A 57671-nucleotide genomic window follows, 5' to 3' on the forward strand; every position below is an offset into this window, starting at 1 on the left:
GCAGGATGTCGCGTTCCTCCTCCAGCTCACGGACCCGCCGCCGCAGCTGCGCGTTCTCCTCCTCGACCGAACCGGCCGGCTGCGGCCTCGCCGAAGCCATCGGACCGCCAGCCCGTCGCTGGTTATCGGCCCGAACCCAGCTACGCAACGTCTCCCGATTGACGCCCAGATCGTCGGCGATCTGCGCGATCGTCGCTCCCGGCCGAGACCGGTACAACGCCACCGCGTCGGCCTTGAAGTCGGGCGGGTAGTGCTTATTCACCATCGTGTTCCAGGACTCCTGATCTCCCGGGACCATCAACATCCCAGGTTCAAGTGTCCAAGATCAGGGGGCAACTCCCACCACCGCCAACACCTGGTGGCTGCGCACCCGCATCGCCGGCCTCAACCTCCGCCGGCTGCTCAACCTCGGCCTCACCCGCCAACCCACCGGCTGGGCCATGGCCTGAGACCACCCAACCGCAGCTTCCCGGCAACCCACACCCCGCCATAAACTGCTTCATCGACGGGGAAGGCAAGCTCGCAGTCCAGCCACGCGCTGTGACCTACCGCCGCTCGACGGCCTCTTGAGACACCTTCCCCGCCACCCCTGACCCCGCCCTCCCCAGGAACCGGCATTTGTTCAGCGGTCTCCTAGAACTGCGCCAGCTGACCATCAATAACGTTGACCATTCCAGCCATTCACTGCAACTCGGGCGACGACCACGGCCGACCGCCCTGGACCCGACGAGCTGGTCCGCGCTGCACCGCTGCCTGGCGCAGCGAGAAGAGCTGGGAACAGCCAACCCGCACGTCATCGTCACGAAGGTCACGAAGACCGACGCATCACCTGCATCGCCCGCTTATCTCAGCCACGTCCTCGATCCGGCGGGCGTAGCACCCAAGCACCTGCGCAACACCCGACTGGTCGACCTCGTCAACGACTTGGATCCGAAGCTGGTCGCTGCGGTCTTCGGCATGGACGCCGAGAGCGTGCTGCCCTACCTCGCGGATCGGGTCGACCCGACCCGGCTACCACGGATGCGGTTGCTGATGCGGGTGACCTCGCCGGCGAGGTCGTCGTCGTAGCCGACGAGGACTTCCAGCTCGGCGAGGGCGTCGTCGCCGGTGTCGACCCGGCGCAGCGTGTGCGGCAGGGTGCGGGCGGCGTCCGCGATCACGTACGCGTCGCGGGCGTCGGTCTTCGCCGTGCCCGGGTGCAGGTCCGCGAGCCGGCGCATGACCAGGCCGGGCAGGTAGGCCACCTGGTGCCCACATGCGCGGGCGACGGCAACGGGCAGGGCGCCGATCGAGGCGGGCTGGTTGACCACGGCCAGGATCCGGCCGTGCCGGCCCAGTTTGTCGAACAGTTTCCGCAGGCCAGCCTCGGTGTTGGGCAGCGCCGCGTTGTGCAGCCGCTTACCGTCGCGGTTCAGGCCGACCGCGTGGTGGCCTTCCTTGCCGACGTCCAGCCCCAGGAACACGCCGTACTCGTCGTGCACGTCTTGCCCTTCCCACTGCTACCGTGGCTCGGCCGCTGGTCAGAGCGTCGGACTGCCGGCATCCACGTTACGAGGAGACCTACCCCGCACGCAGGGTGGCCGGGTCCCTATCAGCGGTCCGCCGACGCCACCCGGCCCGGCGACAACACCCCCCGGATCATGTGTACGACAGGGGGCGGTTAGTCATACCGAGCCGGGCGACCGAGCAGTCCCCGGCTGGGGACGATCAAAAAGGTAACGGGGTAAGCGGGGGCGTGATTTCCCAGCAGGGGCCGGTCGAATCAGGGATCTGGCGCAGGTTGGTGTCCCGCCGGGGGCACCCAAAAAGAATCAGCTCGGCCAACTTGCTGGACTTCCCGCTGACATGGCCCATGTCGGCGGGAAGTTGAGGCCATGAAAGCACGCGGGTGCGTTGCGTGGGATCAGTGCTGGTCAGTTCGAGAGTGCCATGTAAACCACTATCGCTGCGGCCAGCCCGCCCGCGCCAGTGAGCACGATCTGCTTGTTGGTCCGCTGGCGGGCTGCGATGTTGATGGCCTCGATCAGCACTGAGGCCGCGTGGTTGGTGGGATACGGCAGCAGTACGGCGCGGACCACCGTCGTGATCGCTCCGCCTTCGGGGGTAGCGAGCCATCGGGCAAGCCGGATGTCGGCGAACGCCAGGTCGTTGATCCACTCATTCGCGATGCTCTGGGCGCCTCGATGGTGCCAGCCGAACGGCTGTCTTCTCACCCAATAGTCCAGGTACGACGCTAAAGGTCCGTAGTCGACAGTACGCATGAACCACTCCTAATGGGATTAGCTTGGACGGCCTGCCCGTCCGGGTTCGCTCCACGGTAGGCTCTATATGTGCTGGCCAACAAGCCTTTTGGCCACGCGCAGGCGAGATTGCAAGATAACGGGCCTTTCACTGGGAGTACCTAAGATGAGCGATTCCACTGGGAGTACCTCGGAGCGGTTGACCACCGCACAACTGCTCGCGGTCGCCACCAACACTGATCCGAGCATCACCGCACGTCGCCTGGAGTTCTGGCGCAATGAAGGGCTTCTGCCGCATCCCGAGCGAACGGGGCAGGAGGGCACTCGACCCGTCTGGACCTACCCATCCGAGACCGCCGACCAGCTTCAAGCCCTTCTGCGACTCCGGGAGGCCACCAGGGATCCTGACGTTCTGCGAGCGGCGTTGTGGTTTGACGGTCATCCGGTGCCGACTGCCCTGGCCCGTGCGGCGATCGTCGGGTACATCCGCGAGATGTGCGCGGCCATGGACCGCGTGCTACAGCGTCAGGCACCTAAGGATGACCTTGGAGACGATGAGGCGCGGTCGGCGGCTCTTAAGCAAGTAGCCCGGGTGCTTGCCCGGAAGCGCGGGAAGTCCCTGCCTCGCCACGAACGCCAGTCACAGCAGGACCGCGACCGCGCTGTAGTCACGATACTGGGCCTCGCGCTCAACGATTCAAGCCTCGGGAACGTGTCTGACGAGCAGGACGCCGTTGCGGTGGAAGAACTGCTCGGCGTGTCGGCTGGCCGCAAACTCGGCATCGGCGATGCAGGACCATGGCTCTCGGGGCCGGCTGTCGACGGACTCGCCGACTTCGCCAAGTATGGCAGCGTCGTCGCGCTGATCGATGCCGTTGGGTCGATCGACGATGCGGCGCTCGAACTTGCCCGCAGCAACGCTCGGCTCCTGCTACACGGGGTTTCCTTCGCCGCACGGCTTGCCGACGCATTCACCGGCCGCCCCAACGTGACCGGCATGACCGCGCTCGCGGAGATCGGGCAGTCGCCCGAGGCTGGCATCTGGTTCACCGCGCTTCTGGCATCGCTCGGGCGGTCGCCCGCACATGCCGACAGCGTCGCGCAGATTGCCCAAGCCTTAGCAGAGTTCCAGGCCATCGAGGATCAGATCAGGACCATCGCGGCGATGCCAGAGCAAACGCGTGCCGCAGTGCTAAAAGGTCTGCCCGACATGCCCTTCGTTCAACAGGCTGGAGTTAGGCGCGCGATCGCGCAGTTCCAACCGCCCGAGTGAACCCTCGTGGTTGGCCCAATTGAATCCTGCCACGGTGGAGCATATGTAGCAGCATCCAAACCGCGTTCAGCTCACGGCCCGACTGTGACAGTCGGGCCAGTCGGAACCCGGCGGTCATAGGATCGGCGGGCGCTGGTTCGAATCTCCGGCGGCCGTGACCAACGGCGATACCGACATGGTCATCGACGGCTGTTGCTGGAGCTGTCGGGCGGGCAGTAGCAAGCGGTTCGTCCGCATCGAGGGTGTCGAACGCGCTCGAACCCGGTGGATCGAAGTGGCGTCCTAATGGGATATCCGGGAGAGCGCTCGAGCCGCTACGATAGATGCCGCGCGCGTCAAGATCCGGTCTTCGGCGATCGAGACGCGTCACGCTGTGTGGATCAGCCAGCCCGGCGTAAGGGAAGAATCGTCAGCCCTGCTGCGGTCCCGGAGGGTTCGGACCGTCCGACCGCGACCTGTGGCGATAACGGTGAAGGTCGACAGTTAGGTAGTCGAGTGAGCGGAAAGCCTGTTGCGTCCGGCGCAACGCCCTTCGAGGCGCCCCCGGAAACGCAGGTCCGACAGGTACGGGATGCGTTGCTGCGAGAATTCGGCGAACTGATAGACATATCGGATCTCGCCAACAAACCACCCAACGAGCGTGAGCAGTCACTTCTGTCGCGCGCCCTGGCCGCCCTGGCGGTGCGCGACCTGACCGGCTGCGAATCGGCAGCCGCCGCCGAGGCAGTCATCGACGGCCGGGACGACATCGGCATCGACGCGGTGGCCACCGACGAGAGCGCGTCGCATCTCTGGCTGGTCCAATCGAAGTGGAGCGACAAGGGTAGAGCACGGTTCGAGCTCGCCGACGCACTCAAGTTCATTGAGGGTCTTCGATACGTCGACGCTCGCAAGTTCGACCGCTTCAACATCCGCTTTCAGAACCTCGCGGACCAGGTCGCCGCCGTTCTCAGCAACCCGGGGTCGAAGATCACCCTGGTGACCGCCGTGATGCGGACCGACCCGCTCGCGCGCGACGTCGTGCAACGGCTCTCAGATGCCCAGGACGAGTTCAATCAACTTGGGAACATTCTCGACCAACGCAGCTATCTGGCCCGCGACATCTGGGAGGTGGTGCGCAACGACTTTACGGAACCGCCCATCGCGCTGACCGTCAGGATGCAGGACTACGTCAAGATCACCGAACCGTACGAGGCGTTCCAGGGTCTCGTCTCGGTAGCCGACATCGCGGCCTGGTATGACGACCACGAGGACCGCCTGTTCGACCGCAACATCCGCAAGCCGCTCGGCATCACGCAGGTCAACCAGGGCCTGATCGACACGCTGGCCGACGAACCGCACAACTTCTGGTTTTTCAACAACGGGATCACCCTCCTCTGCGACACCCTCGCCCCCGACTACTTCAGTCGGGCGACGCGGTCACCAGTCGCGCTCAAGCTGGACGGAGCCAGCGTGGTGAACGGCGCGCAGACCGTCCACGCGATACACCGGGCCTCCCGGAAGGACGCCGCAGCAATCGGCGACGGATACGTGACCGTCCGGGTCATCTCGCTCACGAACTGCCCGGCGGGCTTCGCGGACGCGGTGACCACGGCCACAAACACCCAGAACCGGGTCGAACGGCGCGACTTCGTCGCTCTCGATCCCGTTCAGAGGGCCATCAGAGAGGACTTTCTCCTCTCGCTCCAGAAGACGTACACGGTCAAGCGCGGAGAACCAGAGCCCTCACCGGAGAGCGGCTGCTCGGTGGAGGTCGCAGCCACCGCCCTGGCCTGCGCGTACCGCAACTCGGATTTCGCCGTTCGGTCCAAGCGCGGCATCGACCTGCTCTGGGAGCAGGGCACTCAGGGCGCCTACCAGCTGTTGTTCAACGCACAGGACCGGCCCTCTGCCCACCAGGTCTGGCGCAGCGTCCTCGTGCTGCGGGAGATCGATGCCACGCTCCACCGCACTGCGAAGAGCCGCCAGGCGCGAGCCGAGGCGATCGTGGAGCGGGGAGACCGGCTCATCGCGCACATCGTCTTCCAAGCTCTGGACCTCGACGGTATCGACGAACCCGACACCGACTGGGACGCGGTCCTCACCCAGGTGCCGAACGCTGTCGAACGTGCCACCGCCTGGCTCGTTCATCACGTTGATGCCGAGTTCGGTCAGAGTTCCCTCGTGTCCAGCACACTCGCTGACCCCGACCGCTGTCGTACCCTCGCAGGTCTGGTCCTGGCGGACCTGAAGCGCGGCGTCCCGGTCCCCGACCTGCCGCTGGAATACCGGATCGTGAAGATCCCGAAGCAACAGCGCCGACCCAATGCCGTGCCCACCCTGATTGATGCCAGAGTACTGGCGGACGGCACACCGCTGACCTACCGGGCCGCCGGCCGGCCCGAACGGGAAGCGATGGCCGCATGGCTCGCGGAAGACCCGAGTCGGGGCAGCGCGACGTGGGTCAACCAACGGGTACGCCCGGTCTTGTGGGCGGCCGACGGAAAGCGCTACTCCCCTTCCGGCCTGGTGCAGGAGATGTGGCGGTTGGCAGGGTGGAGCAAGGCGCCCGTCGCAGCCCAAGGTCCGTCCCGGTGGTACGTCTCCGGTGGGAAGTCGCTGTGGGCGCTGGCGCGAGAGACCCTGGCTTCCCTCAGCGACGACCCTGACGAGGACGCATAAGACGATCCACCACGAGTCCTGGACCCAGTCAAAATCGCTCGCACATGCTGTGAACTGGAGTTTCTCGACCGGGCTGACCATCGTCGGTATGGTTGTGCGGCGCGCAACGGCTTGCGCTAAGCGTCCAGCATTTGTCGTCGAGTGATCCCTCGTAAGGAGCCTTGTGAGCGCCCTTGGTAGTTTCATCTGGTCGATCGCCGACCAGCTTCGGGGCCCCTACCGCCCCAACCAGTACGGCAACGTGATCCTCCCGCTCACAATCCTGCGACGCCTCGACTGCATCCTTGAGCCCGACCGGGAGACGGTGCGCGCGCTGGCGGCGAAGTACGACAACCCTAACCGGCTCAAGATCGAGGTCAAGAAGGCGACCGATAGGCCGTTCTACAACACCTCGAACTACGCCTTCGCCAACCTGCTGGCTGACGCCGATGGGCTGGCGGACAACCTGGCCGACTATATCGACCGGTTCTCGCCCGATGTCGACGTGTTCCAGTACTTCGACTTCAAGAAGGAAATCCTCGCCCTGGAGAAGGCGGAGCTGCTGCGCGAGGTCATCACGTCCTTCAAGGCCGTCGACCTGCATCCGGGTGTCGTGTCCAACGCCGACATGGGCGATGCGTTCGAGTACATCATCCGCAAGTTCAACGAGGCCGCGAACGAGACCTCCGGCGACCACTACACCCCGCGGGACGCTATCCGGCTGCTGGTCGACCTTCTCTTCGCCGAGAAGGACGCCGACCTGACCGAGGCCGGCATCGTCCGCACGCTGTACGACCCCACCGCGGGCACCGGCGGCATGCTTGCCTTGGCCGAGGAGCACCTGCTTGCGCAGAACCCCGACGCGAAGTTGAGCCTGTACGGCCAGGAGTACAACCCGCAGTCGTATGCGATCTGCAAGTCCGACCTGCTGGCCAAGGGCCACGACACGACCAACATCGCCTTCGGCAACACGCTCACCGAGGACGCGTTTAAGGGCCGCCAGTTCGACTTCTGCATGTCCAACCCGCCCTACGGCGTCGACTGGAAGCAGTACGCCAAGGCGGTCAAGAAAGAGCGCGACGAAGCTGGCCCCTACGGCCGGTTCGCCCCCGGCCTCCCGGCGACCTCGGACGGGCAGATGCTCTTCCTGCTCCACCTGGCCCACAAGATGCGGGCGCCGGAGGACGGAGGCGGCCGGGTCGGTATCGTGATGAACGGCTCGCCGCTCTTCAACGGCGCCGCCGATTCTGGCCCCTCCAACATCCGCAAGTGGCTGCTGGAGAACGACCTGGTCGATGCCATCGTCGCGCTGCCGACGAACATGTTCTTCAACACCGGTATCGCCACCTACATCTGGATCCTCGACAACACCAAGTGTCCCGACCGCAAGGGCCTGGTCCAGCTCATCGACGGTTCGTCGTTCTGGACCAAGATGCGCAAGAACCTCGGAGCCAAAAACCGTGAACTCAGCGAGGAGGACCGCGCCAAGGTCGTCCAGTTGTACGCCGACTTCACCGATGCCGACCCGGGCTACGCCAAGGTACTGCGCAACGACGAGTTCGGCTACTGGACCATCACCGTCGAGCGCCCGCTCCTCGACGAGTCCGGCAGCCCTGTCGTCGACCGCAACGGCAAGTCCAAGGCGGACGCGAAGAAGCGCGACACCGAGAACGTCCCTTTCACCTACGGCGGCTCAACCGCCGGTGCGGCCGGCAAGGTCGAGGTCATCCAGGCGTACTTCGACGCCGAGGTGAAGCCGCACGTCCCCGACGCCTGGATTGACTGGACAAAGGTCAAAACCGGCTACGAGATTCCCTTCACCCGCCACTTCTATGAGTACGTCCCACCCCGCCCCCTCGCAGAGATCGACGCCGACCTGGAGAAGCAGGTCGCCAAGATCCTTGACTTGCTGCGAGAGGTGGAGCAGTGACGGGACCGCTCTGGGGCGCCTTGCCGGACGGGTGGCTGGCTGGCCAGGTCAAGAACGCTGCGACCGTCACGCTCGGCAAGATGCTGCAGAGCAAGGACTCCGGCAGCGACGTGCGTGCCCCGTACATGCGTGCTGCGAACGTGCAGCCCGACGGCGTTCTGGCTCTCGACGACGTGAACGAGATGTGGTTCGGCGACGCCGAGCTGGAGCAGTTGAGCATCCGAGCGGGCGACGTTGTCGTCGTCGAAGGCGGCCAAGGCGGGTTCGGTCGTGCCGCGTATGTCGACGAGGATCTCCCAGGCTGGGGATTCCAGAACTCGATCAGCCGGCTTCGACCGTTTGGCGACTTCGACGGCCGGTTCATCGCGTTCTATTTGATCGCGCTGCGCGCTAGCGGCTTCATTCGCGCCTACTCCAACGTTGTCTCGATGCCGCACCTCACCGCGGAGAAGCTCGCGAGGATTCCGATGCCGCTGCCGCCGCTGGAGGAGCAGCGCGCCATCGCCGATTACCTCGCCCGCGAGATCGCCCGCATCGACGCGCTCATCGACGAGCAGCAGCGCCTGATCGAGATGCTTCGCGAGCGGCGCCTGGCGGCGGTTGAGGAGGCGGTGTCCGTCGTCGCTACCGGCGGGGCGCGACTGAAGCACGTCATTAGATCGGTTCGGCAGGGGTGGAGCCCGCAGTGCTACGCGTGGCCAGCCGACGGTGTCGAGACTTGGGCCGTTCTCAGGGCTGGAGCGGCAAACGGCGGCCGTTTCCGTCCGATGGAGAACAAGGAGCTGCCGGAGGACGAGATCCCGCGCCCGGACATCGTTGTAATTCCAGGTGACCTTATCGTGTCGCGCGCCAACACCCGTGAACTGGTCGGCAGCGCGGCAGTGGTTGAAGGCGACTTTCCGCGGCTTATGCTCTGTGACAAGCTCTACGCCTTCTCACTGGATGAGAGTCGAGCCGATTCGCGGTTCGTAGCCTCAGTGCTCGGAAGCCGCAGGTGGCGCGATCTTATCGAGTTGGCTGCGACCGGCGTGAGCCACTCGATGCTCAACATCAGCCAGTCCGACATCGTGAACCTCCCGATGCCGCTGCCCCCCGTGGATGATCAGCGTCGCATCGTCGTGCGCTTGAACAGTGAGATCGCCAAAATCGATCATCTCATCGCGGAGACGGAGCGGTTTATTGAGCTCGTCCGTGAGCGGCGGGCTGCGTTGATCACAGCGGCGGTGACGGGGCAGATCGACGCACGGGAGATGGCATGATGGCCGATCACAACGAGGCCGTCTTTGAGTCCGAGATCTGCGCGTACCTGGAGTCCCACGGGTGGCGCTGCTCGGCGAACGACACCGGCTACGACCGGGAACGGGCGTTGTTCCCCGAGGATCTGTTCGCTTGGCTGAAGGAGACCCAGAAGCCGGCGTACGAGAAGTCGTTGAAGGCCGCAGGGTCGCAGGCGAAGTTCCTTGACGTGCTGACCACGGCGCTTGACAAGCCTCTCGAACATGGCGGCGGGACGCTAAACATCCTGCGCAACGGGGTGCAGTACATCAGCGGTGGCCGGCTGAAGATGGCGCAGTTCCGACCCGAGACCAGCCTGAACGCGACCACCAACGAGCAGTACGCGGCGATGCGGGTGCGGGTGATGCGGCAGGTGCATTTTTCAACCGCTGACCAGCGCAGCATCGATCTGGTCTTCTTCGTCAACGGGCTCCCGGTCGGCACCGTCGAGTTGAAGACCGACTTCACGCAGTCCCTCGATGAGGCGATCAACCAGTACCGCAAAGGCCGGCATCCGCTGACCAAGGGACGGCCGGAGCCGCTGTTATCGTTCGGGCATCGAGCGCTGGTGCACTTCGCGGTCTCCAACGACCTGGCCGCGATGACCACCCGGCTCGAGGGCGAGACGACGCACTTCCTGCCGTTCAACATGGGGCACGAGAGTGGCGCAGGGAATCCGCCGGGTGAGGGCGGGCGGTCGGCGACGGCGTACCTGTGGGAGCGGGTCTGGGAGAAGGACGCCTGGCTCAACATCATCGGCCGGCTGATGATCGTGGAGACCAAGGAGGAGTGGGATGTCGCGACCGGCACCTCGGTTCGGCGTACGAGCATGCTTTTCCCGCGTTTCCACCAGTGGGAGGCCGTGACGAACGTCGTAGCCGCGGTGCGCGAGGAGGGGGTGGGGCATCGCTACTTGATCGAGCACTCGGCAGGGTCGGGGAAGACGAACACCATCGCCTGGACCTCGCACCGGCTGGCGCGGCTGCACGTGAACGACAAGAAGGTCTTCGACTCGGTGATCGTGGTTGTGGACCGCACCGTGCTCGACGGGCAGCTCCAGGATGCGATCCGGCAGATCGACGGATCGGGGAAGATCGTGGCCACGATTAGCCCGGAGGACGTCCGCAAGGCGGGGGCGAAGTCGAAGTCCGGGCTGCTGGCGACCACGTTGAAGAACGGGGAGCTGATCATCGCGGTGACGGTGCAGACCTTCCCGTTCGCCCTCGACGAAATTCGGGCCGACGAAGGTCTGAAGGGGCGGCGGTTCGCGGTGATCGCCGACGAGGCGCACTCGTCGCAGTCCGGGCAGATCTCCTCCAAGCTCAAGGCTGTGCTGACCGCGGAGGAGGTCAAGGAGATCGAGGAGGGCGGTGAGGTCGACGTCGAGGCGATCCTGGCCTCGGAGATGACCGAGCGGGCCGAGTCGGAGAACATCTCCTACTTCGCGTTCACGGCGACGCCGAAGAATAAGACCTTGGAGCTGTTCGGTCGCAAGGGTCCTGACGGGAAGCCGGTCGAGTTCCACCTCTACTCGATGCGGCAGGCGATCGAGGAGGGCTACATCCTCGACGTGCTCAGGGGCTACCAGTCCTACGACACCGCGCTGAAGATCGCCGGTAAGGCTGAGAGCGGCGACGGTGGCGAGGTGGAGGAGGTCGCGGCGCGTAAGGGGCTGATGCGGTGGGTGAAGCTGCACCCGACCAACATCAGCCAAAAGGTGCAGATCATCGTCGAGCACTTCCATGCCAACGTCGCCCACCTGCTGGAGGGCAAGGCGAAGGCGATGGTCGTGACCGACTCGCGCAAGGCCGCGGTGAAGTACAAGAAGGCGATCGACGCCTACATCGCCAAGCGGGCCGCCAAGGACGCCTCGTACAACTACCGCACCCTGGTCGCCTTCTCCGGCTCGGTGACGATGACCGAGGACGAGGAGTGGGCTTCGGACTGGGGGCCGCAGCCGAGCAAGGACGACGAGTTCACCGAGGCCAACCTGAACCCCGGCTCCGGCTCGGACCTGGCCGCCGCCTTCAAGGGCGTGACGTACAAGATCATGCTGGTCGCCAACAAGTTCCAGACAGGGTTCGACCAGCCGCTGCTCTCGGCGATGTACGTCGACAAGAAGCTCTCCGGGGTCACTGCCGTGCAGACGCTGTCCCGGCTCAACCGCACCCATCGCACTGCGGGCGGGGAGCAGAAGCGCAAGACGTTTGTCATTGACTTCGTGAACAAGCCTGAGGACATCCGGGCTGCGTTTGAGCCGTACTTCACCAATGCCACCCTGGAGACCGAGACCGACCCGTACGTCGTCGTCCACCTCGCCACCAAGCTCGCCCAGGCCGGGATCTATACGCCAGAGCAGGTGCGCGAGGTCGCCGAACTGTGGGTCACCCGGAAGGGCAACAACGCGCTCTCGGCTGCGATCAGCCCGGCCAAGAACGACTTCGCCCGCCGATACGCGGCGGCGATCGAGGCCGACGACAAGCTCACCCTCAACACCCTCGACCTGTTCCGCAAGGACGTCTCCACCTACGTCCGGCTCTACGACTTCATGAGCCAGATCGTCGACTACGGCGACCCGCACATGGAGATGCTGTCGATCTTCCTGCGGCTCCTGGAAAAGGTCATCGCCGACACATCATGGGCCGCGGAGGTCGACCTTTCCGACGTGGTCCTGGTCGGGGTCAAGCACACCAAGGGGACCCCAGTCGACATCTCGCTGACCGGTGACGGCGAGCTCAAGGGCATCGGCGCCGCGGGCACCGGCACCCGGAAGGAGCCGAGGTACGTCGCACTACAGATCGTCATCGACAAGATGAACGACCTCTTCGGCGCCGAGTCGTTCGCCGAGTCTCAGCTTCGTGAGTTCGTGCAGGGACTGGTACAGCGGCTGCTCGCCTATCCGGACCTGGTCAACCAGGCCAAAGTGAACTCGAAGAAGCAGTTCATGGAATCGCAGGACTTCCAAGCGGCGGTCACCGAGGCGGTCGTCGACAACCAGGAGGCCCACAACACCATGGCCGACTACTTCTTCAGCGACGGCCCTGGCATCAGCGCCGTCATCATGGCGCTCGCGGACGCCTTCTATGAGGCAGCGATCGATCAGCGGACGGACGCATGAGCAGGCCGGCCGCAGCCGCGCGGCTGGCCGGCACGGCCTGGGTATCGTGAATCGATGCCCGAACCTATGCGCGTGGTGCTCGCCGCCAGCGGGGCCGAGCAGTTCAACATGCTGCGTGACACCTGCCTGGCGGCGGGCCATGAACCGGTTGCGTACGTAGTGTCGCGGTCGATGCGTCCCCGTTCACCTGTTGATGCGTGGATGGCCGGGTCGCTTTCGAAGATCGTGGCCCAACTGCCGGACGGGATTGACCTTCTGGTGCCAGCGAGCGGTGCTGGACTGGCCCGTCAACTCGTCGGTTACCGGCCGGATCTGGTGGTTGTGCACGGCTTCAACTGGCGGCTGCCTGTGCAGGTGTTGGAGATGGCGACGCACGGGGCGATCAACATCCATCCGTCGTTGTTGCCAAAGTATCGTGGACCCGCGCCGGTGTTGGCGGCGATCCGTGCGGGCGACCAGAGCATCGGGCTGACGGTGCATCGGATGGACGAGGGGTTCGACACTGGACCGATCCTCGTACAACGCGGCGGGATCGTCCTCGATGAGTGGGTCACCCCGGAGCTGCTGTGGTCGCGGATGGGGCATGTGCTGGCGGAGGCGCTCGCTGAATCCCTGAAGATGGTCGCCGGCGGGGCGCTCGGCAGGCCGCAGGGCGACGCTGGAGCGAGTTACGCCGGGTTCATCGAGCCGGAGTTCTCCGTCATCGATTGGGGCCGTACCGCCGCGCAGGTTCACGACCAGGTGCGGATGTTCGCGTATCTGGGGCGGGCGCCGGTCGGGGTGGTTGACGGTGTGAGGCTGCGCGTGGTTCGCACTTCGCTGGCTGAGGCCGACGGGCTGCGCGTGGAGTGCGCCGACGCTCCGATCTGGATTGTCGAGTCCGCCCCGGAGGCGGATCAGCCGTTCGGGGCTTGACCCTGCAGCCGGTCGCGCAGAGCCGTCGCGGCAGGGTCGTGGAAGTGTTCCAACAGCGCCAGGGCCTCTGCGCAGCGGGCCAGTGCACTGTCGGTGTCGCCGAGTCGTCGGCTGGCATCGGCCCAGGACGCGAGGGTGCACGCGTGGTGCCATCGGCTGCGCATGTCGCGCTGGGTGGCTGCGGCGACGGTGTAGAAGTCGACCGCCTCTTCGAATCGGCCGAGGTCCTGGTACACATTGCCGGCGCCGGCAATGGCGATGGCTTCACGGATCCGGTCGCCGACGCGTCGCTGGAGTGTGGCGGAGCGTTGGTAGGACTCCAGTGCCTGGCCGGGTTCGCCGGCGGCGCGTTGGATATGGCCGAGTTCGACGAGCCAGTGCCCGAGCCACATTTGGTTGTCAGCATTCTCGGCGATGGTGATTGCGGCGCCGATATGGTCGTAGGCGCTGGGTAGATCACCGGTCTCCCGTCGTAGCCGGCCAAGGAGATACAAGGCATTGCCCTCGCCGAAACGGTCGCCGGACCGCCGCAGCGTCCTCAGCGCGTCCTCCAGCGGCAGGGCGGCCTCAGTGTGCCGATGCAGTTCCAGAAGCGCTTGGGCTCGGTTCGCGTCGAGGTTCCCGATCCAGTACCCGTCGTCGAGGTCGGCGGCGATGTGTCGTCCCTCAGCGAAGGCCGCCACAGCGTCGTCGAGGCGGCGGCTACCCAACGCGACCAGCCCGAGCGCGTTGTGGGACATCGCCTCGCCGCGACGGTCACCGAGGCGTTGCCTGATCTCCAGTGCAGACCGGTGGCTCGTCGCGGCGTCGTCGAGGCGGCCTGATTGTAGGTACGCGGCGCCGAGATTCGCGTGCGTCCACGCCTGGCCGGTAAGGTCACCGGCCGCGATGGCGCTGGTGAGGCCGATGTGGCCGGTGGCCAGCCAGTCGTCGAAGGCGTTCTGCAGCGCGCAGAGGCGGCCGAGGACCACGGCGAGTCGCCATGCGAGTGGGTGCAGATCCGCGTCGGCGGCGGCGCGGGTCGCAGCAGCGAGGTTGTCGCTTTCGGTGGTGTACCGCTGCTGCGCGGCGTCGGACGTCGCCAACTTCGGCAGCAGCGGGTCGGCGTCCGCTGGGATGGAGTGGATCAACGTGCTGGTGTCGAACCCGGTGAGGTGGTGCAGTACGGTGGCCGCGGCGTGGAGGTACCAGCTGATGATTCGTCGCAGCGCGGCCGTGCGCTCTGTCTGGTCGTCGAGGTCGCGTGCCTGGTCGTGGGCGTAGGCACGCAGCAGGTCGTGGAACTCGTATCGGCCTGGTGCCCGCTGGTCGAGCAGGTGCGCGCCGACGAGGATGTCCAGGTATCGGCGGGTGGTGCGCAGGTCGTGTCCGCCGAGCGCGGCTGCGGCCTCGGCGCTGAACTGGTTGCCCGGATGCAGGCCCAGTAGCCGGAACAGGCGGGCGGCGGGTTCGGGCAATGCCCGGTAGGACCAGGCGAAGACGGTGCGTACGGCGTCGCTGTCGTCATCGTCGCCGGGGGTGAGTGCCTCCCACAGCGCTGACTCGTCGCGGAGGTCGGCGATCAACTCGTCGAGACGCATCATCGGCCGGCTGGCCGCGCGTTCGGCGGCGACGCGTAGCGCGAGGGGCAGTCGTGCGCACAGCCGGGCCAGTTCGACGAGTTCGTGGCGCCGGTCGTCGGTACGGTAGCGGCTGGTCATGATGCCCAGTAAAGCAACGGCGTCGTCCTCGTGCAGCACGTTGAGTCTGACGCGGACCGCGCCGTCGCGGGCGACGAGCGCGGACATGCGGTCCCGGCTCGTCACGACGGTAAGACAGGTGTTCGTACCGGGCAGCAACGGGCGCACCTGGGCAGCGGTCGCGGCGTTGTCGAGGACGATCAGGACACGCCGGCCGGCGAGCACCGACCGATACAGCGACGCCCGGTCGTCGACCTCAGCAGGGATCGCCGCTGAGGGGACGCCCAGGTCGCGCAGGAACCGGGTGAGGACCTGACCGCCTGTGGCGGGTGCTCCCGGGTCGTAGCCACGCAGGTTGACGTACAACTGGCCGTCGGGGAACCGGTGCCGGATGGCGTGCGACCACCGCAGCGCCAGAGACGTTTTGCCGACGCCGGCGGTACCTGTGATGACCGCGACGGTCGTCGCGTGGGATTCGGGTCGCTCAGCGATGAGGGCCCCGTCGAGCGCGGCGAGTTCGATGTGTCGATTGACGAACGCGGACACGTCACCGGGCAACTGTGACGGGATGACCGCGAAGGACCCCGGCCCATGGTGGTGGACGTGCACCCCACCGTGGATGTCACGGGCCTGCACGATGTCGCCGGAAGCGCCGCTGGCATCCACTCGGTTGCGATGACCCGGCGGCTCCGCTGAAGGACCTGGAGATATGGCAGGCATACGGCGACCGAGGTCAGGGTCTCGGCGGGGGCAGTGGGGAGACCTCCCTGTCGAAGAATGAGGCCAGGGGTTCGCCCTCGTCGTAGAGTGCCCGGGTAAGCAGTCGGCAACGTTCGACCAGGCCGCGGTCGCGGAACCGGCGACCCGCGCACAGGACACCGTCTTCGTCGTAGACGGGCTCGTACAGCACCGTCGACCCGAGCGTGGCGAACTCCGGCACCAACCCGTCTGACTCCAGTTCAGCGATCTTGTCCGGACCGACGACCCGGATCAACGCGCCGGCCCGCTCACGGGCCCGCAGCAGGTGCAGCTCCCACTGCAGATACGGGATGATCGGCGGCTCGACAACCCGGACCCGGTAGGTGGCGAAGCCGTGCGCAGCAACCTTTCCGTAGTAGTCGGCCAGGTCGTCGCGGCGGGCCTCCAGCAGCCGCAGCGCCTCGCTCCAGTTGCCTTCGGCGAACGCCCGCCAGCTGTCGTCGCCGGGTTCGCGGAAATGCTGCTGGCGTTCCAGCTTCCAGAAATCTCCCTCTTCGATCGACCAAAAGTCTCGATCGAAATCAAGGAAGTATTCGTCCAGCGGCAACAACTCGCTGTTGACGCCATCGAGAAGGTCAGACATCGGGGATGTCGGCACGCGCGGCCAGCATCGTGCGGCGTGGGATGACCACCACGCGCTCATCCGGACCGACACTTGCGTCGGCGGGCAACAGCGGCCGGTAGTGCTCAGTCAGGTCACGGCCGACAACCGCAATGTCACCGTTGTCGAGTTCCCAGATGTCTGGGCAGCCGTTGTCCCCACCAGTCGCGTTCAACTCTTCGGCGGATCTGCCCCAGCGGCGCAAGAATCTCGCCGCGGTGTCCGGCTCCCAACCGACGCCCACAGCCACCTCCCGAGGACTCGCCGCAATGACATTGACTTTCGGTAATGCTACTAGCACATTGCTGGTAGTGGAACGAGAGGACGTCGACCATGGATGAACAGTTCTGGACGCCCGTCGCCGTCGCGCTGGCCACAAAGACCGCCGAGACGCTCGCTGAGGGCGCCAAATCCGCGATCACTGCCCTGATGGCAGTGGTACGACGCCGGTTTGAACGCAGACCCGACGCCCAGGCCGCGCTCGATGCCGCCGAGGCCGATCCGAGCGACCCCGGACGTATCCAAGCGCTCACCACCGCTCTCCGAACGGCAGCAGCCGCCGATCCCGACTTCGCCGAGGCACTGCGGGCTGGGTGGCGGGAGGTGAGCGCCCACATTGAAGTCCCCGATGCCGGGAACGTCAACCACATCACCGGCGCCATCACCGGCAACGTGGTTCAGGCACGAGACATCAGCGGCGGCGTCACCTTCGGACAGCGGTGACACGCTGGCCAGCGCCCACCCACCGAAGGAACTACAGGACCCCGGCAACGGTCGTTAGCTGATGCCAAGCAGGGTCAACGGACGGTTTGCGCTACGGGCGTGGTGGCGGATAGAGCCGAGATGCCGGTCAGTCGGAGGGCGCCAAGGGCGGCGTTGCGTAAGGCGGCGGCCATGACTTGAGGGCCGGTGCCGGTGCGGATCTGGGACCGGTCTTTGTCGTAGGTGACGTCGCGGACCCAGCGGACTTGGGCTGTCTCATCTCAGCGTGACAGGGAGGGATCGGCCGATCTTGAGCTACGTCAGGTCGAAGTCTCCAGCCTTGGCGTCCTCGATGAACGTGGCCCACTCATCTCGGCTGAAGGTGAGGATCGGGCCGTTGCCGTGTTGCTTGGTGTCGCGTACCTGGACGGCGTCGTCATGTAGGCGGACTTCCACGCACGACCCGTTGTTGTTGCTGCGCGTGGACTTGCGCCAGGTGTCATCGAGCGTGGACATGGCGTGCTCCCATCATGGTCGCTCCGCTGCTACCTCCTCGATCAGGGTAATGGAGCGAGCAGGACTGAGGGCAGCGGCGCGGAGGTTGTTGAACGCCACGTTATACCTGCGTACGTCGGCGCCTTCAACAAAGATTCCACCGGTGAGCCACTCCACGTAGACCACGTCCTGGTCGGAGTCCTGCTCGAACTCGATGATCGTGAAGTTCGTGGGAGGGGCGGGGTTCGCTGTGTCCCTGAACGGCAGGACCTGAAGTTTCACGGTCGGTAGTTGCGCCAGTTCGATCAGGCGAGCGTACTGCTCCTGCATGACGTTGGCCCCGCCGATCACGCGACGGATGACAGCCTCATCCAAGATGACCCACAACCGAAGTCGGGCGAGAGCGGCCTGCCGCTCCATCCGAACCCGCACCTTGCTCTCGATCGTGGTGACCGAAACGGCTGGCTCCGGTGCCTGCGCAGCGGTGTTGAGTAGCGCTCGAGCGTAGTCCTCGGTCTGCAGCAAGCCGTGGACCGTCACGGGCTCGTAGACCCGAAGTTCGGCTGCTTCGGACTCCAGCCCCACGTACGTGGCGTACGAGTCCGGCAACGCGTCGGCGTACTGCGTCCACCAGGCGCGTTGCTTGCCCTGCCGCGCCAGCGTCATCAGCGCTTCGACAGTCTCCGCCTCGGTCACGCCGTAGTGGCTCAGTAGCTCCCGCAGTTCCTTGGGCTGAATGCCCTGCCGGCCGCCTTCGATCTTGTAGAGCTTGCTCGGCGAGGACCACTCCATCAGCGTGGCTACTTGCTCGCCGGTCATGTTGGACAGCTTGCGAAGTCGAGTCAGCTCTTGGCCCAGCCTGCGGCGAGGGACGGTCGGGCTTGCACTGGTCACGGGTCGCAGTGTCACCTATAACCGCCCCTGACACAAGAACCTGCGTTCAGAATAATCGACAAGCGTACTCATATTGCCCATGCGAATAGCATATGCGACTGTAACTCAGGGTGGCGTTCCGTATCCGCGAGGATGAGGGCCGCCGCGCCCATCCGTCACCACAGCCCACAGGAGGACACGTGGCCGAAGAGCAGCAGCACCCGACCTGGTGTGAACGCGCATCGTGCACCGCATACGTCGCGGGGATGCAACCGCTGCACAGGAGCGCGCCGTTCGTGATCGCCGACGATGACCCGTCCACAGTCGTACTCATCCATCGGGAGACCGAAATCGAGGGGTGGGCCGAGTACCTGGTCATCAGTAAGGTTGACAACCCAACCCCACAGCCGTGGTACCTAGCCGAGCCGGTCGGCAACCGGGAGATCAGCCTCCCGCAGTCCTCCGCGGGCGCGGCGCTGCAAGCCCTGGCGTCAATGGCCTGACTGAATCGAGAGGCACCGCTCTAGGCCCGGCGGTCCGGTGTCCAAGATTGCGAACCCGGACGGCTCCGACGAGACTGCGATCTCCGGCCAGCACTGACACCTGCGCGAGCCGGTCGGGTCGAGAGGGGCAGGGACATCTCCCGAGCACCTCAGCCGTGGCATGGTTCGTGTACCCGGGCCGAGAAGATGGTGCAACTGCTGCGACCCCCGGTGCCCATCGGGGACATCCGGGGGTCGCCAGTAGATGCCGATCAAACGAAATTTGCCGGATCAACTGGGGTCGCACGCGCCGATGAGGACGATCCATCCCAACAGCAACGAGGGACCCATCGCAACCTTCTGAACGCGGCGCCGTCGCACGGTTGCGAAAATCAGTATCGTGAGTGCCTGCGCCACGAGGCCGGTGAACAGCCCGAGGAATGCGGCCGGGCAGTCGATCCGCCCCAACGAGAACGTCATCGCGCCCGCGAGGTGGACGCAAGACCAAGTTGCCCAGGAAAGGCAAGCGCCACCGCAAGCAGGGCGCCGGTTGTCACCGCGCCGGCAAGCAACGCGTGCATGGGGTGGCCAGCCGCATGCTGTTCCCGAGCGAAATGGCTCCATTCCTGCATCCTTGTCCAGCCGCACATATTCTGGCCGTTTCCGCGCATGCTCCGACAGGACTAGCTAGGGAGCCGTTATGACGTGGTGGGCAACGAGAGTTTGATGCAGCAAGAGCGCTTCTCTGCCTTCTCGCCAGCCGACCGATCGCGAAGGGCGTGGAAACTCGCTCGATCGTGGTAATGCGAGTGCGTCCTGTGGGAGTGATTGCGTAGGTCGAACGTTCAGTTCGGCTGCGGGTTCGCTGTGGTTAGCCTGCCTTTTGTCAACCGATCCAGCGCCCGTGCCAAGGCGCGGTCGCCAGGCCGGTGACCGCTTCATGTGGCGAGCTGCCCGCCTAGTTCGCAGTAGCGGATATTTCGGCCCTGCAGCCGGTCGGTATTGGACGTGCCAGCTGGGCGGCTGGTTCCCGTGGGTGCAAGGCTTCACTTCCCTCGCCAGCGCGCAACTTGCGCGCTGCGACTTCGCGCCATAACTGGTAGTGGCAGACGACGTTGTACGTTCGGACGGATGTCGATGCAACTCGGGAAAAGGGAACGGATGTGACTTGAACCGGGACACGGCAGGTGGCGGCGGTAGGTGTTGCCTTCGCCGCTTTGATCAGTTGCTCCGAATCCCGCGCTGCAGCGCGGGTAGCCCGCTATACATCGCTCCAGCACGAGGAGGACGAACTCATGAACCGCCACACGGGGGCGACAGTGCTTGTAACAGGACTGAGTCTAGTGCTGACCGGCTGTGGCTCCACGCCGCCGAACGGCGCCCCGCATGCGTCGGAAGCGCCGTCGCTAATAGCGACGCCCACTCTGACGGTGAGTGCGGCTGAGCGCGAAGGGCTGGCGGTATACCGCGGCATGTGGGGCGCCTTCGTTGAGGCCGCGAAGACGTCAGACCCGGACGCGCCTGACCTACGTAGGTATGCGTCGGACAACGCGCTGAAGCTGATCGTCAGTTCGCTGTACACCAACCGGGATCAGGGAAAAGTCTCCAAGGGGCCACTGGTACTCGACCCGAAGGTGACGGAGCTGAGGCCGCCGAATGAGCCGAGCGAGGCCACGATCCTCGACTGTGTGGACTCCACGAACTGGCTGGAATACAAGGCATCGGGCGAGTTGTGGGACGACAAGCCGGGCAGCAAGCACCGGACCACCGCGACGGTGAAGCGTGTGGACGGCGTATGGAAGGTCTCCTCCTTCGTCCTTGAAGGGCCGGCGACATGCTGACCACGTATCGACGCCAAACACCCCAGCGCCTGGTGCTCGTCGCGGTGCTTGGGCTCACGACCATCGTGGCGGCGCCGAGGCCAGCGATCGCCGCAGATGCCACCGGCGGCGTGCAGTGCCCGCCCGGCTCCACCAATCCGTCGTGCGACGTCAGTGCCGAGACGAAGGGGAACTCCGGGGACACCAGCACCGGCAACAACAAGGGCGGTCGTGGTGGCGACGGTAAGTGCCGCAATCCGTCTGGTGCGGAGATCCCGTGCGAGCGAAATGGGGCGCGGGCAGGCGCCGACGGGTGCTATTACGCTCCGATCGATCCGTCGCCATCGACGATTGCCGCGCTGGGCGGTCAGCCCGCCGGTGAGGGTGGCTGGTACATGCGGACCTGCTACTCACCAGTTGCTGGTGGCGAGCAGGGACTCGGTGGGCTGGTGTGGATTGCGGGCGCCCCTCCGGTGGTGTCTCCTGCGGTGCTGGCGCGTCAGGCGCGAGCGCGGCTAGACCTGCCCGCTGCTGTGATCAAGACGAACCCGCCTGGTGATCAGCTCGTGAACCTGCCGGTCTGGTTGGCCCTCGAACCGACATCGTGGAAGTCGCAGTCGGCAACCGCCTCAGTCCCGGGCGTGAGCGTCACGGCGACAGCGCGGCCGGTGCAGGCGAGCTGGTCGATGGGTGACGGGACCACGGTGTCCTGTGCCGGGCCGGGGACGGTGTGGAGTGCGGGTACCGATCCAGTTAAGGCGTCGCCTGACTGCGGGCACATCTACCGGCGCTCATCGGCCGCCGCTGCGGGCGGCATCTACACGGTGAAGGTCACGGTGATCTGGGAGGTGACCTGGGCCGGGGCCGGGCAATCCGGCTCGGTGCCGGGGTTGACGACGACCGGGCAGGCGCGGACGCGGGTCCAGGAGTCGCAGACGGTCGTCAGCTAACGCGATCACGTTTCGTCGTTCGAGCGCCACTTCGAGGAAGGACACGGTCATGGCGCTAGGTTCCGTGCGCCCAAAAACAGGTCTGGAAGAACGTCCATCAGCTCCCGCGACGCGTACCGGACGGGGACCGTGGCGGGCGGCGCGGCGTCGTCGCCGGTTGCCGTTCGTCGCGCTGGGCGGCTTGTTGGTCATCGTGTGTGTGTTGGCCTATGCGTACGGCGCGGTCCGGCTCGGCGACCGCGTCCAGGTGCTCGCGGTGGCCCGGCCGGTCGCGGCCGGTCGGCCGCTCACGGGCGCGGATCTCATGCAGGTGTCCGCCGCGCGGGATTCGGGGGTGCGGCTGATACCGGCGACCAATGCGGTGCAGGTGGTCGGTCGTACGGCGGTGGTGCCGCTGGTGGCCGGCACCCTGCTCAGCCCGCAGCTGCTCGGGGACGCAGCGTTTCCGCCCGCCGGGAAGGTAACCGCCTCGGTGGCGCTGAAGTCGGGCCAGTATCCGCAGGGGCTTGCGGCCGGGGCGCGGGTGGACGTGTACGTCGCTGTCAATTCGCAGGGCGGCGCGCAGCCGGCTCCGGCGGCCAGCTCGGCGCCGGGCGGTGCTGTTCCGGCCCGGTTGTCGGCTTTCGTGCTCGGGGTTGACCTGGCTGGTGACGGTCAGGGCGCGGCCGTGGTCACGTTGCTGCTGGACGCCTCGGACGGGTCTCGGTTGGCGGCGGCTCCGCCGGGCGGTGTGGTGTTGATGCAGACCGCGCCGGGAGGGAACTGAGATGCCGCTGCTGGCAGTGACCTATGTGAAGGGCCGGCCGGGCGCGACGACGACGGCGCTCGGGCTGGCCGCGACCGCCCCAGCCGAGGTAGGGGCGGTGCTGGTGGAGTGTGACCCGGCGGGCGGGGATCTGATGCGCCGGCATGAGTTGGCGGCGGCGCCGAGCGTGGTCGATCTGGCCGCCGCCGCCCGAGGCTCGGCGAACGCCGGGAACGCGGTGGATGTGTTCGCTACGGCGACGCAGGCGGTGACACTGCGGGACGTAACGGTCCCGGTGGTGGTTGCTCCGGCGGGTGGGGCGCAGACCCGGGCGGCGCTGCCGGAGTTGACCGGCATCGGGCGGGCGGTGTTCGCCGCCGCCGACCGGACGGTGGTGGCCGACTGCGGCCGGTTGACGCCCGGCTCGCCGGTGTGGCCACTGTTGCGGCTGGCCGAGGTGGTCTTGGTGCTGGCGCGTGCCCACACTGACGAGTTGGCCCATGTGCGTGAGCATCTGGGCGAGCTGGTCGATGCGGGCGCTGGACAAGTGGTGGTGCTGCTCGGCGCCGGCGGGGTGTACCCGGCACCCGATGTGGCGGACGTGCTGTCCAGACACGTCACGGAGGAACTGGCCCGCGACCCGCAGGTGGTCAGTGTGCTCGGTCCCCTGCCCCGTGACAGGCGGGCGGCGGGGGTGCTGGGTGGGGAACTGGTAGCCGGGCGGCGGTGGCGGCACCTGCCGTTGATGGCCGCGTACTCCCGCCTGTGGACTGCCCTTGCCCCGTACCTGTCGACCGTGGCAGCCGAGCAGTCAGAGCACGTCCCCACGGAGGCGACGCCATGACGCGCCCGTTGCTGCCGGACAAAACCGACGGGGACGCTGGCGAGATCGCCGTGGTGCGGCGGGTGCGCCGTGAGGTCGCCGAGCGACTGACCCGGGCCACTCGGGCGCACGAGAAGACCACAAGCAAGCCGATGCCGGCCGGCGAGCAGGCGGCCATGACGCGTCGGCTGATCATGGAGGCCCTCGACGGGTACGCCACGGACGAAATGAATGCCGGCCGGCCGCCGCTGCGCCCGGAAGCGGAGTCGCGCGTCGCGCGTGCGGTGGCGGACATGCTGCTCGGCGCGGGTGGGCTGCAGCCGCTGCTCAACGACGAACGGGTCGAGGAAGTCAACGCCAACGGCTGCGACCAGGTGTTCGTCCGCTACGCCGACGGCAGCCGCGCGCAGGTCGGGCCGGTCGCCGACTCGGACGCGGAGATGGTGGAGCTGATCCGCCGCCTCGCGGCCGACGCCGGTCGGGCCGAGACCGGCGGCGAGGGTGCCGAGGAACGGCGCTGGGACCGGGCCGCGCCGATCCTGAACCTGCAGCTCGCCGATGGTTCCCGCCTGCACGCGATCATGTCGGTGACGAAGCGGCCGGCGCTGTCGATCCGCCGGCACGGCTACGTCAAGGTCACCCTGGTCGACCTGGAGCAGCTCGGCACCGTCAACCTCGTGCTGCGCGAGCTGCTGACGGCGGCGGTGCGGGCGCGGTTGAACGTCCTCATCGCCGGGCGCACTGGCGCGGGCAAGACCACCCTCCTGCGCGCGCTCGCTTCGGCGATCCCACCGGCCGAGCGGATCTTGACGATCGAGGACACCTACGAGCTCGCGCTCGACGCGGACAAGGCGGTACACCCGGACGTGGTGCCGTTGCAGTCGCGGGAGGCCAACGTCGAAGGCGAAGGCACCATCGATATGAGCATGTTGTTCCGCTCTGGGCTGCGGATGTCCCCGGACCGGGTGATCGTCGGGGAGATCCGTGGCCACGAGGTCATCCCGATGCTCAACGCCATGTCGCAGGGCAACGACGGCTCGTTGGGCACCATCCACGCCTCGTCGAGCGCCGGGGCGTTCAACAAGCTTGTGCTCTACGCCGCGCAGGCCCCGGAACGCCTCGACCCGGCCACCACCAACCTCCTCGTCGCCGAGGCGGTGCACCTGGTGGTGCACCTGGGGTTCACCGACCATGGCTGCGGCCGGGTGCTGACCTCGGTGCGGGAGGTGATCGGCGCCGATGGGCTGGCCGTCGCCTCCAACGAGGTGTTCCGGCCTGGTGTGGACGGCCGGGCCGTGCCGGGGTCGCCGCCGTCGACCCGGCTGCTGTCCGCGCTGGCCGCGTGTGGGTTCGACCCGGGTCTGCTTGATGACGCCCGCGCCGCCCCGGGTGGGGGGTGGGCGTGATGGCGCTGTCCGTGCCGCTGGCGGCGCTGCTGGGCGCGGGAACCGCATTCGGGCTGCTGCTGGTCGTGTTGAACCTGTTCCGCCGAGACGTCGGGTCCATCGACCTCGAAGGCGGCCTCGATATGGAGTCGTGGATGTCGAGGTTCGCGTCGGGCCGTGGACCGATCGACCGGCGGCGGGTAGCCCTGTGCCTGGCCGTGGGCGTTGTCGCCGGGGTGGTGACCCGCTGGCCGGTCGCGGCAGCCCTGTCGGCGGTCGGGGCGTGGGTGCTACCACAGATCATCGGCCCGGACCGCGACCACGGCCGCCGGGTCGCCCGGATCGAGGCCATCGCCACGTGGACCGAGGCGTTGCGGGACAACCTGTCCGGCGCGGCCGGGCTGCAACAGGCGATCACCGCCAGCGCGATCGAATCCCCGGAGCCGATCCGTGACGAGGTGACCCGGCTGGCCACCCGCCTGCAGCGCAGTTGGCGGCTGTCGGATGCGCTGCGCGCGTTCGCCGCCGAGTTGGCCGATCCGACCGCCGACCTGGTGGTCGCCGGGTTGGTCATGGCGGCGCGGGGCAGCGCCGGGCAGCTCGGCGACGTGCTGGGTGAGCTGGCCACGTCCGCGCGGGCGAAGGTCGCCTCCCGGCAGCGCATCGCCGCCGGCCGCAAACGCAACCGGACCTCCGCCCGGGTCATCGTCGGCACCACGCTGGGCATGGCCGGTGTACTGGCACTGCTCAACCGGGGCTACCTGGCCCCGTTCGACTCGACGTCCGGTCAGCTCGTGCTGCTGGCCGCCGGTGGCTGCTTCGCGGTCGCGTTCGGCTGGCTCGGCCGGCTGATGCGCGACCGCGACACCGCCCGCATCCTGGCCGGGGTCGCCGGCCCGGCCGAGTCCGACTCCCCGGCGCGGGTGGTGTCGACGTGACCGGGATGGTGCTGCTGGCCGGGCTCGGTACCGGCCTCGGGCTGTGGCTGATCGTGGTGGGCTGGTTCCCCCGGCCACCCCGGCTGGACAACGCCCTCGACGCCCCGCACGGCCTCGACCGGACCACGGACGTGCAGCCTGACACACGCTCCTCGGGGTGGACCGGGCGATGGGGGCGTCCGGCGGTGCGGTCGCTGCGCCGCGCCGGGCTGCCCCTTGCCTCGACCCGCCGGGACCTCGCCACGGTCGACAAGCCGGTCGACGTGCACCTGGCCGAGCAGGCGACAGCGACGGTGTTCGGGCTGCTGCTGCCGCCGGTCGCCGCATCACTACTCGCTCTCGGCGGTGCCGGTGCCGGTGCCGGCCTCGCCATGCCGGCCGCGGCGTCGCTGCTCCTCGGCGTGGCCGGGTTCCTCGCACCGGAACTGTCAGTACGTTCGGAGGCGGCCAAGCATCGGGCGGCGTTCCGTGATGCCCTGTCATCGTTCCTCGACCTGGTGGTGATCAGCCTCGCCTCCGGATCCGGCGTCGACCAGGCCCTCGACGACGCGGCCAAGGTCGGCTCCGGCCCCGCCTACATGGAGCTGCGCTACGCGCTGACCGAGGCACGCCTTGCCCGGGTACCGCCGTGGGACATCCTCGCCGCGCTCGGCCGCAGGGTAGCGGTGGCCGAGTTGCAGCAGCTCGCCGCCACCGTCGGCCTTGCCGGTACCGAAGGGGCGAAGGTCCGCGCGTCGCTGCGCTCCCGGGCGGTCGCCCTGCGCGGCCGGCAGCTCACCGACGCCGAAGGTGAGGCCAACGCCGCCACTGAACGCATGGCCCTGCCGATCGTCGCCCTGTTCGCCGGGTTCTTGATCTTCCTCGGCTACCCGGCGGTGGCCGCTGTCCTCGGCGGGCTGTAGGGCCACGAACCGCGAACCCACGGACCTCACGGACGCGAAGGAACTCCGCAGATCCGTATCGGACGCAACCGCATTGGAGGAACAAGCAATGTCCGCTCTCGTCTCCTACCTGGCCGCCGAGCTGCGGCACCGCTGGCAAACGGTGCGCGACACGAAGGACGGCGGCTACTCCACCGAGGCCGTCATCGTGACCGCCCTGCTGGTGACCCTCGCGATCGTGGTCATCGCCATCATCGCGCTCAAGGTCACCAACAAGGCCAACAACATCAACCTCGGCTGATCGCGATGCCACCGGCGATCACGCCCCCAATCCGCCGTGCCGAGTGCCCCTTCAACCCGGCGCTCGGCGTGGCCGGGCGGCTGCGTGCCCGGTGGCGGCGCGTGGCCATCCGCCCGGACGCGGGCGCGGTGAGCGCCGAGCTGGTCATCGCCATGCCGCTGCTGCTGTTCATCATCCTGTTCGTCATCCAGGCCGGAGTGTGGATGCACGCTGGGCACGTCGCCGAGGCCGCCGCAAATCGCGCGGCCGAGATGGCGGCCGGCTACCGGTCCAGCGCCGCCGCCGGGCAGAGCGCCGGGACCGAGACGCTGACCGCAATCGGCAGCGGCGTACTGAAGAACCCCACAGTAACGGTGACCCGCACCGCCACCGAGGTCCGTGTCGAGGTCGTGGGCACCGCAGAGACCGTCGTGCCGGGCATCAGCTGGACCGCCCGCGCCGTCGTCGTGCGGCCCGTCGAGCGGTTCGTCCCGGACGCCGCGTCGGGAGGCGCGTGATGGCTTCGCTCTCCGACCTCGGCCGGGTGCTGGCGCGTCGGTGGCGCCTCGTCGCCGCCGGTGGTGACGCCGGATCGAGCACCGCCGAGATGGCCCTCCTCACGCCGCTGCTCGTGATGTTCCTGCTCCTGGTAGTGCTGTGTGGGCGGCTGGCCTCGGCGCAGATGTCCCTCGACGCCGCTGCCGGCAGCGGTGCCCGGTCCGGCTCCATCGCGCGCACCGATGCCGCCGCCCGCACCGACGCCGAGCGCACCGCCCGAGACACCCTCGCCGCGCAGGGCGTGACCTGCGAGTCGTCCACAGTCACGGTCACCACCGGCGGCCTGCACCCCGGAGGCGCGGTGACGGTCACGGTCTCCTGCCAGGTGAAGCTGTCCGACCTCCTGCTGTTGGGCGTGCCAGGCAGCCGCACCGTGCAGGCCACCGCCACCTCACCGATCGACGAGTGGCGTGGCACTGCGCTCGACCGTGACGCGACGATGCCCGGCCCGCCGCCATGACCGACGAAGCCGGACCCAACAGTCCCGACACCACGGCGCCTGCACGGCTTTACCCGATCCGACTTTCCACAATGGGAGTGAACGGTGGCCCCCACGATTCCCGAGCCGTCCGGCGTCCCGCCGAACGCCGACACCACGTCAGACCGTGACGCACGGTACGCCGCGTTTCTTGAAGACCTCTCCGCCAAGGTTGACGATCCGATGCGGCGTTCGATGAGGCCGCGCCGTCCGGCGTCGCCGTGGTTGCTCGCCCGACCGGGACCGGCGACGAAGGCCACAGTGGCATGGATCCGGCGGCGCACCGGCCGAGGAGATGCCGGGCAGGTGACACCCTTCGCGGTGATCCTCACCGTGGCGTTGCTGGCGGTAGCCGGGCTGGTCCTCGACGGCGGGTTGGCGCTGTCGGCGAAGGTCCAGGCCCTCGATGTTGCCGAGGCCGCGGCGAGGGCCGGGGCCCAGCAGCTCGATCTCGTGCAGTACCGCACCACCAACGTCGCCGGGCTCGACCCGGCCCGCGCCGCCGCAGCTGCCCGCGCCTGGCTTGCCACCGCCGGAGTGCAGGGTGACGCCACCGCCACCACCGCGACGGTCACCGTGACCGTGCGGCGCACGAGCAACACCCAACTCCTGCAACTCGTCGGCGTCGGACAGCTCCACGTGTCTGCGACCGCGACGGCGACCGCCCTGCAGGGCGTCACCGCCCCCAACCCGTAGGCCGACATCCCCGAACTTCAGATGGGAGCGCCCGACCATGTTGCGAGTCCTGGCCGCCGGAGGCCGGCTACTGCGGGCCCTGGCCGCCCTGGCGACCCTCGTCGGGTTCCTCGTCGGCGTACCGTGGCTACTCGTCCAGGTCATCGGCTGGCCCCTGGCCTGGATCGGCTGGCCCCGGCCAAGCATCCTGCCCAGCCTCGCCGACCTGACCACCGCGCTCACGACCTCCTGGTACGACGACAAGATCCTTGCCCTGCTCGCCACGCTCGGGTGGCTCCTGTGGGCGCTGTTCTGCCGCGACGTGCTCGTCGAGGTCATCGACACGTCAGCCGTGGCTGCTGCCGCCCGCAGCGGGCATCGCCGCCCTCCGACCGCCGGGCGCGGCCCGATTCGGTGGGTCGCCGCCGTCCTCGTCGGCGCGGTCCTGCTGGACACGATGCGCGGCCTCGCGGGGACCGCGAGTGCCGCCGCTGCCGATGCCGCCGCCCGCCGACCCGCCGTCGCGGTCGCCCCGGCCGCCGTCGTGACCACACACGCCCAAACCGTGCCCACCCAGACCGCGCCCCGGCCCGCGTCGGCCGCAACCACGATCCCGGTCGTCACCATCGCCCACACCAGCGGCACGCCCGATGCCACACCCGCGTGGGCCAGCAACGCACCCGGCGGGGTGCACCACGTCACCGCCGGGGACAACCTGTGGAACATCGCCAAAACACACCTCGGCGACCCGCACCGCTGGCGCGAAATCTACGTCCTCAACCGGGGCCACACACAGGCCAACGGCTACGCCCTCACCGACCCCGACGAGATCCACGTCGGATGGGTCCTCGCCCTGCCCGCCCACGACCCGTCCGCCGGATCCACCGAGTCCACTGAACCGGCCCCAGGCGACACGGCGCTCACCCAACCAGCACCTAGCGGCACAATCACCGCCAGCCCGAACACACCGGCCACCCCGGCACCGAGCACTACCAGCTCCACGGCACCGCCCACGACCGCCCCGAGCTCGCCGGGTACCGCCGCGCCAACCGTGAACACCACCAACACCAGCGAGGTCACCGCACCGAGCAACAACCGGCAGACCGGGGTCACGCTCCCGTCGCAAGGCTGGATCAGCCTCGGACTCGCCACCACGATCGCCGCCGTCGCCGCGATACTGCGCCTGCACCGCCGCCGCCACGCCCGCCTCGGAAGGCCCATCCCGGTCCATACCGGACCGACCCGGCCGCCCGTCCCGGCGGAACTGGCGTTCGCCGACGCCGCCGGCCGCCGCAACCTCGAACCCGACACCGACCCGGAGCTGACCGACGAGCCGCCTCGCCCGGCGGCCCGGCCCGCGCCGCCGGTCCTCGACGTCCCGATCGGCGTCGACGCCTCCGGCGCCGAGCTGAGCCTGTTCGACCTGCCCGGACCCGGCCTGGCCCTGCACGGGCCGGGCGCCGAACCTGTCGCACGGGCCGTACTCGCCAGCACCCTCGCCACCGGCGTCTACGACCACCCAGCGCTACGGCCCGTCGTCGTCACCACCCCAGACACCCTCGCCAGGCTGCTGCCAGACGGTGCCGAACCGACCGGTCTCGACCCGCACGGCGTCACCTTCGACGGAGAGCGGCTCCTCGTCCTGGCCGACACCGACGCCGCCGTCACCCACGCCGAAGAGGAAATGATCGGCCGGCGGCGGCTGCTCGACACCATCGACGCCGACTCGATCGCCGACCTCAACGACCGCAACGACCACATCGAGCACCAGCCGCCCTACGTCCTGCTCATCCAGAGCGAGCGCCGGCACGCCGGCCGGGTCTCAGCGCTCGGAGCACACCGCACCACGCTGCACCTGCACCCGGTGATCCTCGGCGACGCCGACAGCCTGACCGCCCTCACCATCGCCGCCGACGGCACACTGCCCGGCGGCGGCCGGTTGGCGACCCTCACCGCCTCCGACCTCGCCCAGCTCCTGGCCATGATCGCCGACGCCGCCGCCCGCCCGGAACCTGGCACCGACATCGACGAGCCCGCCGAGCCCCGCGACAAGACCGCTCGCGCTGGCCATCCCGACGAGGCCGACGAGACGACCAGCACAAACGGGACGGCCTCGGCCGCGGCCCTCGAACCGCTGCCCGACCTGCCCGCCGCGAGCGGCAACACTCCGCCGCTGGTCCGGCTGACCGTCCTCGGCCCGGTCACCGTGACCACCGACGCCGGGCCAGTCACCACCGGCATGCGTAGCGGCTCGTACGCCGCCCTCGCCCTGCTCGCCGCGCACCCGCACGGGCGGACCCTGCGCCAGATCGCCGCCGACCTGCACCCCGACACCGACCCGGACGCCGCCGTCAAACGCGTCCGCACCGACATCTCCACCGCCCGCCGAGTGCTACGGACCGCGACGGACACCCCAGAGGCGAAGTTCATCGTCTACGACCCCGCCGCCAGCCAGTACCGGCTCGACGCCGACACCATCGAGGTCGACCTGTGGCGGATGCTGACCGCCATCAGCCGCGCCAACACCGCCGACAACGACGCCACCGCACTCGCGGCGCTGCGCGAAGCCGCCGACCTCTACGCCGGAGACTTCGCCGACGGCCAGGACCGCGTCTGGGTTACTGACTACGCCACCACCCACCGCCATCAGATCCTCAACGTCTACGCCCGCATCGCCGAACTCCTCGAAGCCGACCAGCCCGACGCCGCCGTCGCCGCCCTCGAAACGGCACTGCGCCACGACCCAGTCAACGAGGAGCTGTACCAGCGCATCATGCGCATCCACGGCCGCCAACACCGACCCGACGCCGTCCGGCGCGCCCTGCGCCGCCTGGAGACCCAGCTCGCCGAACTCGGCGACGCCGAACCGTCCGACGCCACCCGTCGCGTCGCCGACCGACAGCTGCGCCCCTCACCCTTGTCGATACCGGTAGGTACGCGGCCATGACCCTGCCTCGGCTGCGGCGGATACAGTGGGTGCTACGCGCCGCGCTCGTCTTCGCCCTGGTGATCAGCATGGCCGCCAACGTCCTGCACGCTGAGCACGACCCAATCGCCCAAGGCGTCGCCGCCTGGTCACCGATCGCGCTGTTCGTCGCGATCGAGGTCATGATGCGGGTACCGATCCGCAGCCGCCTCCGTGCCGGACTCCGCATCGTCGCCACCGCCGCCATCGCCGGAATCGCCGCATGGACAAGCTACTGGCACATGGTGGGCGTCGTCGGGCGCTACGAGACCGGACTCGTGCCCTACCTGCTGCCGGTCAGCGTCGACGGGCTCATCATCGTGCTATCCGTCTCGCTGTTCGACGTCGCCAGCCAGCTCCGCGAACGGCTCGACACCGCCCCCGAGACCATCACAGCAGCCGCCCCGGTGTCGACGCCCCCTGCCGAGGTGGAACACGAGACCGCGATCGTGCCGGCCGGTCCAGCCGTCACCCCGGCGATACCCATAGCGGCGTCCCTCGATGACCGCATCGAACCCGGCAACATCGAGCCGGACGGGGACAGCGAGCACGCCGTTGCCCGCCACGACGAAAACATGGACGAGGACGCGGACGAGGGTGGCGACGGGGAAGCCGATCCACGGCCGGGCACGGAGCCTGACGGAAACGGCACCGACCTCGCGGCGGATCTGGTGCCGTTGCTGCCCGCCGCCCGCGCCGCCCGCGACGAGCTGCTGCATGAAGGCTCTACCGTCAGCCGTGACGCCCTCGCCGCCCGGCTGCGCCGCAACGGCACGCCCATCCGCAACACCCGCGTCTCCGAACTGCTCGCCGCGTTAAAGGCCGAACACCCAGCCATAACCGGCGCACGGCAGAAGGCGCCGGTCTAGGCGCCAGTATCGACGTGCACCAGCCACATTTTTCCCGCTGGCCCACTCCAGTGCGCATAGATAACACGCTGCCCAGCCGCTGACCGACGCCGTCCTCGCCCGCAGTCGCGGCCTGCGCCACCTCACCGCAGCAGCTCGCCCTCACCCTGGCCGTTGGCGTAGCGCGACCGACGAGCACCACCAGAATATTCGAAACGTGCTCATCGAGACGCCCCTATAACTGTTTCGTCCGTTCCGGGCCGCGGGCCCAATTCTGCCAATGCCCCGACATGCACAAGCTGTCGGTCGGTCAGTACCTTCGCGGTTATGACCGCCACGTTCAACGGCGGCGTCAGCCTGCACGGGGTCCAGACGCCGCCAGCCGTGCCGCTCACGCACCACCATCGGCAGGACCAGCCCATCCGCTACGACCGAGCCCGCAATAACCGACCGGCACCCGAGCTGCATCCTCGCCGATTTCATGGCCTCCGGGACATAGCCGACGACCGACCCTGTCGACGAAAGTGTGCCGCTACGCCCGCTATGGACAGACGTCATGTGAAACGCCTCACGAACCAGGACGGGGCGCAGTATTAACCACCCCAAAAGGCACGTGGACGCTAGGTGCGACCTGAGACGTTGAGGTTAGATGCCCCTGCTGGTCATCGAAGAATATGTGCGGATTGAGGACGCTGATGACAGTGCCTTTGTCAATGCCGCCTAGAAAGAAGGCGTCATTGACTGTGACTCCCCACGCCTTGAGACTGGCGACAGCGCGCTGATGAGAGGGCGCGTTTCGGGCCGTGACAATGGAGACGTGCAGTCGGATCCGGTACGTTGGATCGGCAGCTCGCCTCGCTTCCTCCCGCCGCTGGATCTTGTTGACTTGCTTCAAGAAGTCATGCAGAGGGCCGGGTGGGTGCGGGGTGACCGCATTAGCCGTTTCGTGAGCATGGAAGCTATCCAGTCCCTCGGCCTGCATAACTCGCTCAGAGGCGTCATCCGCGAGAACGCCGTCGAAGTCGAATGCAATACGCAGGTCCGAGTCTTTGCCATCCTCCGTGTAGTTAGAGGGAAGAACCTGACCAGCGGGAAGGTTCCGGGCCGTCGCCTCCTGCACGTCTGTCGGATTAGCGGACAGGAAGAGTGACATGTGAAGAACGGGCATGAACTTATATGGCGACTTGCCCTGCATGAAGATGGCACGGGTGATGGGAAGCCCATGATACTCGACCGACTTCATCACCCTCAGGCCCGTGTCCGGATCATTCCGTGAAAGAATTATGACCTCAATCAGGGGGCCATCATCGTCGCCTAGGTCATTCAGTGACAGCAGTCGCCTGATAAATGGGAATGCAACACCGGGATTTAGAGGATTGTCCAGGTTTTCCTCTTGATATCTACGGTATTCCTCTTCGCCGCTTTCGCGGAAGACTTTGTCGGAGGCTGCAAGATCAAAAAGAGCGCTCGATGCAATTCCTATAACCAGTCGATCATCCAAGCTGTACGGCAACTCGCGGCCTCGAATCTTCCTGCTGCTGCATTGTTTTCTGATTAACCATTATAGACGAGATACTGCAGCGCCTTGGGGAAGCCTACTCTAGCGTTTAGCGAGGTGCGACGAGTCCGCTTGAGGCGTAGGAGCAAGCCCCGTCATTCACTCTTATGCCGCTGACCAATCGTCCGCAGCCGCCCAAATGGTCACGCTTCGTAGTATTCTTGGCCGCGTGGCTCGCCGCGTTCAGCGCACGCTTGTGATCGATGAGTGAACGGGGCGACGCATCCGCGGCGCCCGCGATCCATCGGCGGGCCGCTGAACCCAGAGACCGCCCGGTGGGAGATGGGCGGTTGTGTACCCTCACGAGGCCTCGGTTCGGATCGCCTGTGGGCGGTTGGCCTACAGTGCCCACCGGATCACGGTGATCAGTCCGAGGACAGCGAGCGTCACGACGATCAGTCCTACCAATGCTGCCAGCAGGCAGGGAAGCTCGTCGCGCCATGAACCGGGCGACTGCGGCCGCGGGCCGGCCTCGGTCCAAGCCACCGGCGCCGGGCCTTCCTGGCCGGCCTGTTCGATCAGCCGTGCCAGACGAGCGCTCGCCCTCGGGCCGAGCTTGTCTGCCGGGTCTGTATTGAACTTCAACACGAGCAGGCGCATCCAGGCGCCAGGGTGGGCCTTCTCGAAAGCGGCAATCTCCGTGTCGGTGGCGTCCTCTGTGAGGAAGCCCCAGCGGCCGGCTTCTCCCACGTTGCCCACCTGCCGGTACAGAGCCGCGCGCTCGGCACGTAGATCCAGGTCGTCGGGGTAGGCGGCCGTGAGGCTCGCCAAGCGCTGCATCGCCTGGTGGGTGTGGCCGCGCCGCAGATCGGCTGCAACCTTGGCCAGCACTTGGTCCTTCGCCACGGCGATCATTGTCGGCAGTTTCCCGCCGCACCACTAGCCGATTTCTTGACCGCTCGCGCTGCACTGCAGCGACCCTGCCAAGGTCACGAGTACGGACATGGTCGCCGGTCGTGCGCGCCGCCGGGCCGGGGCCACAACCTGGATTAGCCGAGCATGTTTGTCGCCAGATCAGGATTGCCAGCGGTCGGTGCGGTCTGCGACGGCAAAACTCGCCCCAGCGATCCCGACGCTGGCGACATCGGTCCAATCCGCTGCCGTGGTGTCGGAGGGTAGCCGTGCCGGCGGCGGAGCTGCTACCCGCCTGGCGGCGAACGCCGTGCTGGGGGCGCCGCACCCGCGCGCACACCGCCACATCGCGGCTCACCGAGTCCCGGACTTGAGGGCGGGCGAGCGGCCGCGGATACGACTACCGATGATGACGACGCACCGTTCATCACTCGGCGCGGGTAGGCCACGTTTGCGGCCATCGCTGCGGGGCCAGCCAGGGCTGTCACAGCCAACGGCCCCAACAACGCTGGTCTCAACCAGCCGACGACGGCGTAGCCACACGAACGACCTCCCGGCGGCCGTGCGGCTGAGGCATCTGGCTACCGACATCTTGATAGCCCAGATCGAGATCTGCATTGGCCCGCTGCGCGGCCGGCGACAGCCCAGCCGCGGTAGTCGAGGTGGTGTGTGCGGCGGCGGGCTGCCGTCGGGCGCTGCCTTGATCGCGTCGTGAAGGTCTGGGTGGATCGACCCGACGTGCCGACCGGGCACGTGACCGGCCGCGACCGTTAGGAGTGACGAGATGACCAACCCGGCAGGTGGTAGGCGCATGATCGAGATCGATGAGGACGTGTACGGCGTGCTCGAAAGCACCGCGACCACCCGCAACACCGACGTGAACGGCGCGCTGCGCTACCTGATCGAAGTGCCGCAGGTGCCCGCGGCCCGAACGGACGACGAGGACGAGTAAGCGGACACGGGCCCGAAGCATGAGGCGCCTCCGACTGCTCAAACAGTCGGGGCGCCTCGCGCTGTTCTACCTTTCGCCGTGCGGCGCTCGGATCACGCGATCGGGCTTGCGAACCTCGCTGGTGCCGGCGACGGCGAGGAGGCGTTGCGCGGTGCGCGTGGTGATGCCGAGTTGGGCGGCCAGCTCGACGCCGAGGCCACGGTTGTCGCGGCTCTCGGCGCGGGCTGCGTCGAGGAGTCGGAGGGCGGCGGCCAGGCGGGGGTCGTCGGCGTACGGGTGGGGTTTGCGGGGGCCGGTCGTGCTGCCGGGGGTGCGGCCGGTGGATTGCCGTCCGGTGCGGGCGTCGGCGACGGCCCATACGGTGCGCCGGTACCACCGGCGCCGTTTGCGTCCGTCGGACAGGATCTCGATCTCGTCGGGTTGGCTCAGGAGTCCGTCTGGCAGATTGCGGTACGAGCTGTAGCGCAGGATCTTCGCGGCGGTGCCGGAGCCGACGAGTTCGTTCGGGTCGCCGCTGCGGTCGATCTCGGTCAGCTCGGCCAGTTTCGCGACGCGGTGCGCGGCGTGGAACGCGGTGACCTCATCGAGCCAGAACCATTCGGTGCCTGAGGCGTCGGTGAAGCCGTCCGGGAAGCCGGTTCGGTGGCGGTGGAGGTGCCAGTGGTTGACCGTGCTCCGGGCGGCGCCGGTGTGGGCGGCGACGCCATCGCGGTCGAGGGCGACACGTCGGCCGAAGGTGCGTCGAGCCACGTCGGTCATTCTCCCTCATGCGGTCCGGACTCGAGTTGGCTCGTGGGTCGAGGCGGGCCGGTAGCATCGGGCGCACGCCAGCCCAGGGAAGAAACGGCCGCGAGTGCGCCGTGGGTGGCCTCGTGCACGGGCGAGGTGACCGGTCCGTGTTTCGCGCGCACCTTCGGGGTGCGTTCGGACCGGTCACCGCCCGCCGTCAGGAGTGGCGGCCGACAAGCCTCCAGCAGACGGCGGCCATCGTAGCGATCGGCATCGCGACGAGTTTTGCTTTGCCCACGTCGTTGGTGGCCTCGTACACGGCGAGGATGACGTTGGCGGTGCTCATGTCCAGGACCACGCCGTCGACTTTGCGCCAGTTGCCTGCGCGGGCTTCGCGGAGCGTCTCGATGATGGCCGGGGTGCCGCTGGTGGCGTCGTCGGGCATGGCCTCGATCGCGGCCAGGTCGGGGCAGTCGAGGCAGGTGACGTGGTGCGGGTCGTCGGTGAGCCGGGTCAGCGGTCCGTCGTCGGCGCCGCAGACCGCGCCGGGGCGGCGGGTGGCCTTCGTGTGCACGGGTGCCGAGCTCATGGCCGCGCTCCGTCCGCGTGGCTCTCAGTTGTCGCCGGCGTGGTGGAGGCGTCCGGGTTGAGGGTGACGCCGAGGCGGGCGCCTGCGGTGTCGAGCAGGAAGGCCAGGGTGGCGGTGATCTCGGCGCTGAGGGAGTCGTCGTGGTCGTGGGCGATGCGGCAGGCGTCACGCAGCCGGTGGCTGGCGTCGGTGACGGCCGCGACGAGTGCGGCGCGGTCGTCGTCGCGGGTGCACGCGACGACGTCAGCGGCCGGGTAGGTGCGTCTGAGGCCGTTCGGGAACCGTACCTGGTACCGCTCGGCGTACGTGCTGTATGGGGCGTAGGTGACGGCGGTGACGGTGCCGAGGCGGTACTCGACGGTGTCACGAGGGTGACGTACCCGGACGGTGTCGTGGATGTCCATGCGGTGGGGCTCCGTTCGCTGGGGGGTTGCCAGGTCAGCGGGTGGGGTGGTCGGTTTCGCCGAGTCCGTTGATCTCGAAGGCGATCACCCGGTCTGGGGTGTCGGTGGTGTCGATGTGCAGGTAGAGGTCGTTGGCGCGGCGTTGCACGCCGACGGAGACGCCGTGCACGTCGAGGACGACGTACCCGGTGGATCCGGCCGCTGCAGGCTCCGGCGGATACACCCGCACGTTGAGGTGGTGGAGCACGCCGGCGTGGTGCGGGTCGATGCGGCGAGACTCCGCGAGTCCCGGACAGGCAACCGGGCCCGGTGCGCCGGTTGCCGGGTCGGTGGCACGCCCGGCGCCTCGCCTCGCGCGAGCCGGGGCGGTGTCGTGCAGGCTTCGCAGTGGCTCACCGGTGTTGGTGACGATCCAGAAGTCCCATCCGTCGCCGGGCGTCCGTTGCTCCGCGGGTGCCGTGCTGAGGAGGGCGTCACGCGCTTGCGAGGGGTTGCCGCAGTGAGTACCCGCCCAGAATCCGGAGGTGATGCGCAGTTCGCCGCCTGCCGGGAAGAACGTCGCCTCGACGCGGGTGCCGCCGAGGTGCGTGTGGACCGCGACCGTGTCGGTCCAGGAGATGAGGTTGTCGATCAGGAGGTCGATCATCTCGCCGTGGGCGAGGCCCCAGGCGTCGGCGAGGGGTTGCAGCTTGACGAAGGTGTGGTCGTGCACGTCGATGGTCGGCATAGCAGCTCCTGTCGAATTCGGTGATCGGCGCGGCCGGGGCGGGGCCACGTTGCCCTCGCCCCGGCCCGCGTACGTGGTCAGCGGTCGGCCGGTTGTGGCGCGGCGGTGATGGCCTGCGCCCCGGCGGGCACCCGCACCGCCCTGGTCGCAGCCGCGCCCTCGGCCCGGGTCGTAGCGTGGGCCGGTGGCCGGGTGAACGGCTCGGCCGTGCCGACCCGTGGGAGCAGCTCAGCGACCTTGCCGTTGATGCGGTCGAGGCCGATCGCGGCGTAGGCGGTGAGGTGGGCGCCGAGGGCGAGGGCCTGCGCGCCGGACAGCCGGACCAGGACGGGGCGGGCGTGTCCGTCGCGGGCGCGGATCTCGACCTCGCCGGTCGGCAGCGGTTGCACGGGCAGGAACGACTCGACCTCGACCGGGTCCGGCAGCGCCGCGCCGACAGCCTCGGTCAGTGCCCGGTACTGCCCGCTGACCGTCATGTCCCAGTACTCGGCGTGCGCCCGATGCTGTGCGCGTTCGTCCTGGTCGGCGGCGTGCTCGGCCATCGCGTGGGCCACCTGTGCCTTCGCGTACGCCACGCAGAGGTCGTTCATCGCGGTGATGAGGTCGTTGCCGGTCATGGTGGTGATCTCCCTCGATGTCGGGCCGGATCGAGTCGGGGATGCAGGGTGAGGCGCCGGCACCGGCGTGGTCGGCGGGGCGGGCCGGGGCGGTGTGCTGTGGACGGGTCGGGCCGGGGACGGCCCGGACGGGCGGCGTGAGCCGGTGGGTTGCGGCGGGCGTGACGTGGCCGGGGTTGCCGGGGTGCGGCGCTCGGCGACGGTGCCGCCCGCTGGTGCCGGGGCCGGTCGGGGTGTGCCCCGGTGCCGACCCCGGTACCGGGCCACGTCAGACCGCCAGCAGGTCGAACGCGCGGGCCTTCAGGTCCGCGCCGGTACCGGACAGTGCCCGGGTCGCGCGGATCGCGTCCGAGGTCGCGGGGGCGAAGTGGTCGACGTACTCGTTGATCGCCTGGTATCCGGCCCATCGGGTGCCCTTGATCGCCTTCTGCGTGTCGGCGTCGCGGATGAGGTACCGCAGCGTGTTGGTCCGCTGTTTGGCGTTGTTGCGGGTGGTGTCCGAGGCGTCCGGCGCGACGGGCCACAGCTCGGCGACGATCTTCTCGAACTGGCCCATGGTCAGCGCCTCGTTGATCATCTTTTCGGCCTCGTCCTGGAAGGTCTCGAAGTGCTTCCACATCAGGCCCAGCGCCTCACGCGCCTCGCTGATCTTGGTGCTGACGTTCGGGGTGTGCCGGAACGTGTACGAGCTGCGGGACCGCTCCATGGCGAGGCGCTGCGTGTTGGCGCAGACGATGCGGACCGGGGTGGCGTCGAGGCGGACGCCGGAGCTGCCGTCGTGGCTCGTGTTGCACGCCAGGTAGAGGTCGATGTCGTCGACCCCGGCGATCTGCATCGCCGAGGGCAGCTTCATGGTGACGAAGACCCGCCGGCCCTCGCGCATCGAGCCGGCCGTCTCGAAGTGCGCGCCGGACTCGTCCACCAACAGGTTGAGCAGCTCCGTGACCTGCTCGTTCTGCACGGTGGTGTAGTCGTCACCGACGATGCCGAGGTACTCGGTCTCGCCCGTGACGGGGTTGGTCCGCACCGTCATGAACTTGTCGGGGCAGTCGACCTTCGTGATGCCGCCGACCTTCGTGACCTCGATGCCCTGGATGGCGATCTTGCGGACCTCCCAGCCGCCGAGCCACGCCTTCGTCATGACGTCCTCGGCGGTCATGCCCGCGTCGGTGACGGTGCCGAGCTGGTGCCACGCGGACAGCCTCGCGGAGGCGAAAGCGGTCTGACCGTTGGCGAGTGTTTCCAGTTCGTGTGCCATGGCTGGCATTCCTTCCGGTTCGGGTGCCGTTGGGTGGGGCGGCACCGCCGGGGTTCACGTCCTGGGCGGTGCCGTCACAAATAATGTTTCCTACCTCCATGGGCCGATCAAGGCAGCCGGCTGGAGTCGATCGAGGTTTCTGCGGCGAATCTGGTGTGACGGTCAGCCGTAATCGTCACTTTTCATGGATATCTGTCACCGCGCCCAGGCGATGCCCGGCGGGACTCCAGATCGTTGTATGGAAGCGGTGGCTACCAGCGACAGATGGCGGGACGGTGCCGACGACGCTTCCAACGACCGGAGTTCTGCGGTTCCCGCGGCCCGCAAAGCGCTACATGTAGCGTTGGGTCCCATGATCGTGTGGATCAATGGCACCCACGGCGCAGGCAAGACGACGACCAGTGCTCTCGTGCAGCAACTGATCCCGTATTCGCGGGTGTTCGACGCCGAGAAGGTCGGCGGGACACTCATGGACATCACGCCGGGGCTGCCCGAGACGGACAACTTCCAGCACTGGCCGCCGTGGCGGCCACTCGTAGTCGAGACCGCCCGTCGCGTACTCGACTACGTCGGCGGCACTCTGGTGATCCCCATGACCGTCCTGGTCGAGCAGTACTGGCGCGAGATCAGCACGGGCCTCGCCCGCTATGCCATCCCGGTGAGGCACTTCGTCCTGCACGCTGACCAGGACACCCTCCGCGGGCGTATCGAAGGCGAACATCCCGTGCCCTCCCCGTTCCGCCTCAAGTACCTCGAGCCCTATGCCGAGGCGGCCCGCACGTGGCTGCATGCCGAGGCCGAGGTCGTCGACACCACGCACCTCACGCCGGCCCAGGCCGCCCTGCAGATCACGGAGGCCGTCAAAAGTTGAGGCCCGTTCGTACGGGGGTTCGCTTCGATGGGCGCCCGGCTACACGGTGCCGGTGCGGTGGTGCAGGCGCCCGTCCGGGCCGTACGCGTACGCGTACGCGGTGCGGAACGGGGCCGGAAGGTACACGGTGAACCCATGCGCGGCCACGAACACCGACCGATAGGTCCGGGTGATGCCGAGGGTCCACCCGTCAGGTTTGGTGCCGTGCGCGCCGGGCGGCATGATGCCGCCGCCGGGCCGGTCGGCGCGGGCACGCCGATGGCGGGCAATCGCGATGTGCGGGCACAGCGTGAGCGCGGCGGTCATGCACTCGGGGTGGCCGGGCGGGTCGGTGTAGCGCAACAGCTCGGCCGCACGGGGTGTACCGAGGAACGCGACCCAGTACCCCATCGGTTCCCCGCACAGTGAACAGCGCCGGTCGGCGGCGAGGTCGGTGGAGGTGGTCGTGTTGATGGTGGTGAAGTCCACGGCGGAGGGCGCACCGTCCGGTCCGGGGTGCAGGTTCACCGGTGGGATCGGTAGGCCGCGCCGGGGGTCACGCGGGCGCGCGGCGAGGGCGGCCGGGAGGTCCGGCACCGTCGCCGGGTCGGGAGGGGTCACGCCGGGTCACCGCCGCTCACGTCGATGATCTCGGTTTCCGGGTGGCGGGTACGCAGCTCGGCGCGGACCTGCACCCATCGCGCCCACGTGAGCCGGTAGGTCGCCGTGTCGAGGCCGGCGAGGGTCATCACGTCGTCTTGGACGCCCGCCGCCCACTCGTTGGCGAAGGCGGCAACCATGTTGCCGCCCGCCACCACGTACACGACCTCGGGCAGCGTCGCCGGTACCGGCGGGGTCGGGCCGGTCATGGTGCCCGGGGCGTCCGGCGCCGTGGCGTCGGGTGCGGTGCGCCGGTGCTCGGCCAGCCATCCGGCGATCACGGTTGCGGGGTCACCGTCCACGGCCTCCAGGTCATACGCCTCGTCATCGAGCCAGGCGAGGTGATCGGCGACGGTCCAATCGGGGTGGATCAGCCACGATTGCCGGACGGCCTGCCAGACGGTCAGCCGGGCGGGCGCGGTGACCGGTTCGGCCGGTCCGGACCCGCCCGGTCCGGGCACGGGACACAACGGGGTGCCGTCGTGGTGGGCATACCCGGGGCGGGGCGTCCACCCGGCGAGGGGCCACTCGATCGGGGGAACGGCGCGGACCGCCTCCCCGCATTCGGGGCAGGACAACGCGCCGGGTCCGGCCGGGTGCGCGGGGTGACTTTCGGGCGGGTCGGCCGGGGCCGGGTCGGTCGTGGGCGTGCCGCTGGGGCCGGGCCGGTGGGGTGGTGTCGTGGGCATGCGGTGCCTCCGGTGGTCGGTCATGGGTTGGTCGGGGTTGGTCATCACACAGCCCCGCCGGGCCGGGCGTGGTGCCCGGCCCCGGCGTTCGGGGATCATGCGGCGATCAGCTCACCGGGGGCGTCGGCGGTCGGCGCGACGGTGGCCGTGTCCGCCGGGGCGGTGGTCACGGTGTCGCCGGTCGGCGCGCTGCCGGTCGCCGAGGCGTCGGGCGCCGCAGGGGCGGTCAGCGCCGGGACGGGCAGCAGCGTGGCGACCAGCGCGGTCGGGGCCGGGGCGTCCGGGTCCAGCTCGAACGTCACCGGCGCCTCGTTGACCAGCATGAGCACGCCGTCGTTGGCGAGGCGGTGCATCGCGTTGCCGACCGCGCCCGAGCTGCGCCCCAACTCACGGGCGACGGTGCCGGGGGTGAGCCGGTGGCCGGGGCCGAGGTCGCGCATGAACGCCTCCACCCGGTTGCGCAGCCCGTTCTTCATCAGCCGGTCGGACCCGTCGCTGTTGACGTCCGGGGCGGGGCGGCCGGTGCCCGCGCGGCGGGACGCGACGGCGGCGGAGGCGCGGCGGATACGGCGGGTGTGCCCGCATGCGGCGCAGGTGACATGCGTCGGGGCGTTGGCCGGGTCCACCGTGGCGAGGTCGGCCTCGCCCAATACCCACGTCTCGGTACCGTCGTCGGCGACGCGCCGCACGGCGGCACCGGCAACCTCCATCGCGGCGAGGATGGTGTCGGCGACCCCGACCGCGAGGCCGCTCTCGTTGATGGCGTCCACGGCGCTCACGCCGTCCGGGTGGTCACCGAGCACCCCGGCCATGAGCATGACCTTCAGGTCCGGCTTACGCGGCGCGGCGGGGGCGGGGGCTTCGTCGGCAACGGTCGGCGCGGGGATGGCCGGGTCATCGGTCGTGGGCGACTCGTCGGCACTGGGCTCGGTCGCGGTTGCGGGGGCGGCGGTGTCGTCGCTGGTGGTGTCGGCGGGCATGTCGGCCTCCTCGTTGTCGGTGGTACCGGTCGGCTCGTCGGTGGTGCTGGTGGCGGTGTCGCTGTCGGTGGTGTCGTTCGCCGTGTCGGCGGGGTGGGTGTCGGCCTCGGGCGTGGTGTCGTCGGTGGCGGGGTGCCAGACGTCGGCGGGCTTGCGGTTGCCGTTGGCGGGGCCGGGGGCGCGGGTGGCGGTGCCAGCGGCCTCCATCGCGGTGAGGGCTTTGCTGGCGGTGGAGGCGCCGATCCCGGCGGCCTCGGCGAGGTCGCGAACGGTGATCCCGTCCGGGTGCGCGGCCAGCACGTGGGCGACGGCCTCGGCGGTTGGGGTCATTGCGGCGGCGGGGGTGGTTGTGGGCATGGCGAATTACCTCCGTACGAAATGGATGGGATGGCGATTCCGCGTGAGCGTGTTGTGTCTGTTTCTGCGATGTCGCCGGGGCTGTTGTTTGCTGCCCACATCCATGGACGCTCCGTACGGGATGAATGTCAACCCGGATGTTCAAGACTCTTTTAAAAATGCGTACCGGGGCGGCGGTGCGCCTCGACACCGGTGGTGCGAACAGCGCGGTGGCGCCATTGCGGGCGCTGTAAGGGCCGTAGGCGGGCGTTCGGCGATGCCGGGCAGTTCGCTACAGGTGCGCGGGCAAAATCGCTGCAAGGGCGGCGTTCCGGCACGCCGACATGCCGCGCGCCCGACCGGTGGCCGGGCGCACGGAGAGGGGCACTGGCGGGCGGAACGACCGCCGACGTGATCGCGACATCACCGATTCACAAACGCTCGACAACCCTCATGAAGTCAAGTCCATGCATGTGGGAAGAATCACTTCAAGGGGCGGGCTTTCGGCGCCATTCGATGACGCTTCCGGGCGCCTCAATTTCGCTCTATTCAGCTCGGCACAATGCGCCGGATCGCGGCTATCTGATTGACCCATCCTGACAATTTGCTGATCTTCACGAGATCGCCGGTTTTCGGCGCCTGCACGATGAGCCCGGAGCCGATGAACATGCCGACGTGGCCGGGGTCGGTGCGGGTGCCGCCGCTACCGGGGATCAGGATCAGGTCACCGGGCCGTAGGTAGTCGGTGCCGGGTACGGCGGTGCCCGCGTGGACCTGATCGTGTGTGGTGCGCGGGATCGTGATTCCGGCCGCGCGGTACGCCTGTTGCATCAGCGAGGAACAGTCGCACTGCCGCCGGGGGTCGCCGGAGTGCGGTGCGGTGCAGTCCCCGCCGAACGTGTACGGGGTGCCCAACTGTGCCAGTGCCCACCCGATCGCGGTGACCACCGGCGGAGGTGTGCCCGCTGGGAGGGTGAACCCCGCCGGTAGTGAGTCCACCACGTCGGGCGGGAGCCCGTCGCCACCGTCGCACACGATGCCGCCGGTGTATCCGGCGACGATGGCGGCGGCGCGCGCCTCGTGTTTGGCGTAGGCGTCCGGGTAGGCCGACCGTTGCACCGCTTGTGCCGCGTCGGTGAGCGGCAGCGTTTCCCAGCGGGGCACCCGGTTGAGTCGTTCGTAGAACTTCGTCGCGGCGTAGTCGGGTTGCATGAGCTGTTCCGGGGTGCCCCAGCCCTGCGACGGGCGCTGTTGGAACAGCCCCAATGAGTCGTGGTCGTTGCGGTCACCGAGGTGTCCGAGGTTGATCAGGTCGGATTCTTGGAGGGCGGTGGCGACGGCGATCACCCACCCGCGCGGCGGCACACTCGTGCGCTGACCGACCGCGACGATCACCGAGGCGTTGCCCGCCTGCTCGGCCGTGAGCCCGGCGGGGGCCGCGCCGGGCGTGGTCACTGTGGCGCGGCATCCGGATGCGGCACCGTCCCCACCGCCGCCGAACAGCGCCACCACCGCCCCGGCCGCAGCGGCGACAATGACCACGAGCACGATGACCACCGCGCCGACCGCCCACGAGATCACGCGTCCCATGCCGCACCGTCCCCCGTGGCGCCGGGCAGGTCGGTCAGGGTGACCCGTGCCGGGTCGCCGGGTCGGCGCCACACGGCACCGGCGGGGCCACCGCGCGCGGCGGCGTAATCGTCGGCGCCGGTCGCGACGGCCACCCCGTCCGGGGCCCCAGCACGGGAAAGGTGCGCGTGGAGGTTGGCCTCCCGGGCGGTGGTCGGCAGCCAGAACAGCACGGGGTAGGCGCGGCGGGGGCCGAGGTGGGCGTAGCCGGTCAGCTTCTCCGCGACCCGCTGCAATGCCTCGGTGCCGAGATCCATCTCCAGCCAGAACGGCACCACCTGACCGCCGGTGACCCACACGCCGTGACCGTCCGGGCGCACGAGGTTGCCGGTGGCCTCTCGGCAGCGTTGCTCGTTCCACCACCGCGCCAACCGCACCCCGGCCCGATCGTGGGTGCGGGCGTGTCCGGTCAGCGCGACGAAAAACCCGTTCGTGGCGAGAAGGTGGTTCAACCTCGGGGACATGGCGAGTCGGGCCGTGGTGTCGCGGACGGCGGCCGGGCGGGGCATCGCCTCGCCCCGTCCGGCCGCGACGATGGCGGCGCCGACCGGGCCGAGGGTCCACCGCCAGGACTGCGAACCGGGCCGGTGGAACAGCCGGAACCGGTCGAGGATGTCACGGTCGTGGAGGGTGTTGAGCCGGTTGCGGGCACGACCGACGGACCCGAATGCGAGGGTGGCGAGCTGCTCGGTGGAGAACGTTTGGTGCTGGTTGAGCAGGTCAAGGAGAAGCCGGTCGCGTGGGGTGACTCTGGCGAGTTCGGCGGCGACGACGGACGCCGTGAGGCGGGAGCTGCTGGCAGCTTGACCACTGGTAGGAGTGATAGTCCTTATCAGTCGGTTCCGGTCCACCAGTCCTCCTCCCCGTCGTCGGCCAGGTCGTATGCCGTGTTCATGGGCGAGGGTTCAGGCGAGCGTTCCCGGTCGTTGGAGTCCTCGTTGGACCGCTCGTTAGAACCCTCTAGTGAGCCCGCCCCGTGAACAGCGAAGGTGTTGCGACCAACCCACCGCTCTGCACCACCGCTGCTGTCGGCGCCGGCATCGTGGTCGGCCTCAGTGCTGACCTGGCCGGTGGCGGCGTCGCCGAGCAGCCGTCGACGCTCACCGATCGGCAGTCCGGTGTGTTCCCGGGCGCGGCGGCGCAGCTCGTCGGCTCGGCCCCGGATCGGCTTGGGGGGTGCGATGGTGTCCGCGGTGACCGGTGGAGCGACTCGGCCGCCGGCCACCGGCCGGAGGACCACTTCGTAGCCGCCGAGTCGCATCAGATCCCCGTGGTCGAGGTACGGGCGGACGTGATGGGCTTGGTCGACGGCGTCTTTCGGGGCGAGCGCAAAATAGATCTTGTTTCTTGCATTGGCGTCGATCGCCTCGGCCATCTCCCCGGACAGCTGGCCCAGGTACTGATGGGCCAGGACGAAGCTCGTGTGCAGGCCGCGGGCCTCGGCGAGGGCGTCATCGATGCCGATCGGCAGGTGCAGGAAGTTGTGGCACTCGTCGAGGACCACCATCGCGTCGCGGCGGTCGGCTTCGGGGATGCGGGCGCGGGCGGCGGTGGCCTGCCACAGCCCGGCGAGGAGCAGCGACCCGATCAGGCGGGTGCCGTCCTCACCGATGACGCCTTTGGGTAGCCGGGCAAGGAGCACGCCGCCGTCGAGGACATCGGTGAACCGGAACGTCGTGGACGGCACCCCGAACAGACCGGCGGCAAGCGGGTGGGCGAGGACGAGGCGCAGCCGGGACAGCAGCGGCGCGACGAGCCCGGCGCGCTGCCCGGCGGGCAGGCCGTCGAAGCCTTCCCAGAACTCGCCGAGGGTGTTGCCTTCCCACGCGCCCAGGCTGTTGGTGACCGCCCGGACCCGTCCGGCCCGCCACTTCGCATCGGACAGCAGCCGCGGCAGCTGCGCCAGGGTCGAGCCCGGCAGGTGGGCGAGGGTGAGCAGCGCGTGGTAGCAGATGTCGGCGGTGCGGTGGCCCCACCAGCGTGCCCAGACCTTCGACATGACGGAGGTGACGTTGGCGGCCACGTCGTGCGCGGTGCCGCCGTGCACCTGCGGGTCGAGGAGGTTGATGGCCGGCGGCGCGGCCCGCTCGTCCGGGTCAACGATGACGAGCCGGTCCCCGCACGCAGCGGGCAACACGTCGAGGAGATCTCGGATGAGGTCCCCTTTGGCCGGGTCGAACGCGGCGACGCCACGCCCAGCCTCGACGTCGTCGAGGATCATCCGCAGCAGCAGCGACGTCTTGCCGGTGCCGGTCGGCCCGCAGACGTGCACATGGTGACGGCAGTCTTCGAGCGAGATCCCGACTCGGACGGCGGGGCCGGCGTTGGCGACGCCGATCACCTTCCCGGCGAGGCCGCGCCGCTGCGCCGGCGGGACGAGGTTGAGCCGCCGCTGCTCGCGGCCGGGCGGCGGGACGGAGCTCGCGGCGTTGCGGGCGGCCGTCACTGCGCGCTCCACACGACCGGCGGGTTCGTCTCGCCGGGGTCGGCTGGCCCCGTCTCGGGGTCGGGTGCCGGGCGGCGGCGCGGCCGGGATGCGGCTGGGGCCGGTCCGGCGGTGAACACTTCGCGGCTGGCCGGGCGGCGTCGGGATGCGGCGGCAGGCAGGCCGTGTGCGGAGGGTTCGGCGGGTAGCCCGGCCAGGGCGGCGGTCTCCTCGACCGAGGCGAGGGTCATCCGCGACGCGGGGACCCACCGCCACGTTGCGATGGCGCGGGCTCGGCGTAGCCGGCGGCGGGTGAAGTGCGCCGAGAGCAGCCCGAACCCGGAGGTGATGTCGGCCGCGGCGGCCCTCGCTGCCGCGATGGTCGGCCCGGTCGTGGTGGCGTGCACCGCGACGAGCAGGTGCGGGGCGGCGGCCAGCTTGCCTCGCGCTTGCCGGGCCAGCTCGTTCAGGTAGGGATCGGATCGGCTCGCCTGGTGCCCGCGGCCACTCGGTCCAGGCGTGACCACGTTGAGGACGCCGATGATCAGCGCCCGGAGTCCGTCCGCGAGCAGCCCGATCGTCCGGGAGGCGCCGGTGCGGCGGCGGGCACGGTCGGGGTGGGTGGTGGCGCGGCGTAGCCCGGCGACCCGGCGGGCGGGGGCACGGGTGACGTGGACCTGTAGCAGTCCTCCGCCGGTGCGCCCAGCGGCGGCGAGCCCGTCGTAGACGGCCCGGAGCCGGTCCTCCTCCGGCGGCGCCCCGGTCTCCCACCGCTGCCCTCGACCCGGGGTGGGGTCGTCGACGAGCGGTAGCCACTCCGGTTGCGTCGGCTGCACCGCGACCGCGACGACCGGCACGCCAGGGGCGAAGCCGGGAGCGCTGGTTTGTTCGGCTCGGGCGCCGGGCCAGGCGCGTTGCAGCAGCCGGAGGATCGCGGTCGGGTTGACGCCGGGCGGCACCCACAACCCGCAGCGCATGCTGCGCGGGGTGGCGTGGACCTCCCAGATGAGCCGGGGCGGGCGCCACACCCACCCGCTCGAGGCGGGCAGCGCGGTGGCGAGGAGCCGCCACAGGCCCACCGTCGCGGCGGGCGTGGCCGACACAGGCGGGACGATCTCCAGCCAACGGGCGCGGGCGGCGTGGCGGCGCCACACCCGCCGCCGCCACCACGCCCAGCCGAGCCGGGCCGCGATCAGCAGCACGAGACCGGCGAGCAGTTCGGGCCAGTACGCGCGGACGAACAGCGACACGGTGGCCGGGGCGTCGTCGGCCCAGGTGCCGCACATCAGGTGCCCGAGCCCCGAGCCGGGGACGCCGTCGTGTCCGGGGACACAGGTCGACGGCGGCGGCGCCGCGGGCGGCGGGGTCGGCACGGTCGGGGTCGGGGACGATGGGGTGAGCAGGGTCAGGGCGAGACGCATGGGGAACTCCAGCGGGGTCGGCTGAGGCTCGTCAGCGGCGGCCGGCTGCCGGGCCGGTGACGATGAGGTTGTGTTCGACGTCGGACGCGAGGCTGTGAAAGGCAACCCTGCTGTTCCCGCAGGCCAGGAGCGCATCTCCACGTGCCGCGGACAGCAGGAACGCCCGCTCCCCGTCGGTCAGGTCGAACGCCTCGGTGACGGCGTCGATCGCCTGCGCCGCCTGCCGGAGCAGCACCTGCGTGGCCGCATTGGAGACCACAGCGCGGCCGATCTCGGTGCCGAGCACGTCGGCGGCGTCCTGGGTGACGACGGTCAACCCGGCCCCGTATTTCCGCGCGGACTTGGCCAGGCGGAACAGGAATTTCGCGCCGAGCCCGGCGCGCAGCATCAGCCACGCCTCATCGACTAGGACCATCCGCCGCACGTCCGGCGAGGCCGCGTTGGCGACCTTCCGCCAGATCGCATCGAGGGTGAGCAGCGTGCCGACCGGCTTCAGCTCGTCGGGCAGATCCTTGATCGCGTACACCACCAGGTGCCCCTCCGGCGCGGTGGTCGTCGGGCCGTCGAACAGCCCGGCGAACGACCCGGCCACGTACGGATGCAACCGGACGGCGAGGGTCCGCCCGGCCTCGCCGATCTCGGTCAGCGCCTGGGCGACGTCGGCGAGCAGCGGCGCGGGACGCCGCCAGGTACGCGGGTCGGTGGTGATGCCCTTCGCCCGGTACGCCGCCAGGACCGCCGCGTCGAGAACCGGCACTTCAACGGGGTCGAGGGCGGCGGTTGTGTTGTCGCCCGCGGTGAGGACCGCGACGAACGTCTGCATGAACAGCGTCCGCCGGAACAGTGCGTCCTCGCCGTCCGCGGCGGACAGGTCGAGGGGGTTGATCCGCACGCCGGGGGCGCCGGGCCGGATGATCGTCCCGCCGACCGCTTCGGCGAGCCGGATGTACTCGTCCTCGGGGTCGATGACGAACGCCTCGACCCCCAGGTAGAGGTTGCGCAGCAGATCGAGCTTGGCCAGGTAGGACTTGCCCTCCCCGGAGCGGGCGAGGATGACCGCGTTGAAGTTCGACTGCGCCCACCGGTCCCAGACCACCACCCCGGCCGAGGCCAGGTTCAGGCCGTAGAGCACACCCATGCCGGTGTCCCCGACCGTCATCGGCAGATCCGGGCTGGTGAACGGAAAACTCGCGGCGAGAGCGTCGGTGTCGAAGACCCGGCGCATGCTGAGCGCGTCGAACGCGAGGGGCAGGCTGGTGATCCAGCCCTGCAGCTGCCGCCACGTCACCGGGGCGACGTCGAGCAGCAGCGACGACGCCAGGCCGCGGACCTCAGCCACCCGGTCGGCGAGATCTTCCGCGCTGAAGCCGTGGACGGTCAGGTACAGGCCGAGCCGGAACAGCCGGGCCTCGCCCCGGGCGACCCGGGCGGCGAGGTCGGCGGCGTCCGCCGCGGCGGCGTCCAGCTCCGGGTCGTCGAGGCGGCCCTTGCCGGCGTCGGACCGCCGCGACGATTCGAGTCGGCCACGCTGCTTGCGCAGCCGCTCGGACGCCACGACCGGCGCCACGGGCTCGATGTGCAGGGCGACGTCGACCCGGCCCGGGTAGGACAGGATCGGCTCAAGCCACCCGGCGCCGACCTCGGCCGGGTAACCGACCATGGCCAGGGTCGCGGAGTAGTCGTCACCGACGCGGACCGACCGTCCGCCGACCTCCACGGCGTCCGGACTGCCCGGCAGCATGCCGGGGCTCCCGGCCGCCGTGCTCGCCGAACGGCGGCGACGAGACAGGGTCAACAGGTTCATGCGAGGTCACCGTCTTCCAGGTCCGCCGGCGGCTCGGCCGCCAGCTCTGAGGGCTCGGCCGCCGGGCCGGGGCTGGCGGCGGCCGGGTCGAGGCAGGCGGCGAGCGCCGCCTGGGTGTCGTAGCCGTCCAGGACGGTCGCGGCGACCTCACACCCCGCCAGGGCCCGCACCGCCTCCCGCGCCTGGTGGGCCGTGTGGGCCGGGCCTCGCCGACCCCGCACGGCGACGGTCACCTCCCGGCGCAGCAGCTCACGTTGACTGGCGAGGTCATCGAGGAACGCGACGTGCGAACGGGCCGCGTCCTCCAGGGCCGGATGCGGCAGCCCGGGAGCGCGGTGCTCGATCCGGTCGGCCACGTGGGTCAAGTCGACGCGCTGCGCCCGCACGAGGATCTGCGTCGGCCCGGCAAGGCTGTTCAACCAGCGGGCGAACCCGGCCACGAGCCCGTTCTGCTCGCCGGGCGAGCGCAGCCCGAACGCCACCGTGGACGCGGCGACCAGGGCGGTGGTGCCGTCCGGGCCGAGGTCGATCAGCCCTTCCGTGGTGATGCCCTTCGCGGGCAGCCGCAGCGGTGCCGGGAGCTGCAGCTTGTCGCCGGGTCCAGCGGTGGTGGCCACCCAGGGCGGGGCGGCGCGGATCCGCTCGTCGGCCGGGACGAGCCGGTGCGGGGCGCGGCGGTGCCGGATCGCCGCGAGGAGCCAGCCGTCGAGGCTGACCCCATCACGGCGGCCGACCGCGAGGAAGAACGCCGCCCCACCGACGGGGATCGACCCAGCAATGAAGTACAGCGGGTTGACGACCGTGGCGAGGGCGGTCCACACCGCGTAGAGGATCAGCGCGGTGACGGCCAGGATGACGACCTGGCGCAGAGTCAGACCGAACACGATCCGGTCAGCCCGTTCCACGTCGGCGGGCACTCGCGCCCGCATCGGCTCGTCAGGGGTACGACGGGACATCGGTATTCACTCCTGTCGGGGACGGCGACGGGCCGGGCGGGCGGGCTCCGGGGCCTCAGGCGCGGCCGGGTCGGGGACGGGACGGGGGGACGGGGACGGCACCGGCGGGGACGGCCGGGCGGTCGGGGACGGGACGGCCGGGGACGGGACGGCCGGGGGCACCGGCGGGGACGGACGGGCCGGCGCCCGGCTCGTGCCGGTCGGTTGGGACGCCCGCGGGGCTCGCTTCGCCGCTGTCGGACGCGGCCGAGGCGGTGGCGCCGGTGCAGCCGAGAACGCCGGCGTGACCGGCGCCGGGGGCCGCTTCGGCGCGATCTGCGACTTCGGCGCCGCCGAGAACGCCACCGCCGACGCCCTGGTGGAGGCCGGTGCCGACCCGGACGCCGCCATGTTCGACACCGATGCGCTCGACGCCGATGTGCTCGGCGCGTGGCTGAACGGCGCCACGCTCGGCGGCGGCGCCGCGGACGGTGCCGAGGCCGTCGCCGGTGGCGTGCCGGGTGCCGCCGAGAAGACGGCGGGCGGGGTGGCGCTGGCTGGGGCGGGGCCTGGTGTGGCAGGCGGGGTGGCGTTGCTGAACGCCGGGGCGACCGTCGTCCCGGCGGGCTGTGCCAGGGGCGTGTGGGTCACCGGGGCGTGGCTGAACGCGGCCGGTCCGGCGGGGGCCGGGGACGGCCGGGACGGTCCCCGGCGGGCCGGGGCGGGACGGGGCGTCCGCCCGGGGCCGCTGGGGCGGGGACGGGGCGCCGCCATGGCCCCTCGCCGGGCGGCCGTCCCCGCCGCCTTGGCGCCGCCGAGGATGCCAGCCGCCGCGCCGAGGGTCTTGACCGTCAGAATGGTGGAGACGATCTGCCCAAGCAGGCCGCGGCCTTTCGACTGGCCGAGCGGGCCGAGGACGAACTGCTTCGTCCAGCCGGGCAGCTTGATCTGGACCCACAGCATCGTGAGACACACCAGGATGCCGAGCCAGCTACTCCCGCTGGCGGGGACCCCGAGCCAGGGCACGATATCGGTACCGTTCGGGGTCAGGAACACCCGCACCGTGGCCAACATGACCACCGCCTGCGCGACCTGCATGCCGAGGCAGGCGCCGAACGCCCGCCACCACGTATAAGCCAGGCCCTCCGTCTGCGGGGTGGCGTGGCAGACCAGCGCGAGCGGTGACACGCCGATCAGCAGGATCATGGCGGCCACGCGCAGGATGAAGGTCAGCACGACGATGATCGCCATGACGAGGGCGGCGAGGACCAGCAGCGACACCATGATGTTGCTGCCGCTCTGGACGTTCTGCATGGCCTGCTGGATCGCGGTAGCCGCGGCCGGGCCGTCGACGCCTTGACCGGCGATCGCGGCGGTCAGCGCGTTGACCGCCTTCATGACCTGGGCGATCAGGACGAGGGACATGTTCGCGCCGACACCGCCGATCGCCAGGCGGGGCAGGATCTGCTTCAAGCCGTGGCGGGTCTGGAGGGTCTCGTGGGATGTCACGACGAACCCGCCGAGGACCACGAACAGCACGAACACCGCGTTTGCGATCACCAGGCATGTCGTCCAGATCGCCTTGACCTGCGCGTTGTTCGTCAGGTCCGGGGTGGACAGCACCGTCTCGCCGAGGGTCTGCATGACCGGCGCCATGCCGGTGCGCACCATCCAGTCGAAGAAGTCGTTGATCGCCCTGCGGATCTGGCCCGGGATGTCGTACCAGGCCGGATCGTCGTCGGTCGTGGTCGCGGGCGGGGTGCTCAGGCCGCCGCCGGGCGTCGGGTTCGGGTTCGGTGTCGGCGTGGGGTTGGGGTTCGGGTTGCCGGTCGGCGGCGGCCCGATCGGCGATGGCGTCGGATTTGGGTTGGCCGTCGGGTTCGGGTTCTGACCGGGCAGGACCAGGGTTCCGCTCGGGCTCGGGCAGCTCCCCGTGTCCGGGATGCCGGGCGGTGGGGAGATGGTCTGGCCGGGGCCGGGCATCGGTGACGGGTCGGCCATCGCCGGGCCGGTCGACGCCAGCGCGATTCCTGCGGCCAGACCGGCGACGAGCAGCAGCGCGAGGGCCGGCCGGGCGAGGCGGAACGTGCCCCGCCCGGCGTGCGTCGGGATGGGTGCCATGGCTAGGCCACCCACTGCCCGACGATGGTCACGAACAGCGGAGCCAGCAGCGCCAGGGCGTAGCCGATGGCGGCGGACTTCATGGCGAGCTTGCCCTTTTCCGTCTCGCCCGGGTCGCCGTTCGCGGCCAGGTACCGCAGGCCGCCGATGGTGAGGAACAGCGTGGCGACGGCTACGAGGATGCCGACGAGCCACAGCCGGATGTTGTTGACGACCGCCTGGATCGAGTCCGCGGCCAGCAGCACCGGCGACCCCGCCTCGGCGGCGGCGACGGCGGTGTCGCCGAGCACCGTCGCGAAGGCCAGCACACCGGCCAGGACGATGAGGACCGTGACCAGGCGGGTGGCCTGGTAGAGCACCCAGGCCGAGGGGTGCATCCGTGGCCGGCGCGGGCGCCGGGAGGGCTTGCGCCCCAGCGGGCGCACTCCGTTGGGCGTGGTGGTCATGGGATTGGGCACCTCCGGGCGCAGGCCGCGACCGGCCCCAGGCATGGCGGGGCTCGTCGGCGGCGCGTGGGTGGCAGAGGCGGGAGCGAACGATCCACACGTGGTGACCTGGAAATCCGACCGGCGCGAGGGCCGTCCTCCTCACAGAGGTCAGATGGGGCCGGGCGTACGGAGTGTCAGCGCCGTCAGCGGGGCCGGGTCGGAGGTCACCTACGCGGGAAGTCCCGCACTAAGGGAATACAAATCCGAGCGTCGTTTTGGAAAAGCCCAGCTCAGCGGAGGTGCTTCAGCGGTCGCCGGGCGTCGCCTCCGGCGCGGTGCGCAACGTGGCCTCGGCGATGACGTCCGCGGTCGGATCGCTGAGGTCGCCGGCCCGGATCGCCGCGACGAGCCGCTCGACGGCGGCGGTGCGCCGCTTGTAGACACCCCAGCGAGGCAGGCCGGTCCGCGCGGCGTAGTCCGTGACGCTGACGTCCTCAAGGTAGGTGCCGCCGATCAGGTCGGCCTCCGCGGCGGTGAGCACGCCAAGGCGCACCGCGCGGGCGAGGAGCAGGTCTGGGTGGCCGTACGGGGCGGGCGGCAGGGCCGAGCCGGGCGCGAAGTTCGCCTCCCCGGACGCGGCCGGTTCCTGCTCGCGCAACGCCGCGCGGGCGCCGGAGAACGCGGCATTGAGCAGGGCGTTCACGATCCCCGGCTGGTCGATGTCGACCTTGTGCAACGCCTTCAGGAACGCCTCGACCAGGGCCGCGTGCAGATCCCCGGAAGACAGCTTCGACAGCAGGTACGCCCGGTGCCGCAGACCCGGCAACGCAACCCCGACCGCGCCGACAACCCACCGCTCCGCGCCGGTGCGGGCCTGGCTGACGAGGAACCTCCAGACGGCGTCCTGGGCCGCAGCACCGCAGGAGGGGTGCATGAGGATCGCCGACAACTCCGGCAGCACGATCCGGCGGCGCGGCAGGCCGTGGCCGAGCTGGCGGCCGTCGATCGTCTGCGGCTGCGGGCCTTCCGCCCGCAGCCGGAACCGGTACTCGATCGCGTCCAGCAGCGCGGCGCCGGGCCGGGCGCCCGGGTGTTCGGCGAGCTGGCCAGCGACGGCACGAGTGTTCGCAGACATGGAAAGAAACTCCCTGATGGTGAGGTGAATGCCGAACCGCGACCGGGGTCCGGTCGGCGGTGCAGCACCCACGCCACCAGGGCGGTTGAACACATCTTGAACACAGATGATCTTGTTGCAGGTTGAACGCGGCGTGTTCAACCGAGGCGGCGACGACAGCCTTCAATGCGAGTGTCCGGGCGGCATGCCCCCGCTATGTGCGACCTGTGCAACGTCGGGGCAGCCCGTTCAACCCGCCGCCCACGGCATGGACAACCGCCTCGGCGACCGCACGAACGCGTCCGGCGGCGCGGGCACAAAAAGGTCCGCGCCGAGTGGCGCGGACCAGCGGTGTTCACGGTCATCGGCGATACGCGCACCGGCACTTGAGCTTGTTCAAGTCGCTCCGTTGGCCGAGTTGATCTTGTTCAATCCGCAGTATCGATCTTGTTCATGGCGACTTCGATCGCCCGCCGGAGGGCCGCATGGTTTCGTCGGTGATTAGTGACCCGTTTATCGGTGATCGCGGGTCCGGGTCCCACCGCACGTCGGCCGGTTCTTGTGTGCGTGTGTTCCGGGCCCACCGCTGGGCTCGGTCAGCGGTGCGAGTCCTATGGGTGCAGTCGTCGGCGCAGCCGTTGTCCCCCTGGAGGTGACGGCACCGGTCAGCGGGGCGCAGCAGGTGTCATCGTGCCAGGCGTCGCGGCCTTCTCTGATAGTGGCGGCGGCCATGATCAGTGCGGCGATCAGGTGGGCCTCGCTCCGGCCGAACAGGCTTGTTGAGACCCAGGCCGATGAGTAGCACGGTGGACAGGTAGGTGCACAACAGGGTCTGCCGGGAGTCGGCGACCCCGGCCCGTGAGCCGAGCTCGCGGCCGGCGTGGCGTTTGGGCGTAGGACGGGCTCGGCATCACGCCCAGCGATACCGCGGCAAGGACGAGCCCGATGGTGGAGTGCTCGGTGTGGGCGCCGCCGAGCAGGCTACGCAGAGACTCGATGGTGACGTAGGCGGCGAACGCGAGGAAGGAGATCGCGATGATCCGCCGGCGGTCTTCTCCCGGCGCTGCGGTGCCAAACCATCGGCCTGCCGCAGGCGAAGATCCGTGACATCGCCACAGGTCAATAGGCTTGCAATCCGTTGACTGCCTCTCAGCCGGGCTCGGCAACCGACTGCCGCGCGCGGTGGCCGACCGCCTCTCGTATGGTCACGAAGCGGTCGCGCCCTCCTGCTGGTCGTGAAGGCGCTGCTGGTACGGGATCGACCTCACGCCGTCGGTGAACTTGTCGAAGTCGGGCACCTGTTCCATCGGGTCAGAGTCGAGTTTGTGGTTGCGGCGTAGCTGGGTGACCACGAGGCGGGGCTGGTCGCTGGCGCCGGAGTCGTCGAGGGCGAAGGTGATGTCATCGAGGAGTTGCAGCGCTTGTTCGCGGCGAAGGCCGGTGGGGTGGTCCTGGAGGAATCCGTTGACGAGCCGGTGAAGTCTATTGTCGCGTCGGGAGGCCGCCTCCTGCTCAGCGGCGGCCCGCAACCTGAGCGCGATATGTGCGATGAGGGCGGCGAAGTTCGTCCGGAGGTGCTCGAGGGCGGGTGGTCGCGGTGCGGCGGCTTGGGCGATGTGGGCCCAGGTGATCACCTCTTTGGCGAAGCCGACCTTGTCGATGTGCCCGTCGAAGCAGGCGGCAAACGTTTCGGCTAGGGCGTCCCACAGTGATCCATGGGAGCCGAGGGCCGTGATCAGGTCGGATTCTTGCAGCTTGTCGGCATCGTTGGCGGACTGGTCCAGGAACCGGCGGGCGTAGGCGCGGGCAGCCTCAACTGCAACGGCCGGTGGTACAAGGTCCTCAGCCTCCTCGACGCTGACGTTCGCGGGGATGGTCAAGGCTTCGTTGGCTGCCCAGGTGTCGATGCGGATGACGAGCTTCTCGTCGATGACCGGCTTCTGCCGGGCACCGCCCCGGCGGAGGGCCTTCTCGGCGTCCTTTCCGGCAGTGTCGCCGTCGAGGAGCACGACGCATGGTGGGCGGACCTGGTCACGGCCGCGAGCGAGGTAGACGAGGTACGGGATGCTGCTCGCGGATCCGGCCGGCACGATGGTGACCTCGTTGAGGTCGAGCGTGCGTAGGAAGGACCCGCCGTCACCGCGCAGTAACGAGGACATTCCAGCTAGCAGCACCTGGTCGGCCAGGCCCTCGACGAACAAGTTGGAGCCGCCGATGAACGCGGTCTCAGCCACGAAGCTGCCCAGCGACGTGCGTAGCGGTTCG

At 69.2% G+C, this 57671-nt stretch carries 52 protein-coding genes and 2 pseudogenes (1 of these 54 running past the window's edge); 24 read left to right on the plus strand and 30 right to left on the minus strand.

The genetic code is table 11. The annotated features are described in order from the left end of the window. Positions 1-265: transposase (locus tag AB0367_RS26760; RefSeq protein ID WP_366229299.1), on the minus strand; the 265-nt coding region annotated here is incomplete at its 3' end. 353 nt (positions 266-618) lie between these two features. Between AB0367_RS26760 and AB0367_RS26765 the strand changes: the two genes are divergently transcribed. Next, entirely contained in the window at positions 619-1068 is a 450-nt protein-coding gene (locus AB0367_RS26765; RefSeq protein WP_366229178.1) for a hypothetical protein, read from the plus strand. Here the strand turns inward: AB0367_RS26765 and AB0367_RS26770 are convergent. Together AB0367_RS26770 and AB0367_RS26775 are read right to left on the minus strand one after the other, a co-directional pair. Continuing rightward, positions 1014-1481 (minus strand): annotated as a pseudogene (locus AB0367_RS26770) (IS110 family transposase); the annotation flags it as partial. The gene AB0367_RS26765 and the pseudogene AB0367_RS26770 overlap by 55 nt on opposite strands. 432 nt (positions 1482-1913) lie before the next feature. Then, positions 1914-2261 carry a hypothetical protein gene (locus tag AB0367_RS26775; RefSeq protein WP_366229179.1) on the minus strand — a complete coding sequence of 116 codons (348 nt, stop codon included), beginning with the start codon at positions 2259-2261 and terminating at the stop codon, positions 1914-1916. A gap of 145 nt (positions 2262-2406) precedes the next feature. Here AB0367_RS26775 and AB0367_RS26780 point away from each other — a divergent pair, with 145 nt between their 5' ends. The 6 genes from AB0367_RS26780 (at position 2407) to AB0367_RS26805 (ending at position 13391) form a co-directional block, all read left to right on the plus strand. Further along, positions 2407-3513 carry a hypothetical protein gene (locus AB0367_RS26780; RefSeq protein WP_366229180.1) on the plus strand — a complete coding sequence of 369 codons (1107 nt, stop codon included), beginning with the start codon at positions 2407-2409 and terminating at the stop codon, positions 3511-3513. 495 nt (positions 3514-4008) lie between these two features. Further along, positions 4009-6174, plus strand: a complete 2166-nt coding sequence (locus tag AB0367_RS26785; RefSeq protein WP_366229181.1) for an AIPR family protein — start codon at positions 4009-4011, stop codon at positions 6172-6174. A 163-nt stretch (positions 6175-6337) separates the two neighbouring features. Continuing rightward, positions 6338-8083, plus strand: a complete 1746-nt coding sequence (locus AB0367_RS26790; RefSeq protein ID WP_366229182.1) for a class I SAM-dependent DNA methyltransferase — start codon at positions 6338-6340, stop codon at positions 8081-8083. Beyond that, a complete protein-coding gene (locus AB0367_RS26795) occupies positions 8080-9342 on the plus strand; it encodes a restriction endonuclease subunit S (RefSeq protein WP_366229183.1) in 1263 nt (420 codons plus the stop codon). The genes AB0367_RS26790 and AB0367_RS26795 overlap by 4 nt, the downstream gene beginning before the upstream one ends. Beyond that, complete coding sequence (locus tag AB0367_RS26800) at positions 9339-12476, plus strand: DEAD/DEAH box helicase family protein (RefSeq protein WP_366229184.1); 3138 nt, start codon at positions 9339-9341, stop codon at positions 12474-12476. Before AB0367_RS26795 ends, AB0367_RS26800 begins: the two co-directional genes overlap by 4 nt. Before the next feature lie 54 nt (positions 12477-12530). Then, on the plus strand, positions 12531-13391 hold the full coding sequence (locus AB0367_RS26805) for a formyltransferase family protein (protein WP_366229185.1): 861 nt from the start codon (positions 12531-12533) through the stop codon (positions 13389-13391). Here the strand turns inward: AB0367_RS26805 and AB0367_RS26810 are convergent. The 3 genes from AB0367_RS26810 to AB0367_RS26820 form a co-directional block, all read right to left on the minus strand. Then, on the minus strand, positions 13373-15736 hold the full coding sequence (locus AB0367_RS26810) for a tetratricopeptide repeat protein (RefSeq protein WP_366229186.1): 2364 nt from the start codon (positions 15734-15736) through the stop codon (positions 13373-13375). The two genes, AB0367_RS26805 and AB0367_RS26810, sit on opposite strands and share 19 nt — an antisense overlap. Positions 15737-15803: 67 nt before the next feature. Further along, positions 15804-16427 carry a DUF6879 family protein gene (locus AB0367_RS26815; RefSeq protein WP_366229187.1) on the minus strand — a complete coding sequence of 208 codons (624 nt, stop codon included), beginning with the start codon at positions 16425-16427 and terminating at the stop codon, positions 15804-15806. Beyond that, a complete protein-coding gene (locus tag AB0367_RS26820) occupies positions 16405-16674 on the minus strand; it encodes a hypothetical protein (protein WP_366229188.1) in 270 nt (89 codons plus the stop codon). The genes AB0367_RS26815 and AB0367_RS26820 overlap by 23 nt, the downstream gene beginning before the upstream one ends. An 89-nt stretch (positions 16675-16763) precedes the next feature. Here AB0367_RS26820 and AB0367_RS26825 point away from each other — a divergent pair, with 89 nt between their 5' ends. After that, complete coding sequence (locus AB0367_RS26825; RefSeq protein ID WP_366229189.1) at positions 16764-17153, plus strand: hypothetical protein; 390 nt, start codon at positions 16764-16766, stop codon at positions 17151-17153. A gap of 294 nt (positions 17154-17447) precedes the next feature. On the opposite strand, the gene AB0367_RS26830 is transcribed toward AB0367_RS26825, so the two are convergent. Then, the gene (locus AB0367_RS26830) at positions 17448-17648 is read right to left on the minus strand and encodes a DUF397 domain-containing protein (protein ID WP_366229190.1); all 201 of its coding nucleotides are present in this window, start codon (positions 17646-17648) and stop codon (positions 17448-17450) included. A gap of 12 nt (positions 17649-17660) precedes the next feature. After that, complete coding sequence (locus AB0367_RS26835) at positions 17661-18521, minus strand: helix-turn-helix transcriptional regulator (protein WP_366229191.1); 861 nt, start codon at positions 18519-18521, stop codon at positions 17661-17663. Between the two features lie 179 nt (positions 18522-18700). On the opposite strand from AB0367_RS26835, the gene AB0367_RS26840 reads away from it, so the two are divergent. The 14 genes from AB0367_RS26840 (at position 18701) to AB0367_RS26905 (ending at position 32349) form a co-directional block, all read left to right on the plus strand. Next, entirely contained in the window at positions 18701-19003 is a 303-nt protein-coding gene (locus AB0367_RS26840) for a hypothetical protein (RefSeq protein WP_366229192.1), read from the plus strand. Positions 19004-20277: 1274 nt separating this feature from the next. Beyond that, entirely contained in the window at positions 20278-20823 is a 546-nt protein-coding gene (locus AB0367_RS26845; protein ID WP_366229193.1) for a hypothetical protein, read from the plus strand. Next, positions 20817-21752, plus strand: a complete 936-nt coding sequence (locus AB0367_RS26850; protein WP_366229194.1) for a hypothetical protein — start codon at positions 20817-20819, stop codon at positions 21750-21752. Before AB0367_RS26845 ends, AB0367_RS26850 begins: the two co-directional genes overlap by 7 nt. A gap of 157 nt (positions 21753-21909) precedes the next feature. Beyond that, positions 21910-22518 (plus strand): SAF domain-containing protein, encoded by a 609-nt coding sequence (locus tag AB0367_RS26855; protein WP_366229195.1) that lies wholly within the window; start codon positions 21910-21912, stop codon positions 22516-22518. A gap of 1 nt (position 22519) precedes the next feature. Beyond that, the gene (locus tag AB0367_RS26860; RefSeq protein WP_366229196.1) at positions 22520-23341 is read left to right on the plus strand and encodes a hypothetical protein; all 822 of its coding nucleotides are present in this window, start codon (positions 22520-22522) and stop codon (positions 23339-23341) included. Then, a complete protein-coding gene (locus tag AB0367_RS26865) occupies positions 23338-24726 on the plus strand; it encodes an ATPase, T2SS/T4P/T4SS family (RefSeq protein WP_366229197.1) in 1389 nt (462 codons plus the stop codon). Before AB0367_RS26860 ends, AB0367_RS26865 begins: the two co-directional genes overlap by 4 nt. Further along, the gene (locus tag AB0367_RS26870; RefSeq protein WP_366229198.1) at positions 24717-25643 is read left to right on the plus strand and encodes a type II secretion system F family protein; all 927 of its coding nucleotides are present in this window, start codon (positions 24717-24719) and stop codon (positions 25641-25643) included. The genes AB0367_RS26865 and AB0367_RS26870 overlap by 10 nt, the downstream gene beginning before the upstream one ends. Next, positions 25640-26545: a type II secretion system F family protein gene (locus AB0367_RS26875; RefSeq protein WP_366229200.1), complete on the plus strand. Its 906-nt coding sequence runs from the start codon at positions 25640-25642 to the stop codon at positions 26543-26545. Before AB0367_RS26870 ends, AB0367_RS26875 begins: the two co-directional genes overlap by 4 nt. Before the next feature lie 88 nt (positions 26546-26633). Beyond that, positions 26634-26825, plus strand: a complete 192-nt coding sequence (locus tag AB0367_RS26880; protein WP_366229201.1) for a hypothetical protein — start codon at positions 26634-26636, stop codon at positions 26823-26825. A 5-nt stretch (positions 26826-26830) separates the two neighbouring features. Next, positions 26831-27322, plus strand: a complete 492-nt coding sequence (locus AB0367_RS26885) for a TadE family protein (RefSeq protein ID WP_366229202.1) — start codon at positions 26831-26833, stop codon at positions 27320-27322. Then, positions 27322-27822: a TadE/TadG family type IV pilus assembly protein gene (locus AB0367_RS26890; RefSeq protein WP_366229203.1), complete on the plus strand. Its 501-nt coding sequence runs from the start codon at positions 27322-27324 to the stop codon at positions 27820-27822. Before AB0367_RS26885 ends, AB0367_RS26890 begins: the two co-directional genes overlap by 1 nt. Before the next feature lie 324 nt (positions 27823-28146). Further along, positions 28147-28536, plus strand: coding sequence for a pilus assembly protein TadG-related protein (locus AB0367_RS26895; RefSeq protein WP_366229204.1), 390 nt, complete (start codon positions 28147-28149; stop codon positions 28534-28536). Positions 28537-28573: 37 nt separating this feature from the next. Next, positions 28574-31462 (plus strand): BTAD domain-containing putative transcriptional regulator, encoded by a 2889-nt coding sequence (locus AB0367_RS26900; RefSeq protein WP_366229205.1) that lies wholly within the window; start codon positions 28574-28576, stop codon positions 31460-31462. Continuing rightward, on the plus strand, positions 31459-32349 hold the full coding sequence (locus AB0367_RS26905) for a hypothetical protein (RefSeq protein ID WP_366229207.1): 891 nt from the start codon (positions 31459-31461) through the stop codon (positions 32347-32349). Before AB0367_RS26900 ends, AB0367_RS26905 begins: the two co-directional genes overlap by 4 nt. Positions 32350-32896: 547 nt before the next feature. On the opposite strand, the gene AB0367_RS26910 is transcribed toward AB0367_RS26905, so the two are convergent. Further along, positions 32897-33829 carry a 5'-nucleotidase gene (locus tag AB0367_RS26910; protein ID WP_366229208.1) on the minus strand — a complete coding sequence of 311 codons (933 nt, stop codon included), beginning with the start codon at positions 33827-33829 and terminating at the stop codon, positions 32897-32899. A 396-nt stretch (positions 33830-34225) separates the two neighbouring features. Then, complete coding sequence (locus AB0367_RS26915; RefSeq protein WP_366229209.1) at positions 34226-34741, minus strand: DUF6584 family protein; 516 nt, start codon at positions 34739-34741, stop codon at positions 34226-34228. Between the two features lie 808 nt (positions 34742-35549). Here AB0367_RS26915 and AB0367_RS26920 point away from each other — a divergent pair. Further along, positions 35550-35690 carry a hypothetical protein gene (locus tag AB0367_RS26920; protein WP_366229210.1) on the plus strand — a complete coding sequence of 47 codons (141 nt, stop codon included), beginning with the start codon at positions 35550-35552 and terminating at the stop codon, positions 35688-35690. A 66-nt stretch (positions 35691-35756) separates the two neighbouring features. Here AB0367_RS26920 and AB0367_RS26925 read toward each other — a convergent pair whose 3' ends face one another. From AB0367_RS26925 to AB0367_RS26950, 6 genes are all read right to left on the minus strand, one after another. Next, a complete protein-coding gene (locus AB0367_RS26925; protein ID WP_366229211.1) occupies positions 35757-36449 on the minus strand; it encodes a hypothetical protein in 693 nt (230 codons plus the stop codon). Positions 36450-36636: 187 nt separating this feature from the next. Then, positions 36637-37008 carry a hypothetical protein gene (locus tag AB0367_RS26930; RefSeq protein ID WP_366229213.1) on the minus strand — a complete coding sequence of 124 codons (372 nt, stop codon included), beginning with the start codon at positions 37006-37008 and terminating at the stop codon, positions 36637-36639. Then, positions 37005-37412: a hypothetical protein gene (locus tag AB0367_RS26935; RefSeq protein WP_366229214.1), complete on the minus strand. Its 408-nt coding sequence runs from the start codon at positions 37410-37412 to the stop codon at positions 37005-37007. Before AB0367_RS26935 ends, AB0367_RS26930 begins: the two co-directional genes overlap by 4 nt. A 34-nt stretch (positions 37413-37446) precedes the next feature. Next, the gene (locus AB0367_RS26940) at positions 37447-38139 is read right to left on the minus strand and encodes a hypothetical protein (RefSeq protein ID WP_366229215.1); all 693 of its coding nucleotides are present in this window, start codon (positions 38137-38139) and stop codon (positions 37447-37449) included. 77 nt (positions 38140-38216) lie between these two features. Further along, on the minus strand, positions 38217-38756 hold the full coding sequence (locus AB0367_RS26945; RefSeq protein ID WP_366229216.1) for a hypothetical protein: 540 nt from the start codon (positions 38754-38756) through the stop codon (positions 38217-38219). Between the two features lie 268 nt (positions 38757-39024). Next, positions 39025-40014 (minus strand): DUF932 domain-containing protein, encoded by a 990-nt coding sequence (locus AB0367_RS26950; RefSeq protein WP_366229217.1) that lies wholly within the window; start codon positions 40012-40014, stop codon positions 39025-39027. A 352-nt stretch (positions 40015-40366) separates the two neighbouring features. On the opposite strand from AB0367_RS26950, the gene AB0367_RS26955 reads away from it, so the two are divergent. Then, a complete protein-coding gene (locus AB0367_RS26955; RefSeq protein WP_366229218.1) occupies positions 40367-40885 on the plus strand; it encodes an ATP-binding protein in 519 nt (172 codons plus the stop codon). A 39-nt stretch (positions 40886-40924) separates the two neighbouring features. Here the strand turns inward: AB0367_RS26955 and AB0367_RS26960 are convergent, their stop codons facing one another. The 14 genes and pseudogenes from AB0367_RS26960 to AB0367_RS27025 all read right to left on the minus strand — a co-directional run. Next, positions 40925-41485 (minus strand): hypothetical protein, encoded by a 561-nt coding sequence (locus AB0367_RS26960; protein WP_366229219.1) that lies wholly within the window; start codon positions 41483-41485, stop codon positions 40925-40927. Beyond that, positions 41482-42213 carry a hypothetical protein gene (locus tag AB0367_RS26965; protein ID WP_366229220.1) on the minus strand — a complete coding sequence of 244 codons (732 nt, stop codon included), beginning with the start codon at positions 42211-42213 and terminating at the stop codon, positions 41482-41484. The genes AB0367_RS26960 and AB0367_RS26965 overlap by 4 nt, the downstream gene beginning before the upstream one ends. 95 nt (positions 42214-42308) lie before the next feature. Further along, the gene (locus AB0367_RS26970; protein WP_366229221.1) at positions 42309-43550 is read right to left on the minus strand and encodes a MarR family transcriptional regulator; all 1242 of its coding nucleotides are present in this window, start codon (positions 43548-43550) and stop codon (positions 42309-42311) included. Positions 43551-44078: 528 nt separating this feature from the next. Next, on the minus strand, positions 44079-45119 hold the full coding sequence (locus AB0367_RS26975) for an NlpC/P60 family protein (protein ID WP_366229222.1): 1041 nt from the start codon (positions 45117-45119) through the stop codon (positions 44079-44081). Beyond that, a complete protein-coding gene (locus tag AB0367_RS26980) occupies positions 45107-45982 on the minus strand; it encodes a replication-relaxation family protein (RefSeq protein WP_366229300.1) in 876 nt (291 codons plus the stop codon). Before AB0367_RS26980 ends, AB0367_RS26975 begins: the two co-directional genes overlap by 13 nt. 8 nt (positions 45983-45990) lie before the next feature. After that, positions 45991-47604 (minus strand): type IV secretory system conjugative DNA transfer family protein, encoded by a 1614-nt coding sequence (locus AB0367_RS26985; RefSeq protein ID WP_366229223.1) that lies wholly within the window; start codon positions 47602-47604, stop codon positions 45991-45993. Next, positions 47601-49004, minus strand: coding sequence for a hypothetical protein (locus AB0367_RS26990; protein WP_366229224.1), 1404 nt, complete (start codon positions 49002-49004; stop codon positions 47601-47603). Before AB0367_RS26990 ends, AB0367_RS26985 begins: the two co-directional genes overlap by 4 nt. Before the next feature lie 31 nt (positions 49005-49035). Continuing rightward, positions 49036-50808 carry a DUF87 domain-containing protein gene (locus AB0367_RS26995; protein WP_366229225.1) on the minus strand — a complete coding sequence of 591 codons (1773 nt, stop codon included), beginning with the start codon at positions 50806-50808 and terminating at the stop codon, positions 49036-49038. Continuing rightward, entirely contained in the window at positions 50805-51764 is a 960-nt protein-coding gene (locus AB0367_RS27000) for a PrgI family protein (RefSeq protein WP_366229226.1), read from the minus strand. The genes AB0367_RS26995 and AB0367_RS27000 overlap by 4 nt, the downstream gene beginning before the upstream one ends. Before the next feature lie 6 nt (positions 51765-51770). Further along, complete coding sequence (locus AB0367_RS27005; protein ID WP_366229227.1) at positions 51771-53864, minus strand: hypothetical protein; 2094 nt, start codon at positions 53862-53864, stop codon at positions 51771-51773. A gap of 2 nt (positions 53865-53866) precedes the next feature. Continuing rightward, positions 53867-54241: a pilin gene (locus tag AB0367_RS27010; protein WP_366229301.1), complete on the minus strand. Its 375-nt coding sequence runs from the start codon at positions 54239-54241 to the stop codon at positions 53867-53869. Between the two features lie 355 nt (positions 54242-54596). Then, positions 54597-55427, minus strand: coding sequence for a hypothetical protein (locus tag AB0367_RS27015; RefSeq protein WP_366229228.1), 831 nt, complete (start codon positions 55425-55427; stop codon positions 54597-54599). 492 nt (positions 55428-55919) lie between these two features. Further along, a pseudogene (locus AB0367_RS27020) lies at positions 55920-56475 on the minus strand (cation transporter); the annotation flags it as partial. A gap of 136 nt (positions 56476-56611) precedes the next feature. Next, positions 56612-57671, minus strand: the final stretch of a protein-coding gene (locus tag AB0367_RS27025; protein ID WP_366229229.1) for an AAA family ATPase. The gene runs 1301 nt beyond the window's last position; the window shows 1060 of its 2361 coding nt (coding positions 1302-2361); the start codon falls outside the window, past its right edge; it ends in the stop codon at positions 56612-56614.

Source organism: Dactylosporangium sp. NPDC051484, from assembly GCF_040689395.1.
In the GTDB taxonomy this organism is placed as follows: Bacteria; Actinomycetota; Actinomycetes; order Mycobacteriales; family Micromonosporaceae; genus Dactylosporangium.

Excerpts from the sequence above, each read along its gene's own strand:
- AB0367_RS26780 (WP_366229180.1), top strand. The coding sequence starts at position 2,407 with ATGAGCGATTCCACTGGGAGTACCTCGGAGCGGTTGACCACCGCACAA.
- AB0367_RS26925 (WP_366229211.1), bottom strand. The coding sequence starts at position 36,449 with ATGACCGACGTGGCTCGACGCACCTTCGGCCGACGTGTCGCCCTCGAC.
- AB0367_RS26845 (WP_366229193.1), top strand. The coding sequence starts at position 20,278 with ATGAACCGCCACACGGGGGCGACAGTGCTTGTAACAGGACTGAGTCTA.
- AB0367_RS27000 (WP_366229226.1), bottom strand. The coding sequence starts at position 51,764 with ATGTCCCGTCGTACCCCTGACGAGCCGATGCGGGCGCGAGTGCCCGCC.
- AB0367_RS27015 (WP_366229228.1), bottom strand. The coding sequence starts at position 55,427 with ATGTCTGCGAACACTCGTGCCGTCGCTGGCCAGCTCGCCGAACACCCG.
- AB0367_RS26775 (WP_366229179.1), bottom strand. The coding sequence starts at position 2,261 with ATGCGTACTGTCGACTACGGACCTTTAGCGTCGTACCTGGACTATTGG.
- AB0367_RS26890 (WP_366229203.1), top strand. The coding sequence starts at position 27,322 with ATGGCTTCGCTCTCCGACCTCGGCCGGGTGCTGGCGCGTCGGTGGCGC.
- AB0367_RS27005 (WP_366229227.1), bottom strand. The coding sequence starts at position 53,864 with ATGGCACCCATCCCGACGCACGCCGGGCGGGGCACGTTCCGCCTCGCC.
- AB0367_RS26940 (WP_366229215.1), bottom strand. The coding sequence starts at position 38,139 with ATGCCGACCATCGACGTGCACGACCACACCTTCGTCAAGCTGCAACCC.
- AB0367_RS26975 (WP_366229222.1), bottom strand. The coding sequence starts at position 45,119 with ATGGGACGCGTGATCTCGTGGGCGGTCGGCGCGGTGGTCATCGTGCTC.
- AB0367_RS26860 (WP_366229196.1), top strand. The coding sequence starts at position 22,520 with ATGCCGCTGCTGGCAGTGACCTATGTGAAGGGCCGGCCGGGCGCGACG.
- AB0367_RS26865 (WP_366229197.1), top strand. The coding sequence starts at position 23,338 with ATGACGCGCCCGTTGCTGCCGGACAAAACCGACGGGGACGCTGGCGAG.
- AB0367_RS26830 (WP_366229190.1), bottom strand. The coding sequence starts at position 17,648 with ATGTCCACGCTCGATGACACCTGGCGCAAGTCCACGCGCAGCAACAAC.
- AB0367_RS26805 (WP_366229185.1), top strand. The coding sequence starts at position 12,531 with ATGCCCGAACCTATGCGCGTGGTGCTCGCCGCCAGCGGGGCCGAGCAG.
- AB0367_RS26905 (WP_366229207.1), top strand. The coding sequence starts at position 31,459 with ATGACCCTGCCTCGGCTGCGGCGGATACAGTGGGTGCTACGCGCCGCG.
- AB0367_RS26800 (WP_366229184.1), top strand. The coding sequence starts at position 9,339 with ATGATGGCCGATCACAACGAGGCCGTCTTTGAGTCCGAGATCTGCGCG.
- AB0367_RS26920 (WP_366229210.1), top strand. The coding sequence starts at position 35,550 with ATGATCGAGATCGATGAGGACGTGTACGGCGTGCTCGAAAGCACCGCG.
- AB0367_RS26970 (WP_366229221.1), bottom strand. The coding sequence starts at position 43,550 with ATGCCCACAACCACCCCCGCCGCCGCAATGACCCCAACCGCCGAGGCC.
- AB0367_RS26935 (WP_366229214.1), bottom strand. The coding sequence starts at position 37,412 with ATGGACATCCACGACACCGTCCGGGTACGTCACCCTCGTGACACCGTC.
- AB0367_RS26950 (WP_366229217.1), bottom strand. The coding sequence starts at position 40,014 with ATGGCACACGAACTGGAAACACTCGCCAACGGTCAGACCGCTTTCGCC.
- AB0367_RS26990 (WP_366229224.1), bottom strand. The coding sequence starts at position 49,004 with ATGCGTCTCGCCCTGACCCTGCTCACCCCATCGTCCCCGACCCCGACC.
- AB0367_RS26965 (WP_366229220.1), bottom strand. The coding sequence starts at position 42,213 with ATGCCCACGACACCACCCCACCGGCCCGGCCCCAGCGGCACGCCCACG.
- AB0367_RS26945 (WP_366229216.1), bottom strand. The coding sequence starts at position 38,756 with ATGACCGGCAACGACCTCATCACCGCGATGAACGACCTCTGCGTGGCG.
- AB0367_RS26915 (WP_366229209.1), bottom strand. The coding sequence starts at position 34,741 with ATGATCGCCGTGGCGAAGGACCAAGTGCTGGCCAAGGTTGCAGCCGAT.
- AB0367_RS26930 (WP_366229213.1), bottom strand. The coding sequence starts at position 37,008 with ATGAGCTCGGCACCCGTGCACACGAAGGCCACCCGCCGCCCCGGCGCG.
- AB0367_RS26825 (WP_366229189.1), top strand. The coding sequence starts at position 16,764 with ATGGATGAACAGTTCTGGACGCCCGTCGCCGTCGCGCTGGCCACAAAG.
- AB0367_RS27010 (WP_366229301.1), bottom strand. The coding sequence starts at position 54,241 with ATGCACCCCTCGGCCTGGGTGCTCTACCAGGCCACCCGCCTGGTCACG.
- AB0367_RS26880 (WP_366229201.1), top strand. The coding sequence starts at position 26,634 with ATGTCCGCTCTCGTCTCCTACCTGGCCGCCGAGCTGCGGCACCGCTGG.
- AB0367_RS26900 (WP_366229205.1), top strand. The coding sequence starts at position 28,574 with ATGTTGCGAGTCCTGGCCGCCGGAGGCCGGCTACTGCGGGCCCTGGCC.
- AB0367_RS26955 (WP_366229218.1), top strand. The coding sequence starts at position 40,367 with ATGATCGTGTGGATCAATGGCACCCACGGCGCAGGCAAGACGACGACC.
- AB0367_RS26995 (WP_366229225.1), bottom strand. The coding sequence starts at position 50,808 with ATGAACCTGTTGACCCTGTCTCGTCGCCGCCGTTCGGCGAGCACGGCG.
- AB0367_RS26885 (WP_366229202.1), top strand. The coding sequence starts at position 26,831 with ATGCCACCGGCGATCACGCCCCCAATCCGCCGTGCCGAGTGCCCCTTC.
- AB0367_RS26850 (WP_366229194.1), top strand. The coding sequence starts at position 20,817 with ATGCTGACCACGTATCGACGCCAAACACCCCAGCGCCTGGTGCTCGTC.